The organism is Microbacterium hibisci (genome assembly GCF_015278255.1).
Lineage (GTDB): Bacteria > Actinomycetota > Actinomycetes > Actinomycetales > Microbacteriaceae > Microbacterium > Microbacterium hibisci.
The window spans coordinates 56,749-113,618 of the sequence record NZ_JADIJC010000010.1; the positions used below are offsets into that span (position 1 = coordinate 56,749).

Annotated in this window: 52 protein-coding genes (2 of these 52 only partly in view); 25 read left to right on the top strand and 27 right to left on the bottom strand. The window is 70.6% G+C overall.

Annotated features, from left to right (window positions below):
* The 5 genes from IM770_RS16185 to IM770_RS16205 form a co-directional block, all read right to left on the bottom strand.
* A protein-coding gene (locus IM770_RS16185; RefSeq protein WP_203582191.1) for a ribonuclease J crosses the window boundary here: on the bottom strand, positions 1–1,470 show its 5' portion. The gene continues 207 nt to the left of window position 1, outside the view; 1,470 of the gene's 1,677 nt are visible here — the first part of the coding sequence; the start codon lies at positions 1,468–1,470; the stop codon falls past the left edge of the window.
* 73 nt (positions 1,471–1,543) lie between these two features.
* On the bottom strand, positions 1,544–2,521 hold the full coding sequence (gene dapA / locus IM770_RS16190) for a 4-hydroxy-tetrahydrodipicolinate synthase (protein ID WP_203582192.1): 978 nt from the start codon (positions 2,519–2,521) through the stop codon (positions 1,544–1,546).
* Between the two features lie 114 nt (positions 2,522–2,635).
* Positions 2,636–3,400: an SDR family NAD(P)-dependent oxidoreductase gene (locus tag IM770_RS16195; RefSeq protein WP_203582193.1), complete on the bottom strand. Its 765-nt coding sequence runs from the start codon at positions 3,398–3,400 to the stop codon at positions 2,636–2,638.
* Between the two features lie 36 nt (positions 3,401–3,436).
* On the bottom strand, positions 3,437–3,952 hold the full coding sequence (locus IM770_RS16200; RefSeq protein ID WP_203582194.1) for a dihydrofolate reductase: 516 nt from the start codon (positions 3,950–3,952) through the stop codon (positions 3,437–3,439).
* Complete coding sequence (locus tag IM770_RS16205; protein WP_203582195.1) at positions 3,949–4,758, bottom strand: thymidylate synthase; 810 nt, start codon at positions 4,756–4,758, stop codon at positions 3,949–3,951. Before IM770_RS16205 ends, IM770_RS16200 begins: the two co-directional genes overlap by 4 nt.
* Before the next feature lie 138 nt (positions 4,759–4,896).
* Between IM770_RS16205 and IM770_RS16210 the strand changes: the two genes are divergently transcribed.
* The 4 genes from IM770_RS16210 to IM770_RS16225 all read left to right on the top strand — a co-directional run bounded on the left by IM770_RS16210 (position 4,897) and on the right by IM770_RS16225 (position 7,387).
* On the top strand, positions 4,897–5,334 hold the full coding sequence (locus IM770_RS16210) for a TlpA family protein disulfide reductase (protein WP_203582196.1): 438 nt from the start codon (positions 4,897–4,899) through the stop codon (positions 5,332–5,334).
* A complete protein-coding gene (locus tag IM770_RS16215; RefSeq protein ID WP_203582197.1) occupies positions 5,327–5,935 on the top strand; it encodes a DUF4395 domain-containing protein in 609 nt (202 codons plus the stop codon). Before IM770_RS16210 ends, IM770_RS16215 begins: the two co-directional genes overlap by 8 nt.
* Before the next feature lie 104 nt (positions 5,936–6,039).
* Positions 6,040–6,465, top strand: coding sequence for an OsmC family protein (locus IM770_RS16220; RefSeq protein ID WP_203582198.1), 426 nt, complete (start codon positions 6,040–6,042; stop codon positions 6,463–6,465).
* Positions 6,458–7,387, top strand: a complete 930-nt coding sequence (locus tag IM770_RS16225; protein ID WP_203582199.1) for a TIGR01777 family oxidoreductase — start codon at positions 6,458–6,460, stop codon at positions 7,385–7,387. Before IM770_RS16220 ends, IM770_RS16225 begins: the two co-directional genes overlap by 8 nt.
* 1 nt (position 7,388) lies before the next feature.
* Here IM770_RS16225 and IM770_RS16230 read toward each other — a convergent pair whose 3' ends face one another.
* On the bottom strand, positions 7,389–7,838 hold the full coding sequence (locus IM770_RS16230) for a tetratricopeptide repeat protein (RefSeq protein ID WP_203582200.1): 450 nt from the start codon (positions 7,836–7,838) through the stop codon (positions 7,389–7,391).
* On the bottom strand, positions 7,835–8,650 hold the full coding sequence (gene dapB, locus IM770_RS16235) for a 4-hydroxy-tetrahydrodipicolinate reductase (RefSeq protein WP_203582201.1): 816 nt from the start codon (positions 8,648–8,650) through the stop codon (positions 7,835–7,837). The genes IM770_RS16230 and dapB overlap by 4 nt, the downstream gene beginning before the upstream one ends.
* A gap of 100 nt (positions 8,651–8,750) precedes the next feature.
* Here dapB and IM770_RS16240 point away from each other — a divergent pair, with 100 nt between their 5' ends.
* Positions 8,751–9,224 carry a GNAT family N-acetyltransferase gene (locus IM770_RS16240; protein ID WP_203582202.1) on the top strand — a complete coding sequence of 158 codons (474 nt, stop codon included), beginning with the start codon at positions 8,751–8,753 and terminating at the stop codon, positions 9,222–9,224.
* Between the two features lie 97 nt (positions 9,225–9,321).
* Here the strand turns inward: IM770_RS16240 and IM770_RS16245 are convergent, their stop codons facing one another.
* From IM770_RS16245 to IM770_RS16255, 3 genes are all read right to left on the bottom strand, one after another.
* A complete protein-coding gene (locus tag IM770_RS16245) occupies positions 9,322–9,924 on the bottom strand; it encodes a histidine phosphatase family protein (RefSeq protein ID WP_203582265.1) in 603 nt (200 codons plus the stop codon).
* Positions 9,925–10,038: 114 nt separating this feature from the next.
* Positions 10,039–11,100, bottom strand: a complete 1,062-nt coding sequence (locus IM770_RS16250; protein WP_203582203.1) for an aldo/keto reductase — start codon at positions 11,098–11,100, stop codon at positions 10,039–10,041.
* Positions 11,101–11,393: 293 nt separating this feature from the next.
* Positions 11,394–13,673 carry a polyribonucleotide nucleotidyltransferase gene (locus IM770_RS16255; protein ID WP_203582204.1) on the bottom strand — a complete coding sequence of 760 codons (2,280 nt, stop codon included), beginning with the start codon at positions 13,671–13,673 and terminating at the stop codon, positions 11,394–11,396.
* 328 nt (positions 13,674–14,001) lie between these two features.
* On the opposite strand from IM770_RS16255, the gene IM770_RS16260 reads away from it, so the two are divergent.
* The 4 genes from IM770_RS16260 (at position 14,002) to IM770_RS16275 (ending at position 16,688) form a co-directional block, all read left to right on the top strand.
* Positions 14,002–14,184, top strand: coding sequence for a DUF5302 domain-containing protein (locus tag IM770_RS16260; protein WP_203582205.1), 183 nt, complete (start codon positions 14,002–14,004; stop codon positions 14,182–14,184).
* A gap of 23 nt (positions 14,185–14,207) precedes the next feature.
* Positions 14,208–14,393: a hypothetical protein gene (locus tag IM770_RS16265; RefSeq protein WP_203582206.1), complete on the top strand. Its 186-nt coding sequence runs from the start codon at positions 14,208–14,210 to the stop codon at positions 14,391–14,393.
* Positions 14,394–14,676: 283 nt separating this feature from the next.
* Positions 14,677–16,044 carry a glutamate decarboxylase gene (gene gad, locus IM770_RS16270; protein ID WP_203582207.1) on the top strand — a complete coding sequence of 456 codons (1,368 nt, stop codon included), beginning with the start codon at positions 14,677–14,679 and terminating at the stop codon, positions 16,042–16,044.
* 2 nt (positions 16,045–16,046) lie between these two features.
* Positions 16,047–16,688: a hypothetical protein gene (locus IM770_RS16275; protein WP_307785491.1), complete on the top strand. Its 642-nt coding sequence runs from the start codon at positions 16,047–16,049 to the stop codon at positions 16,686–16,688.
* 19 nt (positions 16,689–16,707) lie between these two features.
* Here IM770_RS16275 and IM770_RS16280 read toward each other — a convergent pair whose 3' ends face one another.
* Positions 16,708–18,699 carry a GDSL-type esterase/lipase family protein gene (locus tag IM770_RS16280; RefSeq protein ID WP_203582208.1) on the bottom strand — a complete coding sequence of 664 codons (1,992 nt, stop codon included), beginning with the start codon at positions 18,697–18,699 and terminating at the stop codon, positions 16,708–16,710.
* Between the two features lie 140 nt (positions 18,700–18,839).
* Here IM770_RS16280 and IM770_RS16285 point away from each other — a divergent pair, with 140 nt between their 5' ends.
* Complete coding sequence (locus IM770_RS16285) at positions 18,840–19,448, top strand: DedA family protein (protein WP_203582209.1); 609 nt, start codon at positions 18,840–18,842, stop codon at positions 19,446–19,448.
* A 103-nt stretch (positions 19,449–19,551) separates the two neighbouring features.
* Complete coding sequence (locus IM770_RS16290) at positions 19,552–20,385, top strand: DNA/RNA non-specific endonuclease (protein WP_307785487.1); 834 nt, start codon at positions 19,552–19,554, stop codon at positions 20,383–20,385.
* A gap of 60 nt (positions 20,386–20,445) precedes the next feature.
* Here IM770_RS16290 and IM770_RS16295 read toward each other — a convergent pair whose 3' ends face one another.
* From IM770_RS16295 to IM770_RS16305, 3 genes are all read right to left on the bottom strand, one after another.
* Entirely contained in the window at positions 20,446–21,093 is a 648-nt protein-coding gene (locus tag IM770_RS16295; RefSeq protein ID WP_203582211.1) for an FMN reductase, read from the bottom strand.
* A 1-nt stretch (position 21,094) separates the two neighbouring features.
* Positions 21,095–22,294: an LLM class flavin-dependent oxidoreductase gene (locus IM770_RS16300; RefSeq protein ID WP_203582267.1), complete on the bottom strand. Its 1,200-nt coding sequence runs from the start codon at positions 22,292–22,294 to the stop codon at positions 21,095–21,097.
* A 239-nt stretch (positions 22,295–22,533) separates the two neighbouring features.
* The gene (locus IM770_RS16305) at positions 22,534–23,649 is read right to left on the bottom strand and encodes an ROK family protein (RefSeq protein ID WP_203582212.1); all 1,116 of its coding nucleotides are present in this window, start codon (positions 23,647–23,649) and stop codon (positions 22,534–22,536) included.
* Positions 23,650–23,772: 123 nt separating this feature from the next.
* Between IM770_RS16305 and IM770_RS16310 the strand changes: the two genes are divergently transcribed.
* Genes IM770_RS16310 through IM770_RS16325 form a run of 4 tightly spaced genes read left to right on the top strand, consistent with a single transcriptional unit; the run spans position 23,773 to position 29,119 of the window.
* Positions 23,773–25,941, top strand: coding sequence for an alpha-galactosidase (locus IM770_RS16310; protein WP_203582213.1), 2,169 nt, complete (start codon positions 23,773–23,775; stop codon positions 25,939–25,941).
* Between the two features lie 36 nt (positions 25,942–25,977).
* Positions 25,978–27,264 carry an ABC transporter substrate-binding protein gene (locus IM770_RS16315; RefSeq protein ID WP_203582214.1) on the top strand — a complete coding sequence of 429 codons (1,287 nt, stop codon included), beginning with the start codon at positions 25,978–25,980 and terminating at the stop codon, positions 27,262–27,264.
* Positions 27,265–27,266: 2 nt separating this feature from the next.
* Positions 27,267–28,202: a carbohydrate ABC transporter permease gene (locus IM770_RS16320; RefSeq protein ID WP_203582215.1), complete on the top strand. Its 936-nt coding sequence runs from the start codon at positions 27,267–27,269 to the stop codon at positions 28,200–28,202.
* Complete coding sequence (locus IM770_RS16325; RefSeq protein ID WP_203582216.1) at positions 28,202–29,119, top strand: carbohydrate ABC transporter permease; 918 nt, start codon at positions 28,202–28,204, stop codon at positions 29,117–29,119. The genes IM770_RS16320 and IM770_RS16325 overlap by 1 nt, the downstream gene beginning before the upstream one ends.
* Positions 29,120–29,272: 153 nt before the next feature.
* Here the strand turns inward: IM770_RS16325 and IM770_RS16330 are convergent, their stop codons facing one another.
* Complete coding sequence (locus IM770_RS16330) at positions 29,273–30,766, bottom strand: carboxylesterase/lipase family protein (protein WP_203582217.1); 1,494 nt, start codon at positions 30,764–30,766, stop codon at positions 29,273–29,275.
* Between the two features lie 132 nt (positions 30,767–30,898).
* On the opposite strand from IM770_RS16330, the gene IM770_RS16335 reads away from it, so the two are divergent.
* Both IM770_RS16335 and IM770_RS16340 read left to right on the top strand, forming a co-directional pair.
* Positions 30,899–32,077, top strand: coding sequence for an acyltransferase family protein (locus IM770_RS16335; RefSeq protein WP_203582218.1), 1,179 nt, complete (start codon positions 30,899–30,901; stop codon positions 32,075–32,077).
* Between the two features lie 185 nt (positions 32,078–32,262).
* Positions 32,263–33,498, top strand: coding sequence for an oxygenase MpaB family protein (locus IM770_RS16340; protein WP_239066343.1), 1,236 nt, complete (start codon positions 32,263–32,265; stop codon positions 33,496–33,498).
* Between the two features lie 63 nt (positions 33,499–33,561).
* Here IM770_RS16340 and IM770_RS16345 read toward each other — a convergent pair whose 3' ends face one another.
* Positions 33,562–34,527: a helix-turn-helix transcriptional regulator gene (locus IM770_RS16345; protein ID WP_203582220.1), complete on the bottom strand. Its 966-nt coding sequence runs from the start codon at positions 34,525–34,527 to the stop codon at positions 33,562–33,564.
* Positions 34,528–34,598: 71 nt separating this feature from the next.
* On the opposite strand from IM770_RS16345, the gene IM770_RS16350 reads away from it, so the two are divergent.
* Both IM770_RS16350 and IM770_RS16355 read left to right on the top strand, forming a co-directional pair.
* The gene (locus tag IM770_RS16350) at positions 34,599–35,741 is read left to right on the top strand and encodes an epoxide hydrolase family protein (RefSeq protein WP_203582221.1); all 1,143 of its coding nucleotides are present in this window, start codon (positions 34,599–34,601) and stop codon (positions 35,739–35,741) included.
* A gap of 161 nt (positions 35,742–35,902) precedes the next feature.
* Positions 35,903–36,925 (top strand): isopenicillin N synthase family dioxygenase, encoded by a 1,023-nt coding sequence (locus tag IM770_RS16355; protein ID WP_203582222.1) that lies wholly within the window; start codon positions 35,903–35,905, stop codon positions 36,923–36,925.
* Positions 36,926–37,019: 94 nt separating this feature from the next.
* Here the strand turns inward: IM770_RS16355 and rpsO are convergent, their stop codons facing one another.
* Entirely contained in the window at positions 37,020–37,289 is a 270-nt protein-coding gene (rpsO, locus tag IM770_RS16360) for a 30S ribosomal protein S15 (RefSeq protein WP_005048780.1), read from the bottom strand.
* A 185-nt stretch (positions 37,290–37,474) separates the two neighbouring features.
* On the opposite strand from rpsO, the gene IM770_RS16365 reads away from it, so the two are divergent.
* Together IM770_RS16365 and IM770_RS16370 are read left to right on the top strand one after the other, a co-directional pair.
* Positions 37,475–38,782 (top strand): MFS transporter, encoded by a 1,308-nt coding sequence (locus IM770_RS16365; protein ID WP_203582223.1) that lies wholly within the window; start codon positions 37,475–37,477, stop codon positions 38,780–38,782.
* Positions 38,783–38,866: 84 nt separating this feature from the next.
* The gene (locus IM770_RS16370) at positions 38,867–39,811 is read left to right on the top strand and encodes a DMT family transporter (protein WP_203582224.1); all 945 of its coding nucleotides are present in this window, start codon (positions 38,867–38,869) and stop codon (positions 39,809–39,811) included.
* A gap of 219 nt (positions 39,812–40,030) precedes the next feature.
* Here the strand turns inward: IM770_RS16370 and IM770_RS16375 are convergent, their stop codons facing one another.
* The 3 genes from IM770_RS16375 to IM770_RS16385 form a co-directional block, all read right to left on the bottom strand.
* Positions 40,031–40,594, bottom strand: a complete 564-nt coding sequence (locus tag IM770_RS16375) for a YceI family protein (protein WP_203582225.1) — start codon at positions 40,592–40,594, stop codon at positions 40,031–40,033.
* 170 nt (positions 40,595–40,764) lie between these two features.
* Positions 40,765–41,133: an FKBP-type peptidyl-prolyl cis-trans isomerase gene (locus tag IM770_RS16380; RefSeq protein ID WP_109212087.1), complete on the bottom strand. Its 369-nt coding sequence runs from the start codon at positions 41,131–41,133 to the stop codon at positions 40,765–40,767.
* A 190-nt stretch (positions 41,134–41,323) separates the two neighbouring features.
* Positions 41,324–42,547 carry a PrsW family intramembrane metalloprotease gene (locus tag IM770_RS16385; RefSeq protein ID WP_203582226.1) on the bottom strand — a complete coding sequence of 408 codons (1,224 nt, stop codon included), beginning with the start codon at positions 42,545–42,547 and terminating at the stop codon, positions 41,324–41,326.
* An 85-nt stretch (positions 42,548–42,632) separates the two neighbouring features.
* Here IM770_RS16385 and IM770_RS16390 point away from each other — a divergent pair, with 85 nt between their 5' ends.
* Positions 42,633–43,496 (top strand): fumarylacetoacetate hydrolase family protein, encoded by an 864-nt coding sequence (locus IM770_RS16390; protein WP_203582227.1) that lies wholly within the window; start codon positions 42,633–42,635, stop codon positions 43,494–43,496.
* A gap of 77 nt (positions 43,497–43,573) precedes the next feature.
* Here the strand turns inward: IM770_RS16390 and IM770_RS16395 are convergent, their stop codons facing one another.
* From IM770_RS16395 to IM770_RS16415, 5 genes are all read right to left on the bottom strand, one after another.
* Positions 43,574–44,089, bottom strand: a complete 516-nt coding sequence (locus IM770_RS16395; protein WP_203582228.1) for a DUF4190 domain-containing protein — start codon at positions 44,087–44,089, stop codon at positions 43,574–43,576.
* Between the two features lie 63 nt (positions 44,090–44,152).
* Entirely contained in the window at positions 44,153–45,637 is a 1,485-nt protein-coding gene (locus IM770_RS16400) for an aspartate ammonia-lyase (RefSeq protein WP_203582229.1), read from the bottom strand.
* A gap of 146 nt (positions 45,638–45,783) precedes the next feature.
* Entirely contained in the window at positions 45,784–46,746 is a 963-nt protein-coding gene (locus IM770_RS16405) for a phosphodiesterase (RefSeq protein ID WP_203582230.1), read from the bottom strand.
* Positions 46,747–46,808: 62 nt separating this feature from the next.
* Positions 46,809–47,138 carry a peptidase gene (locus tag IM770_RS16410; protein WP_203582231.1) on the bottom strand — a complete coding sequence of 110 codons (330 nt, stop codon included), beginning with the start codon at positions 47,136–47,138 and terminating at the stop codon, positions 46,809–46,811.
* Complete coding sequence (locus tag IM770_RS16415) at positions 47,135–48,445, bottom strand: inorganic phosphate transporter (RefSeq protein ID WP_203582232.1); 1,311 nt, start codon at positions 48,443–48,445, stop codon at positions 47,135–47,137. The genes IM770_RS16410 and IM770_RS16415 overlap by 4 nt, the downstream gene beginning before the upstream one ends.
* A gap of 155 nt (positions 48,446–48,600) precedes the next feature.
* On the opposite strand from IM770_RS16415, the gene IM770_RS16420 reads away from it, so the two are divergent.
* The gene (locus IM770_RS16420; protein WP_307785488.1) at positions 48,601–50,745 is read left to right on the top strand and encodes a S9 family peptidase; all 2,145 of its coding nucleotides are present in this window, start codon (positions 48,601–48,603) and stop codon (positions 50,743–50,745) included.
* An 11-nt stretch (positions 50,746–50,756) separates the two neighbouring features.
* On the opposite strand, the gene IM770_RS16425 is transcribed toward IM770_RS16420, so the two are convergent.
* Positions 50,757–52,094: an alkaline phosphatase family protein gene (locus IM770_RS16425; RefSeq protein WP_203582233.1), complete on the bottom strand. Its 1,338-nt coding sequence runs from the start codon at positions 52,092–52,094 to the stop codon at positions 50,757–50,759.
* A gap of 310 nt (positions 52,095–52,404) precedes the next feature.
* Here IM770_RS16425 and IM770_RS16430 point away from each other — a divergent pair, with 310 nt between their 5' ends.
* The gene (locus IM770_RS16430) at positions 52,405–54,618 is read left to right on the top strand and encodes an outer membrane protein assembly factor BamB family protein (RefSeq protein WP_203582234.1); all 2,214 of its coding nucleotides are present in this window, start codon (positions 52,405–52,407) and stop codon (positions 54,616–54,618) included.
* Positions 54,619–54,656: 38 nt separating this feature from the next.
* On the opposite strand, the gene IM770_RS16435 is transcribed toward IM770_RS16430, so the two are convergent.
* Entirely contained in the window at positions 54,657–55,637 is a 981-nt protein-coding gene (locus tag IM770_RS16435; protein WP_203582235.1) for an Lrp/AsnC family transcriptional regulator, read from the bottom strand.
* 174 nt (positions 55,638–55,811) lie between these two features.
* Here IM770_RS16435 and IM770_RS16440 point away from each other — a divergent pair, with 174 nt between their 5' ends.
* Positions 55,812–56,870: the 5' portion of an ABC transporter substrate-binding protein gene (locus IM770_RS16440; protein ID WP_203582236.1), read on the top strand. It continues 336 nt past the right edge of the window; 1,059 of the gene's 1,395 nt are visible here — the first part of the coding sequence; it begins with the start codon at positions 55,812–55,814; its stop codon lies beyond the right edge, outside the window.

Below are 56,870 nucleotides of genomic sequence, written 5' to 3' on the forward strand. Positions count from 1 at the left end.
GGGGCCCGAGATGACCTTGCCCGTCGAGGCGTCGACGACGACGATCACCGAGATGAAGCCCTCCTCGCCGAGGATCCGGCGGTCCTTGAGGTCGGCATCCGTGATCTCACCCACCGTCGAGCCGTCCACGTAGACGAACCCGAGATCCAGCTGTCCGACCACGCTCGCGTCGCCGTCCTTGAGGTCGATCACCGTGCCGTTCTCGGCGAGGATGGTGCGCTCGGGGTCGATGCCGGTGTCCTGCGCGAGCCGCGCATTCGCCATGAGGTGGCGGTACTCGCCGTGAACCGGGAGGACGTTCTTCGGCTTGAGGATGTTGTAGCAGTAGAGCAGCTCCCCCGCTGCCGCGTGCCCCGAGACGTGCACCTTGGCGTTGCCCTTGTGCACGACGTTGGCGCCGAGCTTGGTGAGCCCGTCGATCACGCGGTACACGGCGTTCTCGTTGCCGGGGATGAGGCTCGATGCGAGGATCACGGTGTCGCCCGGGCCGGGCTCGATCGCGTGGTCGAGGTTCGCCATGCGGCTGAGGACCGCCATCGGCTCGCCCTGCGAGCCGGTCGACATGTAGACGATCTGGTCCTCGGGCAGGTCGCGGGCCTTCTTGTAGTCGATGAGGACGCCCTCGGGCACGTGGAGGTAGCCGAGCTCTTCCGCGATCGTCATGTTGCGCAGCATGCTGCGTCCGAGGAGCGCGACTCGGCGGCCGTGGGCGGCGGCGGCATCCAGCACCTGCTGCACACGGTGGACGTGGCTCGAGAAGCTCGCGACGATCACTCGGCGAGGAGCCTTGCCGATCACCTGATCGAGCACCGGGCCGATCGAGCGCTCGAGCGGCGTGAAGCCCGGCACGTCGGCGTTCGTCGAGTCGACGAGGAAGAGGTCGACACCCTCCTCCCCCAGCCGCGAGAACGCCCGCAGATCGGTCAGCCGGCCGTCCAGCGGGAGCTGGTCCATCTTGAAGTCGCCGGTCGCGAGCACCATGCCCGCCGGCGTGCGGATGGCCACGGCGAGCGCGTCGGGGATGGAGTGGTTGACCGCGACGAACTCGAGCTCGAAGGGTCCCAGGTTCTCGCGCTGCCCCTCGGCCACCGTCAGGCTGTAGGGCCTGATGCGGTGCTCCTTGAGCTTCGCCTCGGTGAGTGCGAGCGTCAGCCCCGACCCGATGATCGGGATGTCGCTCTTGAGCTTCAGCAGGTACGGCACCGCGCCGATGTGGTCCTCGTGGCCGTGCGTGAGCACGACGCCGACGATGTCGTCGAGCCGCGTCTTGAGAGGCTCGAAGTCGGGGAGGATCAGGTCGACCCCTGGCTGGTGCTCCTCGGGGAAGAGCACGCCGCAGTCGACGACGAGGAGCTTTCCGCCGTATTCGAAGACCGTCATGTTGCGGCCGACCTCGCCGAGGCCGCCGAGCGGGACGATCCGGAGGGTTCCCGCGCTGAGCTCGGGCGGGTCGTAAGGGGTGGTGGGCATTGCGAAGCCTCCTCCGGGCGCCGCAGCGCCCGTCATCTGCGTGCCGCCGCCCCGCGGGACGACGGCACGATCGTCATCTCGTGGTGCCCGAGACCTTCGGCAGTGCGCCGCCCGCGGCGGCGTTGCGGTCGGGGCGGAAGTTCGAGAAGTCGACGCCGGGGACGTCCTTGACGAGCGCGAGCTCGTCCTCGATCTTCGCGGCCTCCCACTCCTCCGGTCCGACGAGCGGCAGGCGCACGCGCGGGCTGCCGATGCGGCCGAGTCCGTGGAGGATGTACTTCGCCGACACGGTGCCCGGCACGTGGGTCATGACGGCACGCACGAGCGGCTCGAGCTGCATGTGCGCGGCCGTCGCCGCCTTCAGGTCGCCGCGGTTGACGGCGTCGACGATCACCCGGTAGGGCTGCGCGGCGATGTTCGCGGTCACGCCGATGAGCCCGGTGGCCCCGATGGCGAGGTGCGGCAGCACGTTCGCGTCGTCGCCCGAGAAGTACATCAGGTCGGTCTGGTTGAGCACGCGGCTGACCTCGCTGAAGTCGCCCTTGGCGTCCTTGATCGCGAGGATGTTCGGGTGCTTGGCGAGCCGCAGGATCGTCTCGTAGCGGATGGGCACGCCGGTGCGGCCGGGGATGTCGTACAGGATCACCGGCAGATCGGTGGCGTCGGCGACGAGCCGGAAGTGCGTGAGGATGCCGGCCTGGGTGGGCTTGTTGTAATACGGCGTGACGATCATGATCGCGTCGGCGCCGACCTTCTCGCTGGCCTTGTAGAGCTCGATCGCGTGCGCGGTCTCGTTCGAGCCGCCGCCCGTGATGATGCTCGCCCGGCCGGCCGCGACATCCTTTCCGACCTCGACGAGGCGGATCTTCTCCGCGTCGGTGAGGGTCGACGTCTCACCCGTGGTGCCGGTCACGACGATGCCGTCGGCTCCCCCGGTGATGACGTCGTCGATGTGCTTCTCGACAGCGGGCCAGTCGACCTCGCCGTCGGCCGTCATCGGGGTGACGAGCGCGACGAGCACCTGTCCGAATGGATTGCCCGTATGCGTCATGAGTTCAGGTTATCGGCTCAGGCGCCCGCCACCCTCCCGGGTGCGATCGCGCACGACGAGGAGGGGACGGATGCCGCGGCCGTCGCGTGCCGCCGGCGGCTCAGCGGCGGGTGGCTATCGCCCGCGCTCACCGATCCGGGCGGCCAGCGCGGGCGGCGCGAAGCGCGCGAGCGTGACGAGCGCCTTGTACGTGAACGACGGGATCGAGACGGCGGCACCGCGCGCGACGTCGTGGAGCGACTCGGCGACGACGTCGCGGGCGTTCAGCCACATGCCGTCGGGCACGCCCTCCTGGCCCGGCGCGAGACCCAGCCGTTCGTGGAAGTTCGTGTGCGTGTAGCCCGGGCACACCGCCGTCACCGTGACACCGCGGGGCGCGTAGCGGCCGTTCGCCCACCGGCTGAAGCTGACGAGCCAGCCCTTGCACGCCCCGTACGTCGAGCGTGGGATGAACGCCGCAACGGAGGCCACGTTGACGATCCGCCCGTGCCCCCGCGCCAGCATCGCTCCGAGTGCCGCGTGCGTCAGCCGCATGGGCACCTCGACGTGCAGCTCCAGGTGGCGCACCTCGTCCTCGATGTCGTTGCGCTCGAACGCCAGCGGCAGGCCGAAGCCGGCGTTGTTGACGAGGATCTCGATCGGGTTCGCCTCATCGGCCACCCGCGCCTCGACCCGCTCCCGCTGCCGACGCTTGAGGAGGTCAGCTGCCAGCACCTCGACGTCGACCCCGTAGGTCGCCCGCAGGCGGGCGGCGAGCTCCTCGAGCGCCTGGCGGTCACGGGCCACCAGCACCAGGTGCGCGCCCTTGGCCGCGAGCTGCCGGGCGTACTCCGCCCCGAGTCCGGAGCTCGCCCCGGTGATGAGTGCCGTCTTCGCCATGCGCGCCAGCCTATTGCCGCGCCGGGTGGGGCCGCGTCACGGCGTGCGCGGCGGCCGCAGCCGGAGGAACCGGTAGCGGATGCCGGTGCGCGACGTGTGCCAGCCCTCCGCCGGGTCGACCTCGGCCGGGCTCCACTCCGAACGGTCGGGTGCCAGCGTGTCGCCGCCGACCGCGAGGTCGAGCTCGGTGACCTCGAGCAGATCCGCCCGCGCGATGGACTCCTCGAAGAGCTGCCCGCCGCCGATCACCCAGATGCGCTCGGGGTCGCCTTCACCGGCCAGGGCAAGACCCTCGTCGAGGGAGCCGACACGCTCGGCGCCGGCATCCGCCCAGTGCTCCTGCCGGGTGACGACGATGTTGCGCCGGCCGGGCAGCGGGCGGAAGCGAGCGGGGAACGACTCCCACGTGCGACGGCCCATGACGACCGGCGTGCCGAGGGTGACCGCCTTGAAATGGGCGAGGTCTTCGGGGACGTACCAGGGCATGCCCCCGTCGGCGCCGATCACGCGATCACGCGCTTCGGCCCAGACGAGTCCGATGGGAGCGGTCATACGGCGACCGCGCCGCGGATCGCGGGATGGTGCTGGTAATCCTCGAGCACGAAGTCCTCGTAGCGGTAGTCGAAGATCGACTCCGGCGTGTGCGCGATCCGCAGCGTCGGGTACGGATACGGGTCGCGCGTGAGCTGCTCGCGCACCTGCTCGAGGTGGTTGTCGTAGATGTGACAGTCGCCGCCGGTCCACACGAAGTCGCCCGGCTCGAGTCCCGCCTGCTGCGCCACCATCAGGGTCAGCAGCGCGTACGACGCGATGTTGAACGGGACGCCCAGGAAGAGGTCGGCGCTGCGCTGGTACAGCTGGCACGACAGCCGGCCGTCGGCGACGTAGAACTGGAACATCGCATGGCAGGGCGCGAGGGCCATGTCGGGGATGTCGGCGGGGTTCCAGGCCGACACGATCAGCCGACGGGAATCGGGGTTCGCGCGGATCTGGTCGAGAACGAGCGCGATCTGATCGATGTGCTCGCCCGACGGGGTCGGCCACGAGCGCCACTGGACGCCGTAGACGGGCCCCAGCTCGCCGGCAGCATCCGCCCACTCGTCCCAGATGGTGACGCCGTTCTCCTGCAGCCAGGCGACGTTCGACTCGCCGCGCAGGAACCACAGCAGCTCGTACGCGATCGACTTGAAGTGCACGCGCTTGGTCGTGATGAGCGGAAATCCCTGCGAGAGGTCGAACCTGATCTGGCGTCCGAAAGCGCTCGTCGTGCCGGTTCCGGTGCGGTCGTCCTTATGCGTGCCGTGCTCGAGCACGTCGCGCAGCAGGTCCTCGTAGGGGGTCGGGATCGACGTCGTCACGGCTGCCACGATACCCGCGCGGCAGTGCCCGGCGGCCGTGCCCGCGCCGAGCGATGCGACACGCGCTGTATGACGCCGTGCGTCTGATATCGGCGAATCCGGCCTCTATTCAGCTGAAAGGGGTTACCCTGATCTGCTGTGACTCTCGTCGGCGCACTGATCGCCCTCGCCGCCCTCCTCGCGGCGACGGTGGCACTCGGTGTCTTCCTCAACTGGAGACAGTCCCAGGCACGCCGCGACGTCACCCACGAGGTGATCGAGCCCCACCGCCTGGGCGCCGACGGACTGGGCGAGGTGGCGACGCTGCTCCAGTTCAGCACGGAGCTCTGCGCCCGCTGCCCCGGTGTGCACCGCACGCTCTCCGCGATCGCCGACGACCACCCGGGCGTGCGCCACCTCGACGTCGACCTCACGCACCGGCCCGACATCGCCAAGCACTTCCACGTGCTGCAGACGCCCACGACCCTCGTTCTCGACCGGCACGGCGTGGTGCAGACCCGCTTCGGCGGCGCGCCCGGCCGCGACGTGCTCGAACTCGAGCTCAACCGGCTGACGTCGGAAGACGCGAGTGTCTGACGCCACGGATGCCGCGACCCCGCGCGGCATCGATCCGCGCGGCCCGCGCTTCGCGGCGGGGATCACGGCGGCGCTGCTGCTGATCGTCGTGTTCTTGGGGCTCACGGGGCTGTCGACCGCGCAGTGGCCCGCCGGCTCCGGACTCATCGGCGTGGTCGACCCCGATACCGGCGAGGGCTACATCAGCGGCGTCCCCGGCGCGTTCCTCATCCCGCACACGACGGTGCTCCAGCGCTTTCTCGACCCCGCGTTCCTGCTGCTGCTGATCACCGCGCTTCTGTTCCTGTGGGGCGTGGTCTCGCCACGCACGGCGCCGTGGGGCGTGCTGTACCGCAAGGTCGTCGCGCCGCGTCTCGCGCCGCCGAAAGATCTCGAAGACCCGCGCCCGCCGCGCTTCGCGCAGGGCGTCGGGCTGTTCGTCGTGACGATCGGGCTGGTGCTGCACCTGGCCGGCGTGCCGTGGGCGCTCACCATCGCCGCCGCCGCGGCGTTCGTCGCCGCGTTCCTCAACGCCGTCTTCGGCCTGTGCCTCGGCTGCCAGCTCTATCTGCTGCTGCAGCGCATGGGCGTCATCGGACGCGTCCGCCCGACCGCGGCCTGACACGGCTCGCGTCGCGGCGCAACCGTCGCGGCGCGGCATCCGTCCCGATTAGGCTGACCGCGAGACGCCCCGAGACCGGGCGCGCCCTGAGCGAGGAGGCCTCCATGACCGTCACGAGCGAAGCGACCACCGTCTGGAAGGGCGGGCTGTTCGACGGGTCCGGCGAGACGACGTTCGTGTCGTCGGGGCTCGGCACCTTCCCGGTCAACTGGAAGGCGCGCAGCGAGGGCTCCACGTCGGTGACGACGCCCGAAGAGCTCATCGCCGCCGCCCACGCGTCGTGCTTCAGCATGGCGTTCTCGCTCGCGCTGGCCGAGAACGGCACTCCCCCGGAGTCGATCGACACCACCGCGTCGGTGACGTTCAAGCCCGGCACCGGCATCACCGGCAGCCACCTCAACGTCAACGCGGTCGTGCCCGGACTCGAGCCGGAGGACTTCGAGCGCCTCGCGCAGGAGGCGAAGGCCGGGTGCCCCGTGTCACAGGCGCTCGCGGGCGTCGAGATCACGCTCGAGGCGACGCTTGCCTGACAGACTCTCCCCCGGTGCCGACGGTCGCAGGATCGTCGTCGCCGGGGCGTCCGGCCTCATCGGCGGCGCGCTCGTCGACAGCCTCCGCGCCGACGGCGTCGAGGTGACGACGCTCGTCCGCCGCCCGGCCGAGGCGCCGCACGAGGTCGAATGGCTCACCCGCGACGAGCCGCTCGACCCCACCGTGCTCGAGGGCGCGCACGCCGTCGTGGGGCTCAACGGGGCGAGCATCGGCCGGTTCCCGTGGACGACGTCGTACAAGAGCACGCTGCTGTGGTCGCGGGTCACGCCGACCCGCGCCCTGGCCCGCGCCGTCCGGGCGCTCGGCACGGATGCCCCGCACTTCGTGTCGGCCTCCGCCGTGGGCTACTACGGCTCGGCGCCGCAAGCCCGGCTCTCGGAAGACGCCGCGCGCGGTGAGTCGTTCCTCGCCGACCTCTGCGGCGAGTGGGAGGCAGCCGCCTACGGGGCGGGGACGGATGCCGCGGTGAGCGTGCTGCGCACCGCGCCGGTGGTCCACGCCGACGGGGTGCTGAAGCCGCTCATGCTCCTCACGCGTCTGGGCCTCTCGGGGCCGATCGGCCGCGGAACCCAGGTGTGGCCCTGGATCTCGCTCGACGACGAGGTGCGCGCGATCCGCCACGTCATCGACGAACGCCTGACCGGCCCCGTGAACCTCGCCGGGCCGACGCGCGCCACCGCCAACGACCTCGGGTTCGCGCTCGCCGTGCGGATGAACCGGCCGTTCCTGCTGCGCGCGCCGGTATGGGGCATCCGGCTCGCGCTCGGGGCCGACGCGACCGAGGCGATCCTCACCTCCGACGCGCACGTGGTGCCCGACGCCCTGACCGTGTCGGGCTTCGGGTTCCGCCATCCGACCGTCGAGGATGCGGTCGCCGCAGCTGTCCCCGCGACCCGCTGAGTCAGGCGGGCCGGTCGGTCCTCTCGAGACGGATGGCCGTGCGCACCGCCTCGCGGGCGCGGCGCCGGTCTCCGGCCGCGTTGTAGGCGAGAGCGAGGCGGTACCAGACCCGCCAGTCGTCGGGATGGGCCTCCGCGTCGGCGCGGTACACCGGGAAGACCGCATCCCCGTCCGCGCGCATGACGCGTCCGCTGGGGCGCACCGCCACGTCGTCCTGGGGCACGCCGCCCTCGGCCTCCAGGCGTCGGCCGACCTGCTGCGCGCGGACGCCGAACCACAGTTCGCGGCCGAGCGCCCACGCGGCGATCAGGGGAAGCACGATCAGCGCCACGCCCATCGCGATGCCGACGCCGTCGCCGCTCAGGATCAGCAGCCACGCGCGCTGACCGACGAGCACGATGTACAGCGCGAGCAGCGCCGCCATGACGGCGACGCCGATGCGGGCGCTCATGCGCCCGTGGTGCGGGCGACCTGGCCGGGCACGCCGCCCTCTTCCACGGGTCGCGCGTCGGCGGCGGGGTGACGGCGGCCGATGCCGATGTCGATGAGGCTGTCGAGTCCGATCGTGACGCCTCGTGCGTCGCGCGCGGCGGCGAGAGCGAGACGGATGCCGGGGGCATAGGCCGCGGCGGGCTCGACGGTGTCGTGGACGATCGTGAGGGACTCCCCCGCGCCCGAGAGGATGGTCTCCTGGCGGGCGATGACGCCGGGACGGCGGAGCGAGTGGACGGGCACGCTCGCGACCTGCTGCCCTCGAGCCCGCTGGTCGACATGCGGGGATTCGACCGGGCCGACGGCGGCGCGCGCGGCGGCGATGAGCTCGGCGGTGCGCACGGCCGTGCCGCTCGGCGAGTCGATCTTCGTCTCGCGGTGGGCCTCGACGATCTCGACCGAGGGGAAGAACGGGGCCGCCGCGGCGGCGAGGGCCGAGCCCAGCACCGACCCGATCGAGAAGTTGGGGATGAACACGGCCCCCGTGCCCGCCGCCTCGACGAGCGGCCGCACCAGCGCGATCCGCTCGGCCGACCACCCGGAGGTGCCGACGAGCACGTTGATGCCGCGCTCGATCGCCGCGCGGACGACGTCGATCGACACGGCCGGGGTCGACGCGTCGACCACCAGGTCGGCGCCCTGGAGCTCCGACAGCTCCGACCGCGACGACAGCACGCCGGCGAGTTCGAATCCGGGCTCCGCCTCGACCACGTCGCGGATGATCCCGCCGAGCTTTCCGGTACCGCCGACGATGGCCACGCGTGTCGTCATGGCTTCCATCCTAGGCGGGGCGGCAGAGGCCGGGCCGGGCTGGACGGGTTGGGCCGGACGGCCGAGCAAAGGGGCGGCATCCGCGCCGTACGCTGGAACAGTGGTGACCCTGCGCTCCTCCGCCGTCGACGCTCACGATGCCCACGAGCTGCTCGCGGAGTACTTCCGCTCGCGCACCGAGGGCTTCGCGCTGCTGGACGTGTCGTACCGGACGACGTTCCCCGACCCCGCGGCATTCGTACCGCCCGCCGGCGTGTTCGTCGTGCTCGACGACGACGAGGGCGTCGCGCAGGGCTGCGGCGGCATCCGGCTCATCCCACCCGGTCCGCTGGGCGTGCGGTACGAGCTGAAGCACCTGTACCTCCGACCGGTCACGCGGGGGCGCGGCTGGGGACGCCTGCTCGTCGAGGACCTCGAGCGGCGGGCCCGCGAGTTCGGTGCGGGCGAACTCGTCTTGGACACGCACCACTCGCTCGAGGCGGCCGGCGCGCTGTACGCACGCACCGGATTCACCGCCATCGATCCCTACAACGACAACCCCAACGCGTCGCGCTGGTACGGGAAGGCGCTCTGAGGCGTCGGCGGCTGGGCGGGCGCAGCGCCGGGCACGCCGCTGCGTCCGGCGCGCCGAGCCCGCGCTCGAGCCCCGTCGGCCGGGGTGGACCGCGGGGTCAGACGGGGTAGACCTCGGGCAGGCCGGTGCGAAGCTCGACCGGCAGGTGCGCCATGTCGTTGTGCGACAGGAGCGTCCACGGCCGCCCCTGCTTCTGTGCGATCACCGTCAGTCCGCAGTGCGCCTGGTTGAGCGTCATCCAGCGCCAGTCGGGAGCCTGCAGGACCTCTCGCACGAACCACGCGATCACGAAGTTGTGGGTGATCAGCAGCTCGTGCACCTCACCGCGCTTGCGCACGAGGAACTCGCTGACCGCGTCCGACATCTGAGCGCGCCCCGCCTCGACCTCGGCCTCGGTCACCGCGCCGAAGAACGGCTCGAACGCCGCCGGGGTCTCCTCCGTCATGCCGGTGGGCACGCAGTCGAACAGCAGCGCCGACGGCTCCGGCGAGAGCGACGGCATCCGCTCGGCGACGGCGCGCGCGGTCTGACTGGCCCGCTCGAGGGGCGAGTGCCAGACGGCGTCGAACGGCACGCCGGAGAGCCGGTCGGCCAGCAGGGCGGCCTGCCGCCGTCCGCGCGGCGAGAGGGGGCCGTCGACGAGACCGTGCTCGGCATCCTGATGCTCGCCGTGCCGCACGAGGTAGATGTAGTGCGTCACGCAGCTCACTCCGTCGGGGGTCGCGTGCCCGGGGGAAGGCACGTCCTCCACCCTACGACACGTCCCGCAGGGTCTTCGGACGGGCCGGATCGGGCGCGCCGCACGGCCGACGCGCTACTCGGAGGCGCGGCCGATGTCGGCCAGCTGCGCGCGGCTGAGGCGGACGCCGACCCCCTGCACGAGCTCTTCGACGTGCTGCGGGGCGTAGGCGTTCACGATCGGCGCGGTGACGAGCTTCTGCGCCAGCAGCCAGGCGACGGCCACCGCCGCGTCGGGAACGCCGAGGTCCGCGCCGACGGCGTCCAGCGCCCGCAGCGTGCGGCTTCCGCGACGGTTGAGGTTCGCCGCGAGCTGCGCGCCGCGCACCGACAGCGCGCCGCGGATCTTGGAACGCTGGCGACCCGCCAGGAAGCCGTGCTCGAGGGCGTGCGACGGGGTCACCGCCATGCCCTGCGCACCCGCGACGAGCCGCAGATCGTCGTCGAACTCGTGACGACGCAGCACGTTGAAGGGCACGTCGAGCACGGTGATCCGCGGGTAGCCGGCCGAGGCGAAGATGCGTGCCTCGACGAGCTGCGCCGCGCTGTACCCGATCACGCCGACCGCCCGGATCTTGCCGGACTCGACGAGCCACTCGGCGGTCGCGAGGGTGTCTTCCAGCGACGAGCCGGGATCGGTGGTGGCGTCGAGGTACAGCACGTCGATGCGATCGGTGCGCAGGCGCGAGAGCGAGGCCTCGACGGCGCGCACCAGGTTGACCGGTCCGAGGCCCGGGTTGTCGGCGTGTCCGCCGACGCGCACGGCGAGCACGACGTCGTCGCGCAGCCCGCGCGACCGCAGCCACTGGCCCACGATGTGCTCGCTGCGGCCGCTGGAGTAGCTGTCGGCGGTGTGGACGGTGTTGCCGCCCAGCTCGGCGTACGTGTCGAGGATCGCGTGGCTGGACTCGAGATCGACGTTCCAGCCGAACTCGGCTGCGCCGAGGATCAGCGGGAAGACTTCCGAGCCGCTCTCGCCGAGCGCGACGCGGACGCTGCTGCCGATCGGAGGGCCCTGCACCGGGATGGGCGCCGACGGGTGAGGACCCCGCACATCGGTGGTCTGCGGCGCGGCAGCGGAGGCCGCGGCATCCGGACTCGACGACGGAAGCGTCGAGTCAACGCCGAAGTAAGCCATGTGCCACCCCCTCACGAAAATCCCTGCGGAGCCTCGTGATCACTGTCCGCGCGCCCCCCGGCGCGTACTTAGAGGGTAGGCCAGTCCGGACAGCACGCTGTCCACTGAGGCGAACTGTCGATAAACATTGCATAACGCTTTGATCACGAAGCGCAGATCTGCGCGGGTTCGTCCCCTTTTCGGTGGACAGAGGACCCCGCTCCACGACCGGACGACGGATGCCCGCCCCCGCGATGGGGACGGGCATCCGGTCAGCCTTGCTCGCGGCCGTCGAGGCGGCCTCGGCGCGCCGATCAGCCTTCGGCGGGAGCCTCCGGGCCCGGGTTGGCCGCAGCGCGGCCTTCCTGGTCGGCGGCCTCCTCGAGCACCGGCTCGAGCGAGAGCTTGCCGCGGTCGTCGATCTTCGTGATCTTCACGAGGAGCTTCTGACCGACCGAGAGGACGTCGTCGACGTTCTCCACGCGCTTGCCGCCGGCGAGCTTGCGGACCTCGCTGACGTGCAGCAGTCCGTCCTTGCCGGGCAGGAGCGAGATGAACGCGCCGAACGTCGCGATCTTGACGACCGTGCCGAGGAACTGCTCGCCGACCTCCGGGTTGGTGGGGTTGGCGATCGCGTTCACCTGGGCGCGGGCGGCCTCGGCCGAGGGGCCGTCGGTCGCGCCGATGTAGACGGTGCCGTCCTCCTCGATCGAGATGTCGGCGCCGGTCTCGTCCTGGATGGCGTTGATCGTCTTGCCCTTCGGGCCGATCAGCTCGCCGATCTTGTCGACCGGGATCTGCACGCTGATCACGCGCGGCGCCGTCGGGGCCATCTCGTCGGGGCCGTCGATCGCGGCGTTCAGCACGCCGAGGATCGTCAGACGCGCGTCCTTCGCCTGGGTCAGCGCGGCGGCGAGCACCGACGACGGGATGCCGTCGAGCTTCGTGTCGAGCTGGATCGCGGTGACGAACTCGCTCGTGCCGGCGACCTTGAAGTCCATGTCGCCGAGCGCGTCCTCGGCGCCGAGGATGTCGGTCAGCGCGGCGTAGCGCGTCTGGCCGTCGACCTCGTCCGAGACGAGACCCATCGCGATGCCGGCGACCGGGGCGCGCAGCGGCACACCGGCGTTCAGCAGCGAGAGGGTCGAGGCGCACACCGAGCCCATCGACGTCGAGCCGTTCGAGCCGAGCGCCTCGGACACCTGGCGGATCGCGTACGGGAACTCCTCGCGGGCCGGGAGCACCGGCACGAGCGCGCGCTCCGCGAGGAAGCCGTGGCCGATCTCGCGACGCTTCGGGCTGCCCACGCGACCCGTCTCACCCGTCGAGTAGGGCGGGAAGTTGTAGTGGTGCATGTAGCGCTTGTGCGTGACGGGCGACAGCGAGTCGATCTGCTGCTCCATCTTGAGCATGTTCAGCGTGGTGACGCCCAGGATCTGGGTCTCGCCGCGCTGGAAGATCGCCGAGCCGTGGACGCGCGGGATGACCTGCACCTCCGCGTCGAGCGGGCGGATGTCGGCGAGGCCGCGGCCGTCGATGCGCACGCCCTCGGTGAGGATGCGACCGCGCACGATCTTCTTCGTCACCGACTTGTACGCGGCCGAGAACTCCAGCGTCGACACGGCGGGCAGCTGCTCCGCCTCGACGGCGGCGATGAGCTCGGCCTTGACACGGTCCTTGACGGCGTCGTCGGCGTTCTGGCGCTCCTGCTTGTCGGCGATCTGGTAGATGCCCACCAGCTCGTCGTACGCGCGGCCCGCGACGAAGTCGTAGGTCTCCTGGCTGTACGCGGGGAAGACCGGGTACGACTGGATCTCCTTCGCGGCGGTGTTCGCCACGACGTTCTGCGCGGCGACGAGCTCCTTGAGGAAGGGCTTGGCGGCCTCGAGGCCGGCGGCCACGACCTCTTCGCTGGGCTTCGTCGCGCCGCCCTTGATGAGGTTCCACGAACCCTCGGTCGCCTCGGCCTCGACCATCATGATCGCGACGTCGCCGTCGTCGAGGACGCGACCGGCGACGATGAGGTCGAACACGGCCTCCTCGAGCTGCTTCACGTTCGGGAACGCGACCCACTGGTCGGCGTGCTCGCCGTGGCCGGGGATGAGCGCGAGGCGCACACCCGCGATGGGGCCCGAGAACGGCAGACCCGAGATCTGGGTCGACAGCGACGCGGCGTTGATCGCGAGGGCGTCGTAGAACTCGCCGGGAGCGATCGAGAGCACCGTGACGACGATCTGCACCTCGTTGCGGAGGCCGTCGACGAACGACGGACGCAGCGGGCGGTCGATCAGGCGGCACACCAGGATCGCCTCGGTGGAGGGACGGCCCTCGCGGCGGAAGAACGAGCCGGGGATCTTGCCGGCGGCGTACGACCGCTCCTCGACGTCGACGGTCAGCGGGAAGAAGTCGAAGCCCTCACGAGGGTGCTTGCCGGCGCTGGTGGCCGACAGGAGCATGGTCTCCTCGTCGAGGTAGGCGGCGACGGCACCCTGTGCCTGCTGCGCCAGACGCCCGGTCTCGAACCGGACGGTGCGGGTGCCGAAGCGTCCGTTGTCGAGGACGGCTTCGGCGGCGGTGATTTCAGGACCTTCCAAGAGGTCTCTCCTTCTTTGTTTAGGCTCGCACGCGCGTCTCGCGCACGAGCTTGTGCGAAGGAGCAGGAACAGGCAGATCTCGGCGCGCGGCGATCGCCGCGGGACTCGCCAGCGCTGGTCACCAGTAGAAGACCACCCGCCGCGATCGCGTCGGGGAACCCACCACAGGGGACCAGCTTCCTGCCGGCCTGCTCCGCATGCCCGTGTGGGCACTGTGCTCGTATGGAATTGAGCGGAAGCCAGACGGCAACCCGTAAGAGCCTATCAGCGGGCGACCGGAAAGCACCCACCCTGGCGGGCATCCGGCGCCGCGCCTATGGTGGGGACCATGAGCACCGACGAGAAGCCGGCGTCTGCGGCATCCGATGAGATGAAGCGCAAGTTCAAAGAGGCTTTGGAGAAGAAGAACGCGAACCATCGTCAGGGCGAGGCGCACATGGACGCCGACTCGGCGATCCACGGCACCCACGGTGCGGTGACCAAGCGCGAGTTCCGTCGCAAGAGCGGGTAGCTCCTGACGATCACGAGGGTGAGATGAGCGACTTCCGGGAGCGGGTCCCCGACGACGAGCGCGAGGTGCCCGTCGACGACGATGTCGAGTTCGACCTGCCCCCGGCCACGCTCGATCCTCTCGAGTCCGTCGAAGACGACGTCGACGACCTCGAGCTCGAAGAGCGCGAGGCCGCGATCGAGGCGGGCGAGATCCAGCCCGGCGAGTGACCGTCGTCCGACCAGCGATCACCCTCGCGACGGAGGGACGCGTGCACCGCGCCACCCGGTACGGCACGCGCGCCGGCCGAGTCCGAATGCGTGTGGGCGCAGTAACCGCCCGCTCCGTAGGCGAGGACGCCGAACATCGTCCTCTCACGCGATCTGAGGGATGACGGCGCGCCCCTCAGCGGTATAGCTTCGGCACCGAAGGGGCCGAAGCGGGGTGCGGCGGACTGGGCGCCGCAGACTGCGAGCGCATCCGCGCGACAGGTCCGCAAGCGACGGAGGATCCATGTATCAGGACGAGGCGCTGCAGCCGACCTTCACCCGAGCCGGCGAGGCGACGACCGCGAGGTACAACGTCATCCCCGACGGGGAGATGCTGCCCGAGACGGCATTTCGCATCATCCGCGACCAGACGATGCTCGACGGCAACGCGCGGCTGAACCTCGCGACCTTCGTCGGCACGTGGATGGACGACCACGCCAACCGGCTCGCCGTCGAGTCGGCCGACAAGAACATGATCGACAAGGACGAATATCCGGCCACTGCCGCGATCGAGGAGTGCTGCTGGCGGATCCTGGGCGACCTGTGGAATGTGCCCGACAACGACGATGTGATCGGCACCTCGACCATCGGCTCGTCGGAGGCGTGCATGCTCGGCGGCCTCGCGCTGAAGCGCCGCTGGCAGCACACTCGCCGCGCCGCGGGGAAGTCCACCGATAAGCCGAATCTCATCATGAGCTCGGCGGTCCAAGTGTGCTGGGAGAAGTTCTGCAACTACTTCGACGTCGAGATGCGGCTGGTCCCCGTCACGGCGGAGCACCCCCTCATGGACGGCACGGGGCTCGAGGACTACGTCGACGAGAACACGATCGGCGTCGTCGCCATCGTGGGCGTGACGTACACCGGCGCATACGAGCCGGTGAAGGCCATCGCCGCGAAGCTCGACGAGATCGAGGCGAAGACCGGGGTCGACATCCCGATGCACGTCGACGGCGCCTCGGGGGCGATGGTCGCTCCGTTCCTGCAGCCGGACCTGGAGTGGGACTTCCGGGTGGAACGCGTGCAGTCCATCAACACTTCGGGCCACAAGTACGGACTCGTCTACCCGGGCGTGGGCTGGGTGGTGTGGCGCAACGCCGCGGCGCTGCCCGACGACCTCGTCTTCAAGGTGAGCTACCTGGGCGGGTCCATGCCCACGTTCGCCCTCAACTTCTCCCGGCCCGGCACACAGGTTCTGCTGCAGTACTACCGGTTCCTGCGCCTCGGCCGCGCCGGCTACACCGCGATCCAGCAGGCTTCCCAGGACGTCGCCGTGTACCTGTCGTCAGCGATCGCCCAGCTCGATGCTTACGAGCTCCTGAGCGACGGCACCGACATCCCCGTGTTCGCCTGGCGGCTCACCCCGGACCACACCGACAAGTGGACGCTCTATCACCTCTCGGAACGGCTGCGGATCAAGGGATGGCTCGTCCCCGCGTATCCCCTCTCGGGCGAGCTGTCGGATCAGACCGTGATGCGCATCGTGTGCCGCAACGGGCTCAGCCGCGACCTCGCCGAAGACCTCATGAAGGACATCAAGAGCGAGACCGAGTTCCTCGACTCGCTCGACAGCCCCATGCCCCACCCCGGCATCGGTCCCAGCTTCCACCATTGAGCGTGCGACGACCGGTCGATCCGGCCGCGGGGCGGATCCGGCGACTCCGACGGGAGTCCTGGGGCTTCGCGGTCGGATCGGCGTTGTTCTTCATCGGCGTGGTTCCTGCGTACGCCGCGTGGGCCGGGCCGGTCGGCGCGAACGCGACGTTCTTCGCCGGGTCGATCTTCTTCACCACGGCGGGGCTCATCCAGCTGCTGCTGAGCGGGCGCGGCACGCCTGACGCGCGCATGAACCGGGCGGACCGCTTCGACTGGTGGGCAGCCGCGATCCAGTTCGCCGGTACGCTCCTGTTCAACGCGTCGACCGCCGAGGCCCTCATCGCCGCGATCGCGGATCCGGACCATGTCGGGGCCGGGTGGCGCCCCGATGCGTGGGGCTCCGCGGCCTTCCTCGTCTCCAGCGTGCTGGCGGTGGTCGCGACGAAGGACCGGGGAACGCTGTGGGACCGCGACGCCCGCACGTGGCACGGCACCGGCCTCAACCTCCTGGGGTCCATCGCCTTCGGCTTCTCGGCGGTCGCGGCGTTCGTCGTGCCCTCCACCGGAGAGCTCCTGAGCCCGCTGTGGGCGAACCTCGGCACCGGGATCGGCGCACTGTGCTTCTTCGCTGCGGCCCTGCTGGCACGCCGCACGATCGGGTAGGGGGCAGTGAACGGATGCCTCAGCCGGCGTGCACGCGGGCAGGCACATCGCCGCGCCCGCCGATGAGCACGTAATCCGCGTGCTTGGCGACCAGGCCATCGCCGGCCGTCCGCCCCCGCAGGCGCCGCCATACCCACGGCAGCGCGTCGCGGCGCAGCCACGTTCCGGCCGCGACCGGATCGTCGTCGGCGTGCAGGACCGCGTCGAGATCGCCCAGCGCCTCGGCATCGGGCACGCCCAGCGTCTCGGCCGCCCGGTACGCGAGGTAGCGATGGCCTCGGGGGCGCAGGTGCACCTTGTCGTCGGCCCACAGCTCGAGATCGCCGATGGCGGGGAGCCCTCGGGCGTCGAGGACCGCGTCGGTGTCGAGCAGCACCGCGCCGGTCTGCGCGGCGATGCGGCGCAGCTCGGACGAGAACACCGCGAATCGCCGCGCGAACAGCAGCGCCGCCCGGCGCCGGGGCAGGAACGGCGTCACGAGGAGCACGTCGATCCCCGAGGCGCGCAGTCGCCGCACGGCGTTCTCGAGTCCGGCCGCGACCGCGACGGGATCGACCCGCCGCGCGACGAGGTCGTTGGCGCCGATGAGGATCGACACGAGGTCGGGCCGCAGGGCGAGCGCCACCGGCAGCTGCTCGGTCAGGACGTCCTGCACGCGGCGGCTGCGCACGGCGAGGTTCGCGTAGCGGAACGGCTCGTCGGCGCCCTGCGCGTGGGCCAGCAGCTGCGCCAGCCGGTCGGCCCAGCCCCGGTACTCCCCCGACGGCATGCGCGAGGCATCGCAGAGACCTTCGGTGATCGAGTCGCCGAGCGCCACGAACCGCGACCACGGGCGTGCCGGCGCCGACCGGCGGGGCGGGGCTGCCGGGCGCGTCGACGCGCGCAGCAGCTGAGCGTCGTCGATGGGCCGGAGGGCGCGCGCCTCGTCGTAGTGCTCCATCAGTCGCCGGCACACGGCGTCCCATGAGCGGTCGCGCACCGACTCGCTCGCTGCCGCCGCGAACGCGCGGCGCTTGCCCTCATCCCCGGCGAGGTCCGCGACGCGGGCCCGCAGATCGCCGAGATCGCCGGGACGGTACAGCCAGCCGTCCACGCTCGAGCGCACGAGGTCGACCGGCCCGCCGGTGCCCGTCGCGACGACGGGCACGCCGCTGGCGAGCGCCTCCTGGATGGTCTGACCGAACGTCTCGCTCTCGCCGGGATGCACGAACACGTCGAAGCTCGCGAGGGCCTCGGCGAGCGCGTCGCCGTCGAGATGCCCGGTGAAGACGGCATCGGGAAGCGCCCGCTCGAGCGCGGGACGCGCGGGCCCGTCCCCCACGATCACGAGGCGCGTGCCGGCGACGTCGGCGAGCGCCGCGAGGTCCTCCACCTGCTTCTCGGGGGCGAGGCGGCCGACGTACCCGACGACCGTCAGTCCGGGGGCGATGCGCGCGCGCCAGGCGTCGCTGCGACGGTCGGCGCGGAAGCGACCCGTGTCGACGCCGCGACCCCAGCGACGCAGCCGGTCCACGCCGAGGGCCTCGAGCTGCTCCAGCGACGCGGTCGAGGGGGCGAGGGTGAGCGTGGCACGCCGGTGCAGGCGCGCGATGTGGCGTCCGGCGAGAGCCGCGGCCTGCGGCATCCCGTATCGCTCCGCGTACGCCACGACGTCGGTCTGATACACGGCGACGGACGGGATGCGGAGCACGTCGGCCGCCGCGAGACCCTGCCACCCCAGCACGAAGGGGGAGGCGAGGTGCACCACGTCGGGTCGGAACTCGTGCAGGATCGCCGTCAGCCTCGCCGCGCGGGCGAAGACGACCCGCACCTCGGGATACGACGGCAGCGGCACCGACCGGAGCAGCTCCGTGCGAGCGCCGTGCAGGTCGGCGGTGATCTCGCCGGCGCGCGGCGCGATGACCAGGGTCTCGTGCCCCTCGGCGGCCAGATGGCGGAGGACGTGGAGCACCGACCCCGTCACTCCGTTCATGTGGGGCAGGAACGATTCGGCGAGCAGTGCGACTCTCACGCCTCCAGGGTGGGGGCGGGAGGGGAGACGTATGCCGCGAACCGGCGCCCACGCGCAAGTGTTCACCCGATGCACCACGGCGGGTCACCGGACGTGCGCCGTTCGGTCGCCGTTCACCGCGGACGACTACCAAGAGGCACATGGTCGAAGACCTGCTGACCGAGGTGGCGCGCAGCCCATGGGCGCTGCCGCTGCTGTTCGCCCTCGTGCTCGGCGACGCCTTTCTCGTGGTGATCCCCGGTGAAGCCGCCGTGACCGCGTTCGGGGCGCTCGCGGTCTCGCAGGGCGAGCCCGCGCTGGTCGGGATCGTGGTCGTCGCGGCGGCCGCCGCAGTCTGCGGAGACGCGGCCTGCTACCTCGTCGGCCGCACGATCGGCCTGGAACGGTGGCGGTGGATGCGCACATCGAAGGCGCGGGCGGCCTTCGGGTGGGCGCGGCTACGGCTGGAGCGGCGCGGCGCGCTGGTGCTCTTCACCGCCCGGTTCATCCCGTTCGCGCGCCTCGCCGTGAACCTCACCGCCGGCGCGACGAAGCTCGGCGCGCCGCGCTACCTGGCCGTGGCGGGCCTCGCGGCGCTCGCGTGGGCGCTCTACCAGGCGCTCATCGGCGCCGTGGTCGCGACGTTCGTGCCCGGCGGGCCGGTGGTCGCGGTCGTCGTGTCGGTCGTCTTCGCGGTCGGGCTGGGACTCACCGTCGACGCGGTGCTCGCGCGCCGCCTGAGTGCCCGGAGGTCGTCCGATGGCGAGTGAGAGCCCGGATCCGGCGTCCGGGGCCGCCGCCGACGCCCGGCACCGACGGCGAGCGCCCGAGCGGCGTACCGAGCCTGTCGCGGGCTCCCGCGATGATGGAGCGGTGGCAGACCTCGATGCGTACGACGACGGCTTCCTCGGCATCCCGCTCCCGCTCCCCCGGCCCGCGGACGGGCGCGAGGTGCGCGAGCTGACCTACCCCAGGTTCACGGTGCTTCTCGAGCCGGAGCGGCGGCTGGCCGTCATGACCGGCGTGAACATCGACGGCTCGTCGCTGCACGACCTGCCGCGGACCGGGGACTGGGAGCTCGACCCCCGTGTGCCCGCGGCGGAACAGGCCGGACCCGCGGTGTACGCCTCCAACGATCTCGATCGCGGCCACCTCGTGCGTCGGCGGGATCCGGGCTGGGGCACGAAGGCGGAGGCCCGCCTGGCCACCGAGGCCACGTTCGCCTACCCGAACGCCGCCCCGCAGGCGAGCGGCTTCAACCAGTCGAAGGAGCTGTGGCTCGGCCTCGAAGATCACGTCCTGGCGTTCGCCGATGCCACGGACGAGCGCGTCAGCGTGTTCACCTCGCCGGTGCTCGCCGACGACGATCCGCCGTATCGCGGCATCCGTGTTCCGCGCCGCTTCTTCAAGGTCGCCGCGTGGGCGACCGGTGACGGCGCTCTGGCGGCGGCCGGTTTCGTGCTCGATCAGTCGGAGCTGATCGACCTCAGCCAGGGAGTGCTCGTCGTGCCTCGCCTCGGGGCGTTCCGCACGTTCCAGGTGCCGATCGCCGACATCGAGGAGCTCGCACGCGTCGACCTCGGACCGCTCGTCGCCGCCGACGTGCTGCCGCCGGGCGACGGCTCCGACGGTGCGGCGGGAACGACCGTGCGCGGAGAGGACGCGTGGCGCCCCCTCCGCGCACCGGAGGATGTCGTGCTCGCCTGACGAGCCGGGCCGGCGGGCCGAGCCGCGCCGGCCAGTTGGCTGGACAGGCCCGCCTGCGTCCTACTCCCCCGCGAGTCCGCCGAGCAGGTGGCCGAACGAGCGGCCCTCGCCGAGGTAGTTCGCCGGATCGAAGGGATCGGAGTCGGTCGCCGGCTGGCGGCGGGCGATCGCCTCGGCGAGCTCGCGCGCTCCGCGGTCGATGCGCTCCCCGAGCGGCGCGACGTTGTCGGCCGACGCTCCCCAGTCGCTCGATGCCGCGAACACACCCGTCGAGACGGGCTCGGCGTGAAGGTACGTGAAGAGCGGCCGGATCGCGTAGTCGATCGCGAGCGAGTGGCGGGCGGTGCCCGCGTTCGCGCCGATCAGCACGGGCTTGCCGGTGAGGGCGTCGGGGTCGAGCACGTCGATGAACGACTTGAACAGGCCCGAGTAGCTCGTGGAGAAGATCGGCGTGACGGCGATGACGGCGTCAGCCGAGACGACCGCGTTGATCGCCGAGTCGAGCGCCGGCGGCGCGAACCCGGTGAGGAGGTTGTTCGTGATGTCGTGCGCGTAATCGCGCAGCTCGAACACGTCCACCTCGACCTCGATGCCGCGGTCCGAGAGCTGCTTCACCGTCGCGGCGGCGAGCCGGTCGGCGAGCATGCGCGTGGACGACGGGTTCGAGAGGCCGGCCGAGATGACCGCGATGCGACGTGGCATGGTCATGTCACGCCTCCTTCCGGCCGAGGCCGAACGCCGCACCGGCGGGCGCCGGGCTGTCCTGGTAAGGGCTCGCGCCCACGAGGTTGTCGCCGCGGTTGGCACCCGGGACGGCCTGGCGCGGGGCCTCGTCGCCGTACTTCGCGGCAACGAGGTTCGCGTGGGTCGGGGCATCCGGAACCTCCGCCGGCCGGTTCCGCTGCAGTTCCTTGCGCAGCACCGGCACCACCTCGCCGCCCAGGATGTCGAGCTGCTCGAGCACCGTCTTCAGCGGCAGGCCGGCGTGGTCCATGAGGAACAGCTGGCGCTGATAGTCGCCGTACGTGTCGCGCATCGCGGCGTAGCGGTCGATCACCTGCTGCGGCGAGCCGACGGTGAGCGGGGTCATCTCGCTGAAGTCTTCGAGCGACGGGCCGTGACCGTAGACCGGCGCGTTGTCGAAGTACGGGCGGAACTGCGTCACGGCGTCCTGCGACTTCGCGGCCATGAACACCTGACCGCCGAGGCCGACGATCGCCTGCTCGGGCGTGCCGTGCCCGTAGTGCGCGTACCGCTGGCGGTAGAGCGCGATCAGGCGCTGGTAGTGCTCCTTGGGCCAGAAGATGTTGTTCGCGAAGAAGCCGTCGCCGTAGTAGGCGGCCTGCTCGGCGATCTCGGGCGTGCGGATCGAGCCGTGCCACACGAACGGCGCCACGCCGTCCAGCGGGCGCGGGGTCGACGTGAAGCCCTGCAGCGGCGTGCGGAACTGGCCCTCCCAGTCCACGACGTCCTCGCGCCACAGGCGGTGCAGCAGGTTGTAGTTCTCGATCGCCAGCGGCAGGCCCTGGCGGATGTCCTTGCCGAACCACGGGTAGACCGGGCCGGTGTTGCCGCGCCCGATCATCAGGTCGGCACGGCCGCCCGACACGTGCTGCAGCATCGCGTAGTCCTCGGCGATCTTCACCGGGTCGTTGGTGGTGATGAGGGTCGTGGCGGTCGAGAGGACGAGCCGCTCGGTCTGCGCCGCGATGTAGGCGAGGGTGGTCGTGGGCGACGACGACCAGAACGGCGGGTTGTGGTGCTCGCCGAGGGCGAAGACGTCGAGGCCCACCTCCTCGGCGTGCTTGGCGATCCGCAGGGTCGCCTGGATCCGCTCCGCCTCACTGGGCGTGGTGCCGTCGGTCGGGTCCTGGGTGATGTCGCTCACCGTGAAGATGCCGAACTGCATTCCCGACCACGTGGTGCTGTCGCTCACGATCGCTTCTCCGCTCCTTCGCCGTGCGGGATCTCCGTCGCGGACGAATCTATGCAAATGAATGTATCTGGTGCAACGCGTCCGCACCAAGGTTATTCCCGAGTGCGTGATCTCTGGTGCCACGCACTTCTCCCGCGAGCGGAAGCGGTGACGGATGCCGGGGCCCGCGGCATCCGTCACCCTCCCAGGAGGAGCCAGCCCGCGGCGGCGCGTCAATCGAGCCGCAGGCGGTCGACGGCGGACTGGATCGCCACCGCCGCGGCGCCGCGCGCCCACGCGGCGAAGCCGGAGTCGTCGACGTAGAGCCGCACCGGCTCTGCGCGCGGATCGCGACCCGCCGAGATCGCCGTGCGGACCCGCTCCTCCGACACCGTGAAGAGCGCGATGCCCTCACCGGCCAGCACCGCGGCGTCCTGGAACGTGAGGTTGGCGGCGAGCGCGATGAAACGGCCGAGCGCGTCGGCCGCGGCGTCGACCACGGCGACAGCGGCGGGCTCACCTGCCGCGGCGAGCGCGAGCGCCTCGTCGTACGTGACCGGACGCTGCAGCGCCGCCGCCACCTGCGCGGCGATCGAGCCCGAGGTGAGCATCGCCTGCGAGCAGCCGCGGTGACCCGCCTGGCAGAGAGGGCCGCTGTCGCTCAGCGGAATGTGCCCCCCGAGGCCGAGCCCGGCCTCGGATGAGCGGACCACCTCGCCACCCACGACGAGGCCGTAGCCCACACCGGCGCCGATGGTGAGGACGACGAAGCCGGGCATGCCCCGCCCGAGCCCGAACCACCGCTCGGCCTCGGCCAGCGCGACGAGGTCGTTCTCGAGGGTGACCGGAACATCGAGCTCGCGTTCGAGCAGCTGGGCGAACCCCACGTCCTCCCACTCCAGGAACGGCGCGAACCGCACGACGCCGCCGTCGACCGCCCCGCCGAGGGCGACCCCCACGCCGACGAGCGTCTCGGACTCGAGTGCGCGGAGCGCCGCGGCGATGAGGGCGGCGACAGCGCGGGGTTCGTGCGTGTCGAGCGGCGCCGTGCGCTGGGCGATCGGCTCGGCGCGCACGTCGGTCACGACGACCTCGAGGGCATCGCCGGTGATCTTGACGCCGCCGAACCGGCCCAGCCCGGGTGCGACGTCGAGCGGACGGACGGGCCGCCCGACCGAGCCGTCGGCGAGGTCGTCGAGCTCGACGAGGTAGCCCCTGTCGAGGAACGGCTTGGCGAGCCGCGTGAGGCTGGCCGGCGACAGTCCCAGTCGATTCGTCAGTGCGCTCCGCGCGATCGGCCCGTGAATGAGCACGGCCCGCGCGAGCGCGCGTTCACTCTCGGTCAGCATCGTCGGGACCTCCCTGGGCACGCGAATGTTTCATTCTGACACGAAAGGACCAGCAAACACCCGTGCGGTGCGATGGGATAACCCTCTTGTCCGCTTTATTAATTCCATGGTAGAACTAACTCCATGCACAGCACTGACCGGCTGCTCGACGCCGAGCACAGCGCCTCCGTGTCCGGTCCGCGGGTTCTCCACCTGAGCCGCGGCGGCACGAGCGTCGTCGTCGATCTCGACGCCTCCCCTGCACCGGCGATCGTGCACTGGGGTGCAGCCCTCGAAGGCTCCGCCCCTGAGACCCTCCGCGGGCTCGCGACCGCCGCCCGTGCCCAGCGGGTCTCGGGCGGGCTGGACACCACCCCGGCGCTCACGCTCATCCCCGCCGCGGCGGACGGCTGGTTCGGCAGTCCGGGCATCGAAGGTCACCGAGAGGCCGCGGGTGTCAGCATCCGTCTCTCCGTCGCCGACGTCCAGGCGACGGACCACCGCGCGAGCGTCGCCCTCATCGACGCCGAGGCCGGGCTCGCCGTGCGGGCGGAGCTGCGGATCGGACCGAGCGGGCTCTTCCACCAGCGCGTGACCGTGCGCAACAGCGGCGCGACGCCGTACACCCTCCAGTCACTGCAGGCGACCTTCCCGCTCCCCTGGGATGCGACGGAGGTGCTCGACACCACCGGGCATCACCTGCGCGAGCGCTCCCCGCAGCGCCGCGACCTCACCTTCGGCTCGCATATCCGAGAGAGCCGACGCGGCCGCACGGGCGCCGACTCCGCCATCCTGCTCGCGGCGGGTCGCCCCGGCTTCGGCTTCGAGCGCGGCCGCGTGCACGGCATCCACGTGGCCTGGAGCGGCAATCAGCGCGCGCTCGCCGAGCGGACCGTGACCGGCGACGCGTTCCTCGCCGCCGGGGAACTGCTGCTGCCCGGCGAGGTCGTGCTCGCCGCCGGCGCAGCCTACAGCTCGCCCTGGATCATCGGTTCGTGGGGAGACGGCCTCACCGAGCTGTCGCAGCGATTCCACGACGAGTGGCGTGCGCGCCCGCACCACCCCCGGCGACCGCGCCCGGTGACCCTCAACACGTGGGAGGCGGTCTACTTCGACCACACCCTCGACCGGCTCACCGCCCTCGCGGACGCGGCGGCATCGGTCGGCGTCGAGCGGTTCGTGCTCGACGACGGCTGGTTCCACGGGCGCCGCGACGACACCGCCGGCCTCGGCGACTGGGCTGTCGATGCCGACGTGTGGCCGCAGGGCCTCCACCCGCTCGCGGACCATGTGCGCGCGCTCGGCATGGAGTTCGGACTGTGGGTCGAGCCCGAGATGGTGAATCCCGAGAGCGACCTCGCGCGCCGGCATCCGGAATGGATCCTGCGCGGACGGATGCCGCTGCCGCCGTCCGCCCGGCAGCAGCAGGTGCTCGACCTCTCGCAGCCCGAGGCGTACGCGCACATCGCCGGCAGGCTGCACGCGCTCCTGGACGAGTACCCGATCGCCTATCTGAAGTGGGACCACAATCGCGACCTCGTCGACGCGGCAGGCGGCCCCGCCGGCGGTGCTCGCGTGCACGCTCACACGAAGGCGGTCTACCGCCTGCTCGACGAGCTCAAGGCCGCGCACCCCGGGCTCGAGATCGAGAGCTGCGCGTCGGGCGGCGCGCGCGTCGACCTCGGCATCCTCGATCGCACCGACCGCATCTGGACCAGCGACAGCCTCGACCCGCTCGAGCGCCTCGAGAACCAGCGCTACACGGGCCTGGTGGTCCCGCCCGAGATGATGGGCATGCACCTGACCAGTCCCGTCGTGCACTCGTCGGGTCGCACGGTCTCACTCGGGCTGAGCGGCGCGGTCGCGCTGCTCGGGCACTTCGGGATCGAGTGGGATCTCACCGCCGTCGACGACGGGCTGCGGGCCGAGATCTCCGAATGGGTCGCCCTGGCCAAGCGCCTGCGACGCCTCATCGCGTCCGGCCGCATCGTGCACGTCGACGGCACCGAGCCGGGCATCGACGTGCGGGGCGTCGTGGCGGCGGACGCGGCATCCGCCGTCTTCACCATCGTCCAGACCGCCACCAGCGCGGCCTATCCGCCCGGCAGGATCCGGATGCCGGGCCTCGAGCCGACGCGGGCGTACCGGCTGCGCGTGCTGATGCGCGACGCCGACGAGGCCGGCCAGTCGGCTCTCGAATGGGCCGAGCATCCGCCGCTGCTGACCGGCCGGGAGCTGGTGGAGGCGGGCGTGCGCCCGCCTGTGCAGCGCCCGCAGCAGGCGATGGTCGTCGAGCTCACCGCCGAGAGCTGACCTTCAGACCCACCCCCACGCGCAAGGAGGCGCACCATGAGAACCACTCAACGACGATGGACCCGACCGCTCGCGGTCGTCGCCGTCGCCGCCGCAGCCGTCGCCGTCGGCGGCTGTGCCCAGAATCCCGCGGACGGGGTGACCACCCTCAACTTCTTCCAGTTCAAGGGCGAGGCGCTCGAGGACTTCAACCGGATCATCGCGGACTTCGAGGCCGAGAACCCCGACATCAGGGTGGTGCAGAACCAGGTGGCCGATGCCGACACGGCGATCCGGACGCTGCTGGTGAAGGACCGCGTCCCCGATGTGATCACCCTCAACGCCAACGGCAACTTCGGCAGGCTCGCCCAGGCCGGTGTGTTCTACGACTTCTCGGATGAGCCGGTGCTCGAGACGATCAACCCGGCCGTGCAGGAGATCCTGGCCGACCTCGGGACGTACGGCGACGAGGTGAACGGCCTCGGCTACGTCAACAACGCCAACGGCGTCATCTACAACCAGGACATCTTCGAGCAGCAGGGCCTGGAGGTCCCCCAGACCTGGGACGAGTTCATCGCGGTGTGCGACGCGCTGGTCGAGGCCGGCATCCAGCCGTTCTACGGCACGCTCGCGGACTCGTGGACCGGCATCCCGTCGTGGAACGCCCTCGGCGCGTATCCCGCGCAGGACGACTTCTTCGACAAGATGCGCGAAGAGGGCGAGAACGTCGGACCCGACTCCGAGGTGTCGTTCGAGAAGGACTTCGCCGAGGCGATGGACCGTCAGTACGAGCTGTTCTCGTACATGCAGGAGGGGTATCGGGGCAGAACCTACGACGACGGCAACGCGGCGTTCGCGCGCGGCGAGTCCGCCATGCTCCTGCAGGGCATCTGGGCGACCAACCCGATCAAGCAGGTGAACCCCGACATCCGGATGGGGATCTTCCCGTACCCCGCCGACGAGCCCGATGAGAGCCTGCTCGTCTCGGGGGTGGACGTCGTCTTCACTCTCGGCAAGGACAACCCGAAGCACGATGCGGCGATGCGGTTCATCGAGTACGTGTTCCAGCCCGAGGTGATCGAGCAGTTCGCCGCGTCGCAGAACATGGTGCCCTCCGTCGAGGGAGCCGAGCTCAGCGACGACCCCGCACTGCAGTCGGTGCGGCCGTACTTCGAGGACCGGCGGATCACGGGCTTCATCGACCACCAGATCCCGCCGGCCATCCCGCTGATCCCCACCGATCAGCAGTTCCTCTTCGACGGCGACGCCGAGAAGGCGCTCCAGACCCTCGACCGCGAGTGGGCCAAGGTGGCCGCCCGCACGATCCCCGTGACGGGAGAATGACAATGGCGACTCTCACCGAAGCCGTCCGGTCCACATCGGCCGGCACCGCCCGCAAGCGGGCGACCCGCACGCGCAGCGACTCCTCGCGCGCTCTGCCCGCGTACTACTGGATGGTGTGGCCCGCGGTCATCGCGTTCGCCGCGTTCCACACCCTCCCCGTCGTGGTGGGCATCTTCTTCAGCTTCACGAACTACGCGGGCTACGGCGCCTGGAACTTCGTGGGGCTGTCGAACTACGTCAACCTCTTCAAAGACGATCGCGTGCTGCAGGCCTACGGGTTCTCGTTCCTGTTCGCGATCGTCGCGACGATCCTGACGAACCTCATCTCGCTCGCGATCGCACTGGGTCTCAACGCGAAGATCAAGGCGCGCAACTTCTGGCGCGGCGTGTACTTCGTGCCGTACATCCTCGCGATCCTGGTCATCGGCTACGTGTTCCAGTTCTTCTTCTCGAACTCGCTGCCGAAGATCCTGTCGGGAATCCCGCTGTTCCGCGACAACATCCTCACCAGCGAGACGTGGGCCTGGACGGCGATCGTGACGCTGGCGGTCTGGCAGGCGTGCGCGTTCGCGATCATCATCTATCTGTCGGGGCTGCAGACGATCCCGGCCGAGCTCTACGAGGCGTCATCGCTCGACGGCGCGTCGCCCTGGCGGCAGTTCCGGTCGATCACCTTCCCGCTCATCGGCGCGTTCTTCACGATCAACGTGGTGCTGAGCCTCAAGGGGTTCCTGCAGGTCTTCGACCCCATCGTCGCCCTCACCAACGGCGGGCCGGGGACGTCGACCGAATCGGTGACGCTGCTCATCTTCCGGGGCGGCTTCTCGGGCGGCGAGTTCGCCTACCAGACGGCGAACGCGGTGATCTTCTTCATCGTGATCACGGTCGTCTCCCTCTTCCAGTTCCGGGTCCTTCAGCGCAGAGAGGCCGATTTCTGATGACCACCATGACCAACACCGCGACTCAGCTCGAGCAGGAGGCAGACGCCGTCGCGGCGAACGGCCGCCGCAAGCGCCGCAGCGAGCCCGACGACGACACCCGCAAGACCAACTGGTGGGCGACCGCCCTCATCGCGGTGTGCTCGCTCACCGTGCTGATCCCGCTGTATCTGGCCGTCGTCGTCGCCCTGAAGACGCCCGATCAGCTCACGCAGGGCACCGGCTTCGAGCTGCCGAACCCGATCCGCTGGGAGAACTTCGCCGACGCGTGGGTGCGCACGAGCTTCCCGCAGGCGCTCCTGAACACGGCGATCATCACCGTCGGCTCGGTGGTGTTCACGCTGCTGACGAGTTCGATCGTGGCGTACGCGCTCGCGCGCAACATCCACCGGCCGTTCTTCAAGGGCGTGTTCTTCTACCTTCTGGCGGCGCTGTTCATCCCGTTCCCGATCATCATGCTGCCGCTGGTGAAGCAGACCTCGCTCCTCGGTCTCGACAACCAGGCCGGCATGATCATCCTGTACACGATCTACGGCCTGTCGCTGAACATCTTCATCTACACGGCGTACATCCGATCGATCCCGATCGAGCTCGAGGAGGCCGCCCGCGTGGACGGCGCGTCGACGTGGCGGGTGTTCTGGCAGGTGATCTTCCCGCTGCTCATGCCGATGAACGCGACGGTCGGCATCCTGACGTGCGTGTGGGCGTGGAACGACTTCATCATGCCGCTGGTGGTGCTGACCGAGCCCTCCGCACGGACCCTGTCGCTCGCGCAGTACGTGTTCCAGGGGCAGTTCAACACCGACTACACGGTGGCCTTCGCGTCGTACCTGATGGCGATGGCGCCGCTGCTCATCGTGTACATCTTCAGCCAGCGATGGGTGATCTCGGGCGTCACCCGGGGCTCCATCAAGTGAGTGCGGGGACGGATGCCGGAGCCCCCGGCATCCGTCCCGTCACCGCGCGCCGGCGAAGAGCCGCAGCGTGTCGCGCGCGAGCCGATGCGGCGTCGTCTCGCACGGCGCATGGCCGGTCTCGGAGACCGCATCCTCGCCATGGCGCCCGTCGGACTACGTCCGGGGCAGCCCGTCGAGCTCGTCCTGGCGCGGCGCGTAGTCGATGTGGCCGCCGTCGGCGTCGAACGCCTGCACCGGCCGGCGCGCCGACCAGGCCTCCCATCCGGGGTCGCCGTCGACGATGAACGCGACCCACGCCCCGTGCATGGCATCGGCGAGCGCCTGCGGACCGTCGGGACCGCCCATCGCGACGGCATCGGGCGCCTCCAAGCGGTCGAAGACGAACCCGAGCTCCATGCCGTGCGCCGCGCCGAGCCGATCCACGGGGCTTCGCCAGCGGAACTCGTACACCCACGTCGGCGCCCCGGCGGCCGCCCGGCTGTCGGCGAAGCGCACGATCGGCCCGCGGAGGAGCATGTCGCCGACGACCTCCCCGAGGATCTCGCCGGGTGTCGCCTCCGGCCGGCGCGACCGGTGTGCGCGCACAATGCGGGCGGGCACGCGCGCGAAGCGCCGTGCGACGGCGAGGGTGAGCGCCGTGGCGCGATCCACCGCGCCGGTGGGCACCAGCCACAGCCGGTACTCCTCGCTCGTGGAGCCGATGAGCACCGGGATGTCGCGCCCCGCGCCGTCGATCAGCGCGTCGAGCGGGTTGCGGGGCACGGCATCGCCGCCGATGGCGAGCGCCACGGCCGGGCTTCGGCCGAGCGGAGAGCCGCTGCCGGCGGCGATGGCGGTCTGCTCGGCGACGAGCGCGTGCGCGTCGGCGGCGGCGAAGGCGGCCTTCGTCGGCGCGATCTTCAGCCGCCGCGCGACCTCGCGCGTCATCCGGCCCGCCTTCTTCGCCGGCTGCGCCGTGAGCGGCCCCGACTGGAGGATCGCGCGGTCGAACAGCTCCTTCGCCTGGGGAAGGGCGAGCAGGGCCGTGAGCGTGTTGGCCCCGGCCGAGTGGCCCATGACGGTCACGCGCGCAGGGTCCCCGCCGAACGCCGCGATCTCACGGCGGACCCAGCGCAGCGCGGCTTCCTGATCGCTCACGCCGAGATTTCGCGGCACGTCGTCGAGGACCGCGAAGCCCTCCTGCCCGAGCCGGTACTGGATCGACACGTAGACGATGCCGTGGCGCGCGAACCTCTCTCCGTCGTACGCCGGAAGTGCCGCGGCCCCGCGGGTGAGGGCGCCGCCGTGTACGAACACCAGGACCGGGAGGGCGGCTCCTGCGGGACGGTCCGATGGCGTCCACACGTTGACGGTGAGGATGTCGTCGCCGGCGATCTCGACCGTCGGGAGGTATTTCGCGACGTGGGCGCCGTACGGCTGCTGCGGAGCGGTCGGGCCGAAGGCCGAGCCATCCCGCTCGCCCTCCCATGCGGGGGCGGACGCGGGTGCGCGAAAGCGGCGCTCGCCGACGGGCGGCGCTGCGTACGGGATGCCCAGGAAGCGGTCGAGGGCGCCGTCCCGAGTGCCGCGGATGCGTCCGGTGCTCACGGTGACGACGGGAGCCCCGGAGGTGTCCTCGGCGAGAGCGTCGGTCGCGGCATCCGTCATCGCACGTCTCCTTCTGAGCCGCGTCGTCGGCACGCTCGCACTCAGATTCGAGCAGCGCGCGTCCCGGTGTCAAGCGACACCGGGGAAAGGCGCGCGCGGATAGTGTGGTGTGCGCCCCGGCGAGAGGTGACGATGACCGGCAGCAGCGTTCCGCCCACGGCGACCACCACCCCGACGGGGTCGGTCGCCCGCGCGAAACGGCGCACGCCGTTCTGGGACAACGCGCGCTTCGCCTGCATCGTGCTCGTCGTGCTCGGGCATGCCGTGCAGCGGCTGACGTACGACTCCGACATCGCGCTGAGCCTCTACCTCGTCATCTACGCGTTCCACATGCCCGCCTTCGCGATCATCTCGGGCTACTTCTCCAAGTCGGACGCCCCGACCCGCACGCAGATGGCGCGCGTGATCACCGACATCCTGGTGCCGTACGTCGTGTTCGAGGGCCTGTGGACGCTGACCAAGTGGATCGTGGAGGGGCAGGCGAACCCCAACCTGACGCAGCCCTCGTGGACGCTGTGGTTCCTGCTCGCCCTCGGGATCTTCCGCGTCGTGCTCCCGTACCTCGCGCTCCTGCGCTGGCCGCTCGTCTGGACCGTCGTGATCTCCATCGGCGCGGGCTACCTGCCCAACATCGACTCGACCTTCTCGCTCTCGCGCACGCTGGGTCTGCTGCCATTCTTCACGCTCGGATGGTGGCTGCGCGAGCACGACATCGTCTCGCGCCTGCGACTGCTCGACCGGCGCCCGTGGTGGGTCTGGGCGTCGGGTCTGGCGGCCTTCGCGGTCGCCGCGTGGGCGGCCTGGTTCTTCGTCGACGAGTGGCGTGCGATGAACCTGCGCGAGTGGCTCTTCTACGACGAGAACTACGCCTCGATCGGCGGCACGCAGTGGTGGGCGGGCGGCGTCCGCCTCGCGCTGATGATCGTCGCGGTCGTGCTGTCGACCGCCTTCTTCGCACTGCTCCCCCGCGAGACCCACTGGTGGACCCACTTCGGCCAGTACACGATGTACGTCTACCTGCTGCACTCGTTCGTGCTCTACCCGTTCCGCGAGAGCGGACTGCTGCGCAATGCCGAGCCGACGTGGCTGTGGCTGCCGCTGGTCATCGTGGGCTCGGTGCTGGTCGCACTGGGACTGGCGACCCGTCCGGTGCGAAGGGTATTCCGGCCGCTCATCGAGCCCCGCCCCGCGTGGCTGTTCGCAGACGGCGGCCTCGCCCGCCGCGAGGGACGGCGCAACGATCCCACCGGATCCCGTCGTCCACGGGAGCAGGTGCGCGTGCCGCGGCCCGACCCGCGGCAGAACGGCTGACCCGCTCGATCCTGCCCCGCACGCCGCTCCTGACGAAGGGGTTGCGCGATCTCGCGCATCGCCATATGTTAACGGCGAATCACATCAGTCCTGGATGGGCTGAGCGCAACGGAGCACGTCGAAGGTGACGTGGCGGCCGGGGTCGGCCCATCCCTTTTTCGGGAAGAAGGCGGCAAGTGACCGACATGAACAGACGTTCCGTGCTGACTCTCGGCGCGGCGCTCGGCCTCGCGGGCGCGGTGGTGCCCAAGGCCGCGTCAGCGACGACCGGCGTGGCCGCCCAGCGCGAATGGACGTGGGCCCCGAGCCAGTCCATCGTCGGGGCCGGGAGCGGCGTCGACCCGCAGTGGGTCTGGGACGACGAGATCGACGGCATCATCGCGAACATGATCGACGCGGGCCAGACCGCACAGGTGAACGCCGCGATGGACGGCTGGGTCAACAACTGGCAGCCGATCCCCTCGGGATTGCCCCCGGAGGTCTCGGGATGGCTCAACGGCCACAAGCAGCTGCCGCCGTGGGCCGACATGACCAAGCTCCGGCGGGCGGCGGACTTCAACCGCCGCAAGGACACCTACCTGTTCATGATCTACGGAGTGGGCGGCGGCATCATGTCGACGGTGATCCCGCGCGAGGCCCGATCGGTCTATCACTCGAAGGGCGGTGCGGACATGCAGGACCGCGCCGCGAAGACGTTCTCGTTCGGCTACGACCTCAGCGACATCAATGCGTTCGAGAACACCGGCGAGTTCATCGTCACCGCCAACCGCACGCGCATGGTGCACGCCGCCGTCCGTCATCTGCTCCCCCAGTCGCCGCACTGGCAGGCGAGCGGCCACGACGAGCAGATCCCCATCTCGAACCACGACATCCTGGTGACGTTCCACAGCACGGGGACGTTCGCGCACCAGAAGCTCAAGGAGTGGAAGGTGCCGATGTCACGGGCGGACGAGGAGGCGTTCCTGCACTCTTGGCAGGTCGCACTGCACTTCCTGGGAGTCAAGGACGAGTACATCCCCGCGAGCTGGGATGCCGCTCACGCGCAGGCCGCGCAGATCCTGACGCCGATCCTCGCACCGACGACCGAGGGCAAGTATCTCGCCGAGGTGCTCCTCGGACTCGTCGCACAGGTCGACCTCGGCCTCACGCGCGGGTTCCTCAACGAGTTCGTTCGCTACCAGCTCGGCAACGAGGTGGGCGACTGGCTCGGCCTCAAGCGCGATTACGTGTCGGCGGCGACGATCCGGGTGGGCTGGCCCTCGTACATCCTGTTCCGCGAAGGCCTCATTCCCGTGATGCCGGTGAACTTCTACCTGTTCGACCAGCTGCTGCGCGCGATCGCCATGGCCTTCCTCAACCGCGGAGCATCGGGTTTGACGACCCCGATCACGATCCCGGACATGAACCGCCCGACCCCCTGACGGACGGCGCGCTCGACGGGTCCCGGCTGCTGCCGGGGCCCGTCACGCGCCCACGGAAGCGGATCACTCCCGCACGCCGGGCCGCGCCGCGCGCGTGTAGACGTCCGCGAGGTGAAGCAGATGCGGCACGAGCTCGGCGGGCGAGTCGACGGTGAAGTCCATCCCGAGCATGCCGATGTACGCCGCGATGGTCTCGAGGCTGTCGGCGCCGGTGACGAGCACCGAGGTGGCCGGGTCGACGGCCTCGACCACTCCGACCGTGGGATTGATGCGCGCGATGACGCGCTCCGCCGGAGCGGCGATCCGCAGCCGGGCGTGCACCTTCCAGCCGCCGGCGGCGATCGACCGGAGTGCGAACGCCGTGAAGTCTCCGCCGGGCACCGGCATCGGCTCGAAGGGTCGCCGCGTGGGCATCCGAGGCTCGATCCAATCCAGGCGGAACGTCTCCCAGGCACCCGAATCAGGATCGCGCGCCACCAGATACCAGCGCCGCTGCCAGCTGAGGAGGCGGTACGGCTCCACCCGTCGGGGCGTGCCGCGATCCTCGAATCGCAGCCACTCCCGGTCGTGGACGGCCTGCGCGACGGCGCTCAGCACGTGCGGCTCGACCTCGGGGTCGGGCGCATCCGTCCCGATGTTCTCCGGGCCGCTGTCCACCGTCGTCGCAACCGCATCGACCGTCGGCCGGAGGCGCTCGGGCAGCACCTGCAGCAGCTTCGCGAGGGCGCGTGAGCCCGCTTCGTCGACGCCCGCCACTCCCCGGGCGACCCTCAGCCCGATCGCGACCGCGACGGCTTCCTCGTCGTCGAGGAGCAGCGGCGGCAGCTTGCCCCCGGCCGCGAGGCGATACGAACCGGTGCGTCCGCGCTCGGCCTCGACGGGGTACCCCAACGATCGCAGTCTCTCCACGTCGTTGCGGATCGTGCGCACCGACACACCGAGCCGCGCCGCCAGCTCCGGACCCGGCCAGCGCGGGCGGCTCTGCAGCAGGGCGAGGAGCGCGAGCATCCGGGCGGAGGTCTCTGCCATCGAAAACCCACTTCAGGACAAAAAGGAAAACAGGAACATACCTTGCCTGTTTCGACCGTAACGTCGGAGACATGAGCAACACAACCACCCACGCCACCGGCATCCGCGCCTTCCGCATCGACATTCCGCAGGCCGAGCTCGACGATCTCGCCGACCGCCTCGCCCGCACCCGCCTCCCGCAGCCCGCCCCGGCCGACGACTGGGAGTCGGGCACGCCCAACGGCTACCTCGCCGAAGCGGTCGCCCGCTGGCGCGACGGCTTCGACTGGCGGGCCGTCGAGGCGCGCATGAACGAGTTCCCGCATTTCACCACCGAGATCGACGGCCAGACGATCCACTTCCTCCACGTCCGGTCGCCGCACGAGGGCGCGACGCCGCTGATCCTCGCCCACACCTACCCGGGCTCCTTCGTCGACTATCTCGACATGATCGAGCCCCTGGTCGACCCCGTCGCCCACGGCGGCCGCGCCGAGGACGCGTTCGACGTCGTCGTGCCCGACGCGCCGGGCTTCGGCTTCAGCCAGCCGGTGACGGAGACCGGCTGGACCGTCGGGCGTGTCGCGGCCGCCTACGACACCCTGATGCGCCGCCTCGGCTACGAGTCGTACGGCATCCACGGCAGCGACAACGGCGCCATGGTCGCACGCGAACTCGGGCTGCTCGATCCGGAGGGGTTCCTCGGTCTGCACGTTCTGCAGCTCTTCTCGTTCCCGTCCGGAGACCCGGCGGAGTTCGAGAAGCTCCAGCCGCAGGACTACGCGGGACTCGAGCACATGCAGTGGTTCCAGTCGGTCGGCGCCTACAACACGATGAACGCCGCGCGCCCGCAGACGATCGCCGCCGCACTGTCGGACTCCCCCGTCGGCCACCTCGCCTACGCCGAGCTCTTCAACTCCTTCGGAAACGGCACTGCGCTCGTGCCGCTCGATGCGATCCTCACCGAGGTGAGCGTCGCGTGGTTCGCGAACGCGTCGGCCGGCATGAGCCGCGCCTACCGCGACAACGCGCTCGCAGCCGCCGAACCGCGCGTGAGCGACGCGCGCACCGGCGTCGCCGTCTTCAAGGACGACTTCCAGACGATCAAGGTGTTCGCCGAGCGCGACAACTCGAACATCGTGCACTGGAGCCGCTTCGAACGCGGCGGCCACTACGCAGCGCTCGAGGTGCCCGAGCTCGTCGTCGGCGACATCCGCACGTTCTTCGCTCGACCCTGACCCCCGCGAGGAACCTCGAGAGGGTATGTTCCCGCACACCGGGTGTGCGGGAACATACCCGTTCGCGCTTCCGGCCCGGCGGGGCGGGGGCCGGACGGCGGGGGCGGGAAACCTGGGGCAACAATCGAGCGGATGCCGCGGCATCCGCCTACTCTCACAGCATGACCGAGCTGAACCTGCCGATCCTCGACCTCTCCCGGCTCGACGCGGGACCGGAGGCCGCCGCGCGGTTCCGCGACGACCTGCGCGCCGCGACCCACGACGTCGGCTTCTTCTACCTGACCGGCACCGGGATCTCGCCCGAGCTCGAAGCGCGCCTGCACCGCGCCGCGCGCGACTTCTTCGCCCTCCCCGAGGCCGACAAGCTCGCCATCGAGAACGTCAACAGCCCGCACTTCCGCGGCTACACCCGCGTCGGCGGCGAGCGCACGCAGGGCAAGGTCGACTGGCGCGAGCAGATCGACATCGGGCCGGAGCGCGAAGCCGTGACCGAGCCCGAGGCGCCCGACTTCTCGCGGCTCATCGGCCCGAACCTCTGGCCCGAGGCGCAGCCCGAGCTGCGCGAGGTCGTCTCGGAGTGGCACGACCATCTGTCGGGCGTCGCGCGCAAGCTGCTGCGCGCCTGGGCGCTGTCGCTCGGCGCTCCCGAGAACTACTTCGACGAGCACTTCGGCGAGCCCTCGACCCTGATCAAGATCGTCCGCTACCCCGGCAAGGAAGACCCGACGCCGCAGCAGGGCGTCGGCGCACACAAGGACTCCGGCGTCCTGACACTGCTGTGGGTCGAGCCCGGCAAGGGCGGGCTGCAGGTCGAGCGCGACGGAGAGTGGGTCGATGCCCCGCCGGTGCCGGGCGCGTTCGTCGTCAACATCGGCGAGCTGCTCGAGTACGCGACGCAGGGCTACCTCATCGCGACGAAGCACCGCGTGATCTCCCCGCGCTACCCCGACGACCGCATCTCGGTGCCGTTCTTCTTCAACCCGGCCCTCGACAAGCGCCTGCCGCTCATCGAGCTCCCAGCCGAGCTCGCCGCGCAGGCGCGCGGCGTCACGCAGGATCCGACGAACCCGATCCACGCGCTCTACGGCGAGAACGCGCTGAAGTCGCGCCTGCGCGCGCACCCCGACGTCGCCGAGATCCACCACGCCGACCTGGTCGCAGCACGGGCGTCCGCCGCGGGTTAGGCCGCGGCATCCGCCGGGCACGAAGAAGGCCTCCCCACACCGTGGGGAGGCCTTCACAAGAATGTTTTGCGCGATTGAACGCTGGGTCGATGCCTTATCGACGGAGACCGAGGCGCTCGATGAGCGAGCGGTAACGGTTGATGTCGATGTCCTGGAGGTAGCCCAGGAGACGGCGGCGCTGACCGACGAGCAGGAACAGCCCACGACGCGAGTGGTGGTCGTGCTTGTGCTCCTTGAGGTGCTCGGTGAGGTCCTTGATGCGCTGCGTCAGCATCGCGACCTGCACCTCGGGGGATCCGGTGTCACCGGGGTGCGTCGCGTACTCTTCGATGATCGCCTTCTTGACGTCTGCTTCCAGTGCCATAGGTGATCCCCTCTCTGCTTGTTGCGCGGTGCCCGTCACCCGATGTGCGAGCTCTCTTTCTCCGCGGCCGATCCAACGGCAACCTGAAGAGTCTACCAGCGAACGGATGCCGCGGCGAACTGCGCGTCGCCCGCGCGCGGTTAGGCTCAGACGGTGAAGTGCACGGTGCGGGTCGGGATCGTCGAGTGACCACGGAGCATCGCAGCCACTTCATCGATCTGCGGCCGTTCCGTGCAAGCCCTGCGTTCGCGCGCATGTGGATCGGGTCCACCCTCGCCGGCCTCGGCGGGCAGCTGACCATCGTCGCGATCATGCTGCAGATGTACGACCTCACCGGGTCGACGTTCGCGGTGTCGATGATCGCGGTCGCGGGTCTCGTGCCGATGATCATCGCGGGCATCTACGGCGGCATGCTCGCCGACGCCTTCGACAGGCGCGCGGTCGCGCTCATCGCGGCCACCGTCACCTTCGGGTCCACGGCGCTGCTGGCCGCTCTCACCTGGGCCGAGCTCGAGACCGTGTGGTGGCTGTACGCGCTCAGCATCGTGAACTCCGCGGCCAACTCGATCGTGCTCGCCACCCGGCAGGCGATCGTGCCGCGGCTCCTCCCCCGCGAGCTGCTGGCCGCGGCATCCGCTCTCGGGGGCATCACCGTCGGCATCATGGTGATGGCGGGGCCTGCGCTGGCGGGCCTCCTCGTCGCCTTCACCGGGTATGCCTGGACGTACACGCTCGACGTCGTGCTCATGACGTCGCTGTTCCTCGGCCTGTGGACTCTGCCGAGGCTGCGCCCCGAGGGCGCCATCGTGCGGCCGGGGCTTGAGTCGCTGCGGGACGGCTGGGGCTTCCTCCGCCGCGCGTCGAACATCCGCCTGCAGTTCATCCTCGACATCATCGCCATGACGTTCGGCCAGCCGCTGTCGCTGTTCCCCGCGATCGGCGCGGTGCTGCTGGGCGGCGGGCCGATCACGACAGGAGTGCTCACGGCGTCGGTCGCCGCCGGCGCGTTCGCCTCGAGCCTCTTCTCGGGCCGGGTGGGAGGCATCCGTCGTCAGGGCCTCGGCATCGAGCGGGCGATCGTGGTCTACGGGGCCGCCATCGCCGCGCTCGGACTGGTGCTCGGCGCGGCGGCGCTGGGGTGGTTCGCGCCCGAGGGCGTCGACGCCGACACGCCCAATATCTTGCTGATCGCGCTGGCGTGCGTCGTGCTCGCCGTGTCGGGGGCGGCCGACAACGTGAGCTCGATCTTCCGCAACACGATGGTCCAGGCTGCGGTGCCCGACGCGATCCGCGGCCGCCTGCAGGGCGTCTTCATCGTCGTGGTCGCGGGCGGCCCCCGCCTGGGCGCGCTGTACGCCGGCACCCTGGCGACGCTCACCGCACTCTGGTTCCCGCCGCTCCTCGGCGGCTTCGTGATCATCGCGCTGGTCGCCACGCTCGTCCGGCTGAGCCCCCGGTTCCGCGCCTACGACGCCGAGCACCCGGTGCCGTAGCCGAAGCGTCGCACATCGGCGGATTTCGGACGTCGCACCCGCCCCCGAGCGCTCGCGACGACGCGCGAGCGTACCGTGGGGCTCGTGACCTCGACCGCCTCGACGACCGCCGTGCGACCCCCAGCCGCGCCCTCCCCGAAGGGCGTCGCGATCCAGTTCGTGCTCGCCGGCGTCGTGTGGGGCTCGAGCTTCCTGTTCATGAAGGTCGCGCTCACCGGCATCTCCCCGGCGCAGGTGGCGTGGACCCGCATCCTGCTCGGCGCACTCACGCTCGGCGCCCTCGTGCTGCTGCGCCGCGAGCACCTCTCGCGCAGCCTGCGCGTGTGGGCGCACCTCACCGTGCTCGGACTCACCTTCTGCGTCATCCCGTTCCTGCTGTTCTCGTGGGCTCAGCAGTACGTCAGCTCCGGGCTCGCCAGCATCTTCAACGCGACGACACCGATCATGACCGCGATCATGGCGTGGCTGGTGTTCCGCGTCGAACGGCTGAAGGCGCTGCAGGTCGTGGGCATCGGCGTCGGCATCCTCGGCGTGATGGTGATCATCGCGCCGTGGCAGGGGATCGCGGCGGGCGGCAGCCTCGTGCCCGAGATCGCGATCCTCGGCGCGACCGCGAGCTACGGGTTCAGCCTCGCCTACATGCGCCGCTTCGTGTCGAACACCGGCATGTCGGCCCTCGCGTTCACGTTCGGCTACATCGCGATGGCCGGCGTGGTGATGGCGATCCTGACGCCGTTCCTCGTGCTGACGCCGGTGCGGCTGGATCTGCCCATCGTCGCGAGCCTGGTGCTGCTCGGATGCCTCGGCACCGGGATCGCGTATGTCTGGAACCAGAACACGGTCCGCGCATGGGGGCCGACGCGTGCGTCGACGGTGACCTACATCACGCCGGTGGTGGGCGTGCTCCTCGGCATCGTGATCCTCGGCGAGACGATCTCGTGGAACGAGCCCGTCGGCGCCCTGGTGATCTTCCTCGGCATCCTGCTCGCACAGGATCGGCTGCGCCTCCGGCGCGGCGGGGTGGCTTGAGCACGGCAGACCTCCGCGCAGACGGCGCTGTGGTCACGCGGCGCGGCGCCGCACCTTCCCCGGTGTCTCGCCGGTGATGCGCGAGAAGGCCCGGCTGAAGGCGGCCTCCGCGCCGTAGCCGTGCGCGGCCGCGACCGCCTCGCCACCCGGCATCGGCGGGCGGACATGACGAGAGCGGATGCCGCATCCCGCGGCATCCGCTCTCCTCTCACAGCGGGATCAATCCTGCTGCAGCGCGCCCTGCAGGTCGAGCGTGATGGTGACGTCCTTGCCGACGAGCACGCCGCCGGTCTCGAGGGCGGCGTTCCACGTGAGGCCGAAGTCCTCGCGGTTGACGACCGTCTTCGCGGTGGCGCCGGCCTTGTAGTTGCCCCACGGGTCGGTGCCGAAGCCGCCGAACTCGAACTCGAACGTGACCGGCTTCGTGATGCCGCGGATGGTCAGGTCGCCGTCGACGAGGAACTCGTCGCCCTCGACGCGCGCGCCGGTCGAGCGGAACTCCATGGTGGGGTGGTTCTCGACGTCGAAGAAGTCGGCGGACCGCAGGTGGCTGTCGCGGCCCTCGTCCTTGGTGTCGACGGAGGTGACGTCCACGGACGCCTCGACCTGGGCCTCGAGCGGGTTCTCGGGCGCGACCAGCGTCGCGCTCTTCATGCCGAAGGTGCCGCGCACCTTCGAGATCATCATGTGGCGGACGCTGAAGGTGACCTCGCTGTGCGCGGGGTCGAGCACCCAGGTGCCCGCCTTGTAGCCGGGAACGTCGATCGTGGTGGTGTCGGTCATGGTCGTCCTTCGTGTCTGTCTGCATGAGGTGCCCGAGAGGCCGGGCATACGGGGTCCAACACAGCCTGACAGATGTTCTATTCCCGTGAATGCAAATGACGGGCGAACTCCCGGGAACGACGGACGGGACGGATGCCGCGGCATCCGTCCCGTCAGAACCTCGTGTGGGGTCAGCCGACCTTGATCAGGTCGATCACGAAGATCAGTGTCTTGCCACCGAGGAAGTGCCCCCCGGCCGGGCCGTACGCGAGGTGCGGCGGGATCACCAGCTCGCGGCGACCGCCCTCCTTCATGCCCGGGATGCCGTCCTGCCAGCCCTGGATGAGGCCGCGCAGCGGGAACTGGATGCTCTCGCCGCGGTTCCACGACGAGTCGAACTCCTCGCCGGACTCGTACTCGACGCCCACGTAGTGGACGGTCACGGTGTCGCCGGGCTTGGCCTCGGCGCCCTCGCCCACGACGAGGTCGCGGACGACGAGGTCTGCCGGCGCCGGGCCGGCGGGTGCGTCGATCTCGGGCTTGGTGCGGTCGTCAGTCATGAGTCCATCCAAGCATGGGGGCGGCGATCGGCGCAGGCTGCGTTCACTGCGGGCGGACACGGACCGACGATGAGAGGATCCGGCCCGACTCAAGACTCAGCGCTCGGTGCCGCGGCGATGCCTGCGTGTCTACCGAGCGCTGAGTTGACCTGGATTCAGGATGCCGGGAGGCCCCCAGAGGTGTCAAGACCTACGGGGCGAACATCGCGGCGCGAGTCGCGGCGGTCTTGGCGAGGAGGTCGCGCTCCTCGCTCGCGGCCAGCGCATCGCGCCCGGTGATGGCGCGCTGGCGCGTCGCGGCAAGGGCCGTGGCATCCGTGATGAAGGTCTTCATGAGGGCGGTGCGGTCGCCCCGCAGCGTGCGCGCCCAGGCCAGGGCCGCCTTGCGTCCCGCCGGCGTCGCCAGCATGTCGACCTCCTGCGGCGTGAACCACCCGGCCGCGGCGTAGTCGCCGAGCCGGCGTCGCGTGAGCCGCGTCTCCTCCCGGCGGAGCGCCACGATCCCCAGGACGAAGCCGATGAACAGCGGCACCTGGAGCGTGAGGTACAGGAGGAAGAAGTCGCCGAACAGGGCCGATCCGTTCCAGAACGCGTGGAGGGCGATCGCGCCGGCGAGTCCCACCAGCCACGGGCCGACCGCCTGACCGGTGCTCAGGCCCCGGCGTGCGGCGAGGCCGAGCGCGAATCCCGTCACGGCGGTGAACATCACGTGCGCGAACGGCGACAGGATGCCGCGGAGGAAGAAGGTTCCTGTCGTCTCGGCCGCGCCGCCCTCGATGAAGCTGACGGCGAAGTACTGGATGTTCTCGGTGAACGCGAACCCCGCGCCCACGAGCGCCCCGTACACGATGCCGTCGACGGGTCCGTCGAACGCTCGCCGGGCGGTGGCGAAGATGAGGAAGACGCCGAGGCCCTTGGCGAACTCCTCCACGACCGGAGCCTGGACGACGGCCTGCAGCACTTCCCGCACGCCGGTGGCGGGGCCGAGCACCATCGAGAGCAGCAGGTCGACACCGAGGGCGATACCCACAGCGGCGATGGCACCCCACGCCACGGCGAGCACGAGCAGTCCGCGCGGCTCGGGCTCCCACCGATCGACGATGCGGACGGCCAGCAGGACTCCGGCCAGCGGCACCAGTGCGAGCAGCATGCCCACGAGGGACGCCCCCGGCCCCATCGTGTTCAGGAAATAGGCCACCAGCGCGATCAGCAGCAGCACCAGCACGCCGATGATCCAGATCGACGCGGAACGCCCGCGCCGAGCCGGTGCCGCCGGAAGCTGCACGGGCGCCGGCGAGACCGCCGGGGGCGTGATGGCCGCAGGCGCCGCGTGACGGGGCTGCGCCAGAGCGGACGCGAACTCGGGCGGCGTGAGCGAAGGGCGCATTCGATCGGCGCCGGGGTCGAGCGTCATGCGCACAGCCTATGGGTGCATGACGACCACCCGTGACGGGGTTGCGGATCGCGCACGTGACCGGTCCGCCGGATAGGTTGGAAGAATGCGCTTCGCCCACGTCGTGTCAGCCGGATCGGGCGAGCCGAGGCTCGCTCTCATCGAGGATGACGAGGCGATCGTCGTCGGCGAGCTCTTCGACGGCGCGCCCCGCACACTGGAGCAGCTCATCGCGGGAGGCGACGATCTGCTCGCACGCGTGGGCGATGCCGCGGCCGGCGGGGCGCGGCATCCGCTCGACTCCTTCGGCTTCGCGTCCGCCGTCCTCGCGCCGCCGGTGATCCTGGCGATCGGCCTGAACTACGCCGCCCACTCGAGCGAGCTCGGCCTCAAGACCGACTCCACCCCAACCGTGTTCGTGCTGTGGCCCAACTCGCTCGCCGGCCACGAGGGCACGACCATCTGGCCGCGCACGCTCAGCGAATCGGTCGACTACGAGGCGGAGCTGGGCGTCATCATCGGCACGCCCGCGAAGGACGTCTCGCCCGAGGACGCCCTCGAACACGTGTGGGGCTACACGGTGGTCAACGACATCACGGCCCGCGACATCCAGTACTCCGAGGCCCAGTGGTCGCGCTGCAAGTCGTTCGACGGGTTCACCCCCACGGGTCCGTTCGTCGTCACCCGCGACGAGGTGCCCGACCCGCAGAACCTGCACATCTGGACCGTGCTCGACGGCACGACGCTGCAGGACGCGACCACCGGACAGATGGTCCGGCCCGTCGCCACGCTGATCTCGCACCTGTCGAAGTCGGCGACGCTGCTGCCCGGAACCCTCATCTCGACCGGCAGCCCCGGCGGCGCAGGCTATTCGCGCGACCCGCAGGTGTTCCTCCGCGACCGGTCGACCGTGACGGTCGCGATCGACGGCATCGGCGCGCTCACCACGCACTGCCGCATCCTCGGCTGAGCCCGGCGGAGCCGGGCTGGGCCGGCGACACACGCCGACGGCGGGTGCCCCCCGAGGGGCACCCGCCGTCGGATTCGTCAGTTGGCGACCGTCGAGCAGTCGACCGGAAGACCGCGGACCTCGACCGTTCCGGTGAAGCCGGCGTTCTGGCACGCCTGCAGGACCTCGCCCGAGAAGGTCAGCAGCGGGAGGACCAACGCGAAGAAGAGGATGATGCCGAGGATCATCAGCACCGACGAGATGATGATGGCCGCGACGGCCCATCCGTTCTTGGCACCGGCCTTTCGGCTCTGCACGAGCGCCACGATGCCGAGGATGAGCGCGACGAGCTGCACGAAGAACGACAGCACGAAGGCGACGATGCCGAGCGTCTTGCCGGGCACGGGGGCGTCCGCGGGCGCGCCGTAGGCGGGCGGCGGAGCGGATCCGTACGCGGGCGAGGCGGCCGGGTACGACGGCGGGACCGCCGCGTAGCCGGGCTGGGCGGGGCCGGACGGGTAGTCCGACGCACCCACGGGGGGCGGAGGCGTGGTGTGCGGCGAGTCGGGCTGCTGCGGCGGCTCGGATGCCGCCGGGTTGTGCGGGTCGGTCATTTCTCGCCCTTTCGTTCGAGTCCCCCCGACGCTATCGACCGGCGCCCCGTCCCGGCAACAGCCTCAGCGCGTGTCGGCCGCGGCCCTGTCGACCACGACGTCTTCCGGCGACTGCACCACCGGGATGGCGGCCGTGACGGTCTCGAGCCCCGACAGACGGGCCGGCGACAGCTGCTTCTTCACGTCGTCGCGCGACATCAGGCCCGCCTCGACGACGAGGTCGGCGACGCCCCGGCCCGTCAGCAGCGCGGTCTTGGCCAGCGCCGCGGCCGCCGCGTACCCGATGAACGGCGTGAGCGCGGTGATGACGCCGACCGACGAGCCGACCATGGCTCCCAGTCGTTCGCGGTTGGCCGTGATGCCGTCGACGCAGTTCACGCGCAGCGTGTACATCGCCTGCCGCAGCCACGTGATCGACTGGAAGATCGAGTGCGCGATCACCGGTTCGAACGCGTTGAGCTGCAGCTGCCCGCCTTCGACCGCCATGGTGACGGTGAGGTCGGCGCCGGCAACGGAGAACGCCACCTGGTTCACGACCTCGGGGATCACCGGGTTCACCTTGCCGGGCATGATCGACGACCCCGCCTGACGGGCAGGCAGGTTGATCTCGCCGAAACCTGCCTGCGGGCCGGACGACAGCAGGCGCAGATCGTTGCAGATCTTCGACAGCTTGATCGCGTTGCGCTTGAGCGACGCCGAGAACGACATGAAGGAGCCGGTGTCGCTGGTGGCCTCCACCAGGTCGGTGGCGGTGGCGAGGTCGAGGCCCGAGATCTCGCGCAGGTGGCGGAGGACGGCGGGCGCATACGACGGGTGGGTCGTGATCCCGGTGCCGATCGCGGTGGCCCCCATGTTCACCTCGTACAGGAGGTACGCGTTCTCCGTGAGGCGCTGGTGGTCGTAGCCGAGCGTGGTCGCGAAGCCGTGGAACTCCTGGCCGAGGGTCATCGGCACGGCGTCCTGCAGCTGCGTGCGGCCGACCTTCAGCACGTCGTGGAACTCGACGGCCTTGGACAGGAACGCGCGCCGCAGCAGGTCGAGCTCCTCCAGCAGCGTCTGCAGGTCGAGCCCCAGCCCCACCTTGATGGCCGTCGGATACACGTCGTTCGTCGACTGGCTGCGGTTGGTGTCGTCGATCGGCGACAGGTACGCGTAGTCGCCCTTCTCCCGTCCGGCGAGTTCGAGCGCGATATTGGTGATGACCTCGTTGGCGTTCATGTTGGTCGACGTGCCTGCGCCGCCCTGGATCACCCCGACGACGAACTGGTCGTGGTACTCGCCGTCGATGACGAGCTGCGAGGCCCGGTCGATGAGGTCGGCCTTCGCGGGGTCGAGGACGCCGATCTCGCGGTTCGCGCGCGCCGACGCCTGCTTGACCATCGCGAGCGCGCGCACGAGGTCGGGGTACACCGAGATCGGTCGCTTGGAGATCGGGAAGTTCTCCAGCGCGCGGGCGGTGTGGATGCCCCAGTACGCGTCGGCGGGGATCTCGAGGGATCCCAGGGAGTCGGTCTCGATGCGGGTGCGCGTCATTGCGTCCAGAGCCATGTGTGCAGTCCTCGTGGGTCGTTCACAGCGGTGTGCGGGTTGGTTCGAGACTACCCTCGGCGCCTGTGCGCGAGCCTGTACACGGCGTACACCCCAGCCCGGCGGGACGTACAGCGCGGCGGTCGTCGGGGCAGCGGCGGGATCGTTCAGTGGCGCTTGCGCGAGAAGGCCTCGAGCCGCTCCTCGGACGTGAGCCGCGACATCCGCTCAACCCATTCCGCCGAGAAGAAGTCGCCGGTGGGCGCGTCGACCACGGGCACCACCGCGTGGGTGATGGTGTCGTCGTACACGTGCACCAGGTGGAACGACTGGCCCGCGTCCATGCCGTTGACGTCGACTGCCGCCCGCGCGAGGTTCATCGTGTAGCAGGTGGCCGCCGCCACGCTCACGGGCACGCCGGCGAAGGTGCCGCTGGTCGAGTAGTGCAGGTGACCGGCGAGGATCGCGCGCACGTCGGTGCCGGCGACGATCTCGGCCAGGCGGCCCTGGTCGCGCAGCTCGAGGATGTCGAACAGCGGCACATGCGACGGCAGCGGCGGGTGATGGAGCGCGAGGATCGTGCCGAGGGGCGCGGGCGTCGCGAGCTCGTGACGAAGCCACTCCAGCTGGTGCGAGTCGAGGTCGCCATGGTGCCACCCGGGCACCGTGGTGTCGAGCGCGATGAGCCGCAGGCCGTGCAGATCCCACACTCCCGTGACAGGCTCCTGCGTCGGCTCGAGCCCGAGCAGGTCGCGGCGCAGCGACGGGCGCTCGTCGTGATTGCCGGCGATCCACACCACGGGCGCACCGAGACGCTCCGCGACGGGCTCGACCGCCGCGCGCAGAGCCGCGTAGGCCTCCGGCTCGCCGAGATCGGTCAGGTCGCCCGTGAAGACGATGGCGTCGGGACGGATGCCGGTGGCCTCGGCGGCCGCGAGGGTGCGGGCGAGGTTCGCCGCGGTGTCGAAGCGCCCGCCCAGCGGCGGGTTGCCGGCCAGCAGATGCGTGTCGCTCAGATGCAGGATGGTGCGCCGCGCGGGCGGGTACTGGCCGAACTGGACGGGCGCGGACGCGCGCCCGGAGGCTCCGGGCGCCCCGTCGGCGGCATCTGAGGATGGCGTCGGGACCATGCCCCCACCCTATTGCCGCGCTCCGTCATCGGACGGGAGCCCGCCGTCGGGCGGGAGAGTCGTCAGTGGTTGAAGACGATGAGCAGCAGGCCGCCCAGCACCGCGCCGGCGCACACCGCGAAGCAGGCGTAGGCGCCGACGAGGGCGAGGCGCTTCTGACCCTCGGTCAGCGGGTTGCGCTTGGCTGCCTTGGCGGCGGCCTTCTCGGCCCGGCGCGCCTCCTTCTCGGAGATGACGGTGATGGCATCGGTGAACTCGGCCGGCGCGACCACGGGCGGACGGCCCGCGCGCACCAGCATGCGCAGGCCCAGCGCATAGAAGCTCACGATGAGGACGGCCGCCACCATCGCCGCGATGAAGACCTGCACGAAGGCGATCCAGTCGATGGTCATCGCGCACCTCCGTCATTCGGTCCTGCGGGGGTCTGCTCAGAAGGCTTGGGGGTCTTGCCCGCCTTCGCGGCCTTCTTGGCTGCCGCGGCCGCGGCCGACTTGCGCCGAGCCTCCTCGCGGGCCATGGCCCGCTGCCGCCGCGTGGGCGGCGGGTTGCGCTTGACCTTGACGGCCCGGCCGGACTCGGCGACCTCGCTCATCGCGTTGGCCGCATTGACCTCGTTGCGCCGGGACCGCAGGAAGATGGCGAGGATCACGACGGTGGCGAGCACCGAGTCGATGATGATGCCCCAGAAGCCGAGCCAGGTCACGACGAGCGCCGCGAGTGCTCCGACCGCGCCCGCTGCGGGAAGGGTGAGCACCCAGCCCACCATGATGCGCCCCGCCGTCCGCCAGCGGACCTGCGACCCGCGGCGTCCGAGTCCGGAGCCGATCACCGAGCCGGACGCGACCTGGGTGGTCGACAGCGCGAAGCCGAGCGCGCTCGAGGCGAGGATCGTCGCGGCGGTGGAGCTCTCGGCCGCGAAGCCCTGGGCGGGCTTGACCTCGGTGAGGCCCTTGCCGAGGGTGCGGATGATGCGCCATCCGCCCATGTACGTGCCGAGCGCGATCGTTACGGCGCACGCCACGATGACCCAGGTCTCCGGCTCGGGATGGTCCTGAAGGCCGACCGTGATCAGCAGGAGCGTGATGATGCCCATCGTCTTCTGCGCGTCGTTCGTGCCGTGCGCGAGGGCGACCAGCGACGACGTGAAGATCTGCCCCACTCGGAAGCCGTCGCGCCCATCGGGCTTGCTGTCGTACCGGCGGGTGAGCGCATAGGCGATCTTCGTCACCGTGAACGCGATGATGCCGGCAGTCAGCGGAGCGATGACCGCCGGGAGGATGACCTTCGACATCACGACGCCGAAGTCGATCGCGGTGACGCTGACACCGACGATCGTCGCTCCGATCAAGCCGCCGAACAGGGCGTGGGACGACGACGACGGAAGGCCCAGCAGCCACGTGAGCATGTTCCACGTGATGGCGCCGATGAGGCCTGCCAAGATGACGGCGGGGAAGATCGCCGAGGATATCTGATCTTCTCGGACGATGCCGCCTGAGATGGTCTTCGCCACCTCGGTCGAGAGGAACGCGCCGACGAGGTTGAGCACCGCGGCGAGCAGCACCGCGGTCTTGGGCTTGAGCGCTCCGGTGGCGATCGGGGTCGCCATGGCGTTGGCGGTGTCGTGGAAGCCGTTCGTGAAGTCGAAGAACAGCGCCAGCGCGATCACCAGGACGACGGTGATGAGGGTTGCGGTTTCCACCGTTCGCTTTCGGGAGGAGGTGCGGAGGGAGGGTGCCGACGGGATCGGCGCGACGAACGAACAGTTCACCAAGGGTTCAGGAACCGGCAACCGGCCAGAAAGAATCCTACATCGGCGACCCTGCCGGTCAACTCGGAGGCGACTAGCGTGGAACGGTGACCCTCAGCGACTCCGCACCCGCCCCGTCCGCCCCTGACGACGGCATCCGTCCGCCCGTCGCCGACCGCCGGATCACCGTCCGCTCGCACCACGGCGACGACGTCGAGGACCGCTACGAGTGGTTCCGCGCGAAGGAGGATGCCGCGGTCGTCGCGCACCTCGAGGCGGAGAACGCCTACACGCAGCAGCGCACCGCGCATCTCGACGGGCTGCGCGAGCGCATCTTCGGCGAGATCAAGGGACGCACGCTCGAGACCGACCTCTCGGTGCCCACGCGGCGCGGGGACTGGTGGTATTACGGGCGCACGCTCGAGGGCAAGCAGTACGGCATCCAGTGCCGCGCGCCGCTCGACTCCGCCGACGACTGGACGCCGCCCGAGCTCTCCCCCGAGATCGAGGTCGCCGGCGAGCAGATCCTGCTCGACGGCAACGTCGAGGCCGAGGGACACGAGTTCTTCTCCCTCGGCAGCTTCGAGGTGTCCAACGACGGCACCCTCATGCTCTACGGCGTCGACGTCGCCGGAGACGAGCGCTACACCGTGCGCGTACGCAACCTGGTGACCGGCGAGCAGCTCCCGGACGAGATCCCCGGCACCTTCGCGGGTGCCACCTTCTCCCCCGACGGCCGCTTCATCGTCTACACGACGGTGGACGACGCGTGGCGACCCGACACCGTGTGGCTGCACGAGCTCGGCACGCCCGTCGCCGACGACGCGAAGCTGTTCCACGAGCCCGACGAGAAGTACTGGGTGGGCGCCGGCTTCACCCGCAGCGACCGCTTCCTCGTGATCGGCCTCGGCTCGTCGATCACGTCGGAGGAATGGCTGCTGGATGCCGACGACCTGCGCGGTGAGCCGCGCGTCGTGTGGCCCCGCACCGAGGGCGTCGAGTACGACTCCGAGCACGCCGTCATCGACGGCGAGGACGTCCTCTTCATCCTGCACAACGACGACGCCCTGGACTTCGAACTGGTGCGGGTCGCGGCATCCGCCCCCTCCGGAGAACGATCCGTCGTGATCCCCCACCGTCCCGGCGAGCGCCTGCTGGGCGTCTCGACCTTCCGCGACTGGGGCGTCGTGGGGTACCGGCGGGGCGGCCTCGCCCGCCTCGGCATGCTGGACTACGCGAGCGGCGCCGTCGACGAGATCCCGTTCGACGAACCGCTCTACTCCGTGGGTACCGGCGGCAACCCCGAGTGGGCACCGCCGCTGCTGCGCCTCGGCTACGGCTCGTTCATCACGCCCGGGACGGTCTACGACCTCGACGTGGCCACGAAGGAGCTGCACCTGCGCAAGCAGCAGCCGGTGCTCGGCGGCTACGACGCGGCCGACTACGCGCAGGCCCGAGTCTGGGCGACCGCGCAGGACGGCACGCAGCTTCCGATCTCGCTCGTCTGGAAGCAGTCCTTCGGCGACGCCGGCGTGGCCCCGCGCCCCCTGCACCTCTACGGCTACGGGTCGTACGAGCACTCGATCGAGCCCGGCTTCTCGGTGCCGCGGCTGTCGGAGCTCGACCGCGGCGTGGTGTTCGCCGTCGCGCACGTGCGCGGCGGCGGCGAGATGGGCCGCCAGTGGTACGAGGACGGCAAGCTGCTCAACAAGCGCAACACCTTCACCGACTTCGTCGACATCGCGCTGCACCTCATCGACAACGGCTACACGACGGCGTCGCAGCTCGTGGCCGAGGGCGGGTCCGCAGGCGGGCTGCTGATGGGTGCGGTCGCCAACATCGCGCCGGAGCTCTTCGCCGGCGTGCTCGCCGACGTGCCGTTCGTGGACGCGCTCACGACGATCCTCGACCCCTCGCTGCCGCTGACCGTCATCGAGTGGGACGAGTGGGGCGACCCCCTGCACAACGCCGACGTGTACGCGTACATGAAGTCCTACTCGCCGTACGAGAACGTGCGCGAGGGGGTGGAGTACCCGAAGATCCTGGCTGTGACGTCGCTCAACGACACCCGCGTGCTCTACGTCGAGCCGGCGAAGTGGGTCGCGCGCCTGCGCGAGGTCGGCGCCGATGCCCTGCTCAAGTGCGAGATGGTCGCCGGCCACGGCGGCGTCTCGGGACGCTACAACGCCTGGCGCGAGCGCGCGTTCGAGCTCGCGTGGCTGCTCGACGTGCTGGGCGTCGCCGACGCCTGACCCGCCGTTGCTCAGCGCGCGCGGATCGACTCCGTCAGCACGCGGCCGTGAGCGCCCGACGGAGCGTCGAAGCCGAGCAGCGCGGAGATCGTCGGCGCGACATCGATGTGGCGCGGGCTCTGCGGCGCGGCGTGCGGACGCACCCCCGCGCCGGCCAGCACCAGCGGCACCTGCAGGACGCGCGTCATGCCGTGGACGCCGGCCGGATCGGCGGGCGTGGCGCCGAGACTCCAGCCCTCGATGGGCTCGATGATGAGCTCGCCGTAGTTCGGTGACATGCGCATAGCCCGCTGCTCGTCCCTGTCATAGACGGCGGCCACATGCGGAAGAGCCGACACCGCCGCCTCGATCACCGCGGCGGCCGCGGGATCGCCCGCTGCGTCGCCGACCAGATGCAGGGATCCGACGCCGCCGACCACGATCACCGCATCCGTCCCGGGCTGCGGCGACTGCCCCGCCGTGAGCATCTCGGCGTCGTACCCCGTCGCCGAGATCGCGGCGAGCAGCTCGTCGCGCATGCCCTGCGTGAACGTCTCCATGCCGTGGTCTCCCGTCACCACGAACGCGGTGCGGCCGTGGATGCCGGCGTCCTTCGTCGCCTGCACGAGGCGACCGATCTGCACGTCGATGTCGGCGAGAGCCGTCGGCATGCCCTCCGCCTCGGCTCCGTCGGCGTGCCCGAGCGCGTCCAGCCGGTCGCAGTACACCGCGATGAGGTCGGGCACGCCGGCCATCTGCACGGATGCGCCGCCGCTCATCACGGGCCGCCCGTTGATGACCGCCACGGCGTCGTCGGTGCGACGGGCGCAGTCTCCACCCGGCTGCGTGTACAGGCCCTCGGGATCGCCGAAGGCGACGCCGTAGTTCTGCAGGATGAACCACTGAGCCGACATCACGGTTCCGCCCTGGTCGCGGATCGCCTGAGCGATCGTCGGAACGGCGAGATCCCGCTGCTGACCGCGGGCGGTGCCGGTCGACGCGTCGAACCAGTAGGCGGTGTTGCGGTGCGTCTCGGGCCACGCACCCGTGGCCACCGACGACCACGACGGGTTCGTGATCGACGACATGACGCCTGTCGAGACGCTCAGACTGCCCCGCTTCGCGAGCGCCGACAGATTCGGCAGCGCCGCGTCATTGAGGTAGTCGATGTCGAAGCCGTCCAGCGCGATGAACACCACGTGCTCAGCGGGGGCCGGTGGCCCCGACCTGTCGCCGCGGTCGGCCGTCGCGAGAGAGCGGGCGGCTGGGGCGGCATCGGCAGCCGCGGGTACGGCCATACCGAGCGCCGCCGCAACCATGCCGGCGGCGGCGAGGGTGGACAGGCGGCGGATTCGCTTCGAGGAATGCATCGCTCGGACTCTCTCTCACGGTTCACGGGTGCCGGTCTGGGCCGGCACTCCCGACGCTGGCGGTGCCGTGAGGGCGGCGGCAACCGTACGGAGGCGTCGTGCAAGGAATCGGCGATCGCGGCGACGGTGGTGCGCGATTCCATCACCCTGCACTCGCCCTCCCCGAGGTCGCCGTCGGCGTGATCGGCGATTTCTTGCGCGGGCATCGCCGTGGATGTCGAAAGCTCGCATATCGCCCGCACTTCCTCGGCGCAGATCGTCGTGGCCCGGTTGGGTACCGGTCAGGACGACGACGACCGGAGGACTGAGGATGACAGACCACACCAGCACGAGCGGACGGGAGGAGACGGCCCTCAGCCGACGAGGCTTCCTCGGACTCTCCGCAATCGGACTCGGCGTCGGCTTGGGCGGCACCGCGTGGGGGCGGTGGCCCGGTGCGGCGGTGGGCGCGCCGACGCGCCGCGATGGCGAATCGCTGCGTTTCATCGTGCTCACCGACACCCACGCCAACGAGGAGGAGAGCGCGCGACTGGAGAACCTGCGCCGCGTCTTCGCGGCGGTCGAGGCGGAGCAGCCGCAGTTCGTCCTGCATTGCGGTGACATCACCGACTACGGCGACGACGCCGGAATCGCCGCCTATCGCGACACCATTCCCGGAGGCCTGTGGGATCGGCTGCGTCACGTGCCGGGCAACCACGAGATCCGCTGGGACACGAGCGCCCGCGAACGGTTCCAGCGCTGGTTCGGCCCGACGAGCTACAGCTTCGACGCGGGCGGCGTGCACTTCCTCGCCCTTGATCCCACGCAGGCGCTGCAGGAGCCGGGCCTGTTCGGCGACGACCTCGCGGCGCTGCGGGACGACCTGGCGGGGGCCGCCGGCATCCCCTCGATCATGTTCCTGCACTACCCGCTCGCGGGACGCAACTACTACGTCAACGACGCCGACGAACTGCTGCGCACCATCGAGCCCTTCCCCGTTCGCGGCATCTTCGTCGGCCACATCCACCGCCACGAGGTCGATCGCTTCAACGGCCTGACCCAGGTGTCTTCGACCGCGACACGGGGCGGCCCCTTCTATCTGCGGGTGACGGAGCATCGCAGCGACCGCGGGCGCACGCTCGTCGTCGAGACCGTGGCGCTCGGGGCAACGGATGCCGACGCGCCGACGGTCGCCCCGCTGACGGAGATTTCGCTCGACGCGCCGCCCGGCGGCACCGTTCCGATCCGCGGATCGGTGCGGTCGCACCCCGGACGGATCGACCTGACCGCCGTGGCCGGAGCCGCGGCCGTCGCGGTGGAGGCGCGGGTCTACCCGCAGTCCGTCTTCGGCGCGGTCGACGACGGAACATGGACGGCGCTCCAAGCCCGCGGATCGTCGTGGCACGGCTCGCTCGACGCCGCCGCGCTCGCGCCAGGCGCATACCGCGTGCAGCTGCGGGCGACCGACGCGCAGAATGTGCGGCGGCACGACACCGCGCGGGCGACCGTCGACGGGTCGCCCCGCACCCGGATCGCGTGGGAGCTGCCGGTCGGCGGGCAGCTGCAGGGCGCGCTCACGGCGTTCGGTGCCACGGTCGTGGCCGGTTCGACCTCGGGCAGGGTCGTCGCCGTCGACGTCGCCGGATCCTCGTCGTACCGGTCGCGCTGGACGGTCGACCTAGGCCCGGTCCACCGCGGTGCCGCGTTCACCACCGACGGCGCGCTCGTGCTCGTACCGAGCGCCGACCACCGTCTCACCGCCCTGAACGCGCGCACGGGCGCCGTGGCGTGGCGCAGCGACTTCGGCAAGCCGGTGATGTCGACGCCCTTGGTGGTGTCGACGGGCGGCGGCGATCGCATCCTGGTCGCCGCCGAGGACCGGCTGCGCTGCCTCGACGCCGGCGGGAGGACCCTGTGGGAGGCGGGCGTGCCGGTGCGCACCGCGGGACGCGCCGCCTCGGATGGCGAGCGCGTCTACGTCGGCGCCGGAGACGGGCGCGGATACGCCTACGACCTGCGCTCGGGTGCGAAGCTGTGGTCGTTCCTCACGAACACGCGGCCCGACAGGTACCGACAACTCATCTACGGCCCCTGGGACGACTGGGTGGAGGTGCTTCCAGGCGGCGCGGTGCTGTTCAGCACGGTCACCGACGCGATCGCCGTCGACCCGGTGAGCGGCCTCGAGCGGTGGCGCGTGGCAGGCAGCCACATGTTCGCGCCCGCGCTCGCTCTCGCCGACGGCGGGCTGCTGCTCACCACCGAGTGGGGTGTCGTCACGGTCGCCGATCCGGCCTCCGGCGGCGTGCGGTGGAGCGCGCCGACGGTGCCACGAGTCGTCAACGCCGGCCCCGTGGCCGATCCCGCCACCGGCACGGTGTGGCTCGTCTCGGTGGGCGGGCTGCTGGCGGCGATCGAGCCCGCGGCGGGAACGGTCGCGGTAGACCGGCAGCTGTTCACGGCGAACACCTTCTCGACGCCGGTCGTCGTCGACCGCCAGCTGATCGTGGCGGCGCAGGATGGTGTGCTGCGCGGGCTCGCTCTCTGACAGCGCGGCCGGTCGGGCGGCGGGCCGGACGCCGTGCGTCAGCGCACGGCGGCGAGGTGGCGCGTGCGGCCCGCACGCTTCAGCGAGTGGAGCGCCACCGCGACATCGGCGTGCTGGAGCCCGGGCAGTCCGCCGATCGTCTCCGAGATGAAGGCATACAGGGCGGCGTCGGAGGCGAGGGCGACTTCGCCGCACAGATTGCGATCCCCCGTCGTCGCCGAGATCATGAGGACCGACGGATGCCCCGCCAGCAGCTCTCCGGCGCGGCTGAGCTGCGTCGGGTTGACGCTGAGCGCCACGAAGGCGTTCACCGGAAGCCCGATGCGCTCGGGCTCGATGACCGTGCGCATCCGCAAGGCGCCCGAGGCCATCATCCCCTCCGCACGGCGTCGGACGGTGACCGGGCTGACCTCGCACAGCTCGCCGAGACGCTGCCAGCCGAGCCGTCCGTCCTCGGCCAGTGCGCCCGCGATGCGCTCGTCGAGAGCATCGGTCTTGACGCGGCGGTCCGGCAGCGGATCGGCCCAGGGATCCAGGCGCTGACTGCGCAGCTGCTCGACGACTTCGTCGGGCAGCAGGTCGGGCAGCCAGCTGTGCGGCGTCGCGAAGCGCCTGATCACCTGATTGCTCCACACCGCGAGAACACCGTCCAGGGCCGGCAGCTGCTCCAGCGTCAGAGCGAGCAGATGGTCGTTGGAGGTGTAGCCGATCTCGGCGATGCAGTCCACGCTGCCCGTGACGAGCTTGACCGAGCCGCACGCCGACCACGCGGCGATGCGCTGCGCCGAGCGATGAGCCTCGCCGGGACGGCACCGCAGCCGCACGAACAACGAACGCGATCGCCCCGTCGCCTCGCCGTCGAGCACGCCGATGACACGTACCTCGCCGTCGCGCACCAGGCGCGCCACGCGTCGCGACGCCGTCGCCTCGGACGTGAAGACGGCTTCGCTGATCTGCGCGTTGCTGGCACGCGGATTGGCGAGCAGGGCGCCGGTGATGCGCCGATCGAGATCGTCCACGAGAGGCACCTTACATTCAGGAGTACGGTCGTCAGAGGTGCTTTCTTGCATTCTGTCGCACGATCTCTTCGAGATTGCTCGCCTGGCGGGATGATCGCACCGTCGGTGCAGCGTCGATGCTGCACCGCTTCGCCCCGTTCCCGGCGCTCGCGCCACGACAAGAGGAGTGATGCAATGACCCGGACCCCCACACAGCGTCTCGTGGCTCCACTCGCGATGGCGGCGGTGCTCGGCCTGCTGGCCGGCTGTTCCGCCGGCACGTCCGACACCCCTGACTCCGCCACCGAAGAGGCGAGCGGCAGCGTCGTCTTCTGGACGCCGCAGACCACGCCCGACCGCCTCGCCGCCCAGGAGGCGGTCGCTGCCGCCTTCACCGAAGAGACCGGCATCGATGTCGAGGTGGTGCCGATGGCCGGTGCAGATCAGGACCAGGCGCTCGTGACCGGTTCCGCCACCGGCGACGTGCCCGACGTCATTCTGCACTCGTCGAACCAGACCGGCGCCTGGACGTCGCAGGGCCTGCTGGACGCCGACGCCGCCACCGCGACGGTGGAGGCGCTCGGGCTCGACACCTTCAACGAGCACGCGATCGATGCCGTGACGATCGACGACCGGATCTCGGCCGTCCCGAGCGACGGCTGGACTCACCTCATCGCCTACCGAGCCGACCTGCTGGAGCAGGCGGGCGTCGACGTCCCGACGAGCGTCGAAGAACTGGCCGACGCCGCCACGACGGTCAAGGAGGAGCTCGGCATCACCGGACTCGCGTTCGGCACCCAGGCGGGCACCGCGTCCGCGACCGAAGGCATCCAGTCGATCTTCCAGAGCGCGGGCTGCGAACTGGTCGAGGACGGCGAGGTCACGATCGATTCCGACGCGTGCACCGAGGCCGCCGAGCAATTCCTCCAGCTGCGCGATTCGTCCGTCGCCGGCGACTTCGACGTGACCAGTGCCCGGGCCGCGTACATGAACGGCGACGCCGCCATGCTGCTGTTCTCGACCCACATCCTCGACGAGCTGGCCGGACTCGACGAGGCGACGCCCGCGACGTGCCCCGACTGCGCCGCGCAGCCGACGTTCCTCGCCGACAACACCGAGTTCGTCACCGTCTTCAATGAGGACGACCCGGCGCAATACGGCGCGATTCTGAGCTACGGCATCCCCACGGGCGCCAACACGGCCGCCGCGCAGGAGTACATCGAGTACGTCATGAGCACGGGCTACATCGACACT

What these genes read in the sequence shown, in the direction of transcription:
- dapA (WP_203582192.1), bottom strand. Translation starts at nt 2,521, where the DNA reads ATGACGCATACGGGCAATCCATTCGGACAGGTGCTCGTCGCGCTCGTC.
- IM770_RS16195 (WP_203582193.1), bottom strand. Translation starts at nt 3,400, where the DNA reads ATGGCGAAGACGGCACTCATCACCGGGGCGAGCTCCGGACTCGGGGCG.
- IM770_RS16200 (WP_203582194.1), bottom strand. Translation starts at nt 3,952, where the DNA reads ATGACCGCTCCCATCGGACTCGTCTGGGCCGAAGCGCGTGATCGCGTG.
- IM770_RS16220 (WP_203582198.1), top strand. Translation starts at nt 6,040, where the DNA reads ATGACCGTCACGAGCGAAGCGACCACCGTCTGGAAGGGCGGGCTGTTC.
- IM770_RS16230 (WP_203582200.1), bottom strand. Translation starts at nt 7,838, where the DNA reads ATGAGCGCCCGCATCGGCGTCGCCGTCATGGCGGCGCTGCTCGCGCTG.
- dapB (WP_203582201.1), bottom strand. Translation starts at nt 8,650, where the DNA reads ATGACGACACGCGTGGCCATCGTCGGCGGTACCGGAAAGCTCGGCGGG.
- IM770_RS16250 (WP_203582203.1), bottom strand. Translation starts at nt 11,100, where the DNA reads ATGGCTTACTTCGGCGTTGACTCGACGCTTCCGTCGTCGAGTCCGGAT.
- IM770_RS16260 (WP_203582205.1), top strand. Translation starts at nt 14,002, where the DNA reads ATGAGCACCGACGAGAAGCCGGCGTCTGCGGCATCCGATGAGATGAAG.
- IM770_RS16265 (WP_203582206.1), top strand. Translation starts at nt 14,208, where the DNA reads ATGAGCGACTTCCGGGAGCGGGTCCCCGACGACGAGCGCGAGGTGCCC.
- gad (WP_203582207.1), top strand. Translation starts at nt 14,677, where the DNA reads ATGTATCAGGACGAGGCGCTGCAGCCGACCTTCACCCGAGCCGGCGAG.
- IM770_RS16285 (WP_203582209.1), top strand. Translation starts at nt 18,840, where the DNA reads ATGGTCGAAGACCTGCTGACCGAGGTGGCGCGCAGCCCATGGGCGCTG.
- IM770_RS16295 (WP_203582211.1), bottom strand. Translation starts at nt 21,093, where the DNA reads ATGACCATGCCACGTCGCATCGCGGTCATCTCGGCCGGCCTCTCGAAC.
- IM770_RS16300 (WP_203582267.1), bottom strand. Translation starts at nt 22,294, where the DNA reads ATGCAGTTCGGCATCTTCACGGTGAGCGACATCACCCAGGACCCGACC.
- IM770_RS16305 (WP_203582212.1), bottom strand. Translation starts at nt 23,649, where the DNA reads ATGCTGACCGAGAGTGAACGCGCGCTCGCGCGGGCCGTGCTCATTCAC.
- IM770_RS16310 (WP_203582213.1), top strand. Translation starts at nt 23,773, where the DNA reads ATGCACAGCACTGACCGGCTGCTCGACGCCGAGCACAGCGCCTCCGTG.
- IM770_RS16315 (WP_203582214.1), top strand. Translation starts at nt 25,978, where the DNA reads ATGAGAACCACTCAACGACGATGGACCCGACCGCTCGCGGTCGTCGCC.
- IM770_RS16320 (WP_203582215.1), top strand. Translation starts at nt 27,267, where the DNA reads ATGGCGACTCTCACCGAAGCCGTCCGGTCCACATCGGCCGGCACCGCC.
- IM770_RS16325 (WP_203582216.1), top strand. Translation starts at nt 28,202, where the DNA reads ATGACCACCATGACCAACACCGCGACTCAGCTCGAGCAGGAGGCAGAC.
- IM770_RS16330 (WP_203582217.1), bottom strand. Translation starts at nt 30,766, where the DNA reads ATGACGGATGCCGCGACCGACGCTCTCGCCGAGGACACCTCCGGGGCT.
- IM770_RS16335 (WP_203582218.1), top strand. Translation starts at nt 30,899, where the DNA reads ATGACCGGCAGCAGCGTTCCGCCCACGGCGACCACCACCCCGACGGGG.
- IM770_RS16340 (WP_239066343.1), top strand. Translation starts at nt 32,263, where the DNA reads ATGAACAGACGTTCCGTGCTGACTCTCGGCGCGGCGCTCGGCCTCGCG.
- IM770_RS16345 (WP_203582220.1), bottom strand. Translation starts at nt 34,527, where the DNA reads ATGGCAGAGACCTCCGCCCGGATGCTCGCGCTCCTCGCCCTGCTGCAG.
- IM770_RS16350 (WP_203582221.1), top strand. Translation starts at nt 34,599, where the DNA reads ATGAGCAACACAACCACCCACGCCACCGGCATCCGCGCCTTCCGCATC.
- IM770_RS16355 (WP_203582222.1), top strand. Translation starts at nt 35,903, where the DNA reads ATGACCGAGCTGAACCTGCCGATCCTCGACCTCTCCCGGCTCGACGCG.
- rpsO (WP_005048780.1), bottom strand. Translation starts at nt 37,289, where the DNA reads ATGGCACTGGAAGCAGACGTCAAGAAGGCGATCATCGAAGAGTACGCG.
- IM770_RS16375 (WP_203582225.1), bottom strand. Translation starts at nt 40,594, where the DNA reads ATGACCGACACCACCACGATCGACGTTCCCGGCTACAAGGCGGGCACC.
- IM770_RS16380 (WP_109212087.1), bottom strand. Translation starts at nt 41,133, where the DNA reads ATGACTGACGACCGCACCAAGCCCGAGATCGACGCACCCGCCGGCCCG.
- IM770_RS16385 (WP_203582226.1), bottom strand. Translation starts at nt 42,547, where the DNA reads ATGACGCTCGACCCCGGCGCCGATCGAATGCGCCCTTCGCTCACGCCG.
- IM770_RS16390 (WP_203582227.1), top strand. Translation starts at nt 42,633, where the DNA reads ATGCGCTTCGCCCACGTCGTGTCAGCCGGATCGGGCGAGCCGAGGCTC.
- IM770_RS16395 (WP_203582228.1), bottom strand. Translation starts at nt 44,089, where the DNA reads ATGACCGACCCGCACAACCCGGCGGCATCCGAGCCGCCGCAGCAGCCC.
- IM770_RS16400 (WP_203582229.1), bottom strand. Translation starts at nt 45,637, where the DNA reads ATGGCTCTGGACGCAATGACGCGCACCCGCATCGAGACCGACTCCCTG.
- IM770_RS16405 (WP_203582230.1), bottom strand. Translation starts at nt 46,746, where the DNA reads ATGGTCCCGACGCCATCCTCAGATGCCGCCGACGGGGCGCCCGGAGCC.
- IM770_RS16410 (WP_203582231.1), bottom strand. Translation starts at nt 47,138, where the DNA reads ATGACCATCGACTGGATCGCCTTCGTGCAGGTCTTCATCGCGGCGATG.
- IM770_RS16425 (WP_203582233.1), bottom strand. Translation starts at nt 52,094, where the DNA reads ATGCATTCCTCGAAGCGAATCCGCCGCCTGTCCACCCTCGCCGCCGCC.
- IM770_RS16430 (WP_203582234.1), top strand. Translation starts at nt 52,405, where the DNA reads ATGACAGACCACACCAGCACGAGCGGACGGGAGGAGACGGCCCTCAGC.